Origin of the sequence: Paenibacillus sp. 3LSP (assembly GCF_032465655.1) — a bacterium.
GTDB classification, from domain to species: Bacteria; Bacillota; Bacilli; order Paenibacillales; family Paenibacillaceae; genus Fontibacillus; species Fontibacillus barengoltzii.
On record NZ_JAWDJI010000118.1, the window covers coordinates 1 to 57,671 of the forward strand.

At 50.7% G+C, this 57,671-nt stretch carries 54 protein-coding genes and 3 pseudogenes (1 of these 57 running past the window's edge); 24 read left to right on the forward strand and 33 right to left on the reverse strand.

Translation table 11 applies throughout. The annotated features are described in order from the left end of the window. Positions 1-140: 140 nt before the first annotated feature. Entirely contained in the window at positions 141-290 is a 150-nt protein-coding gene (locus RW092_RS09275; protein ID WP_316010053.1) for a hypothetical protein, read from the reverse strand. Between the two features lie 59 nt (positions 291-349). Here RW092_RS09275 and RW092_RS09280 point away from each other — a divergent pair, with 59 nt between their 5' ends. Both RW092_RS09280 and RW092_RS09285 read left to right on the forward strand, forming a co-directional pair. Beyond that, positions 350-979 carry a TetR/AcrR family transcriptional regulator gene (locus RW092_RS09280; RefSeq protein ID WP_316010054.1) on the forward strand — a complete coding sequence of 210 codons (630 nt, stop codon included), beginning with the start codon at positions 350-352 and terminating at the stop codon, positions 977-979. Between the two features lie 295 nt (positions 980-1,274). Then, the gene (locus tag RW092_RS09285) at positions 1,275-1,919 is read left to right on the forward strand and encodes a peroxiredoxin-like family protein (RefSeq protein WP_316010055.1); all 645 of its coding nucleotides are present in this window, start codon (positions 1,275-1,277) and stop codon (positions 1,917-1,919) included. Here RW092_RS09285 and RW092_RS09290 read toward each other — a convergent pair whose 3' ends face one another. Together RW092_RS09290 and RW092_RS09295 are read right to left on the reverse strand one after the other, a co-directional pair. Further along, positions 1,920-3,812 (reverse strand): heavy metal translocating P-type ATPase, encoded by a 1,893-nt coding sequence (locus RW092_RS09290; RefSeq protein ID WP_316010056.1) that lies wholly within the window; start codon positions 3,810-3,812, stop codon positions 1,920-1,922. Then, positions 3,796-4,035, reverse strand: a complete 240-nt coding sequence (locus RW092_RS09295; protein WP_028538456.1) for a heavy-metal-associated domain-containing protein — start codon at positions 4,033-4,035, stop codon at positions 3,796-3,798. The genes RW092_RS09290 and RW092_RS09295 overlap by 17 nt, the downstream gene beginning before the upstream one ends. Positions 4,036-5,408: 1,373 nt before the next feature. Here RW092_RS09295 and RW092_RS09300 point away from each other — a divergent pair. The 3 genes from RW092_RS09300 (at position 5,409) to RW092_RS09310 (ending at position 12,081) form a co-directional block, all read left to right on the forward strand. Further along, positions 5,409-6,662, forward strand: a complete 1,254-nt coding sequence (locus RW092_RS09300; RefSeq protein WP_028538455.1) for a saccharopine dehydrogenase family protein — start codon at positions 5,409-5,411, stop codon at positions 6,660-6,662. A 1-nt stretch (position 6,663) separates the two neighbouring features. Next, on the forward strand, positions 6,664-7,791 hold the full coding sequence (gene nspC / locus RW092_RS09305; protein WP_016314464.1) for a carboxynorspermidine decarboxylase: 1,128 nt from the start codon (positions 6,664-6,666) through the stop codon (positions 7,789-7,791). Positions 7,792-8,094: 303 nt separating this feature from the next. Further along, the gene (locus RW092_RS09310) at positions 8,095-12,081 is read left to right on the forward strand and encodes a carbohydrate-binding protein (protein ID WP_316010057.1); all 3,987 of its coding nucleotides are present in this window, start codon (positions 8,095-8,097) and stop codon (positions 12,079-12,081) included. Positions 12,082-12,195: 114 nt separating this feature from the next. On the opposite strand, the gene RW092_RS09315 is transcribed toward RW092_RS09310, so the two are convergent. The 6 genes from RW092_RS09315 to RW092_RS09340 form a co-directional block, all read right to left on the reverse strand. Continuing rightward, complete coding sequence (locus RW092_RS09315) at positions 12,196-12,867, reverse strand: GNAT family N-acetyltransferase (RefSeq protein WP_016314466.1); 672 nt, start codon at positions 12,865-12,867, stop codon at positions 12,196-12,198. Between the two features lie 16 nt (positions 12,868-12,883). After that, on the reverse strand, positions 12,884-13,564 hold the full coding sequence (locus RW092_RS09320; RefSeq protein WP_316010081.1) for a GNAT family N-acetyltransferase: 681 nt from the start codon (positions 13,562-13,564) through the stop codon (positions 12,884-12,886). A gap of 37 nt (positions 13,565-13,601) precedes the next feature. Continuing rightward, complete coding sequence (locus RW092_RS09325; protein ID WP_028538441.1) at positions 13,602-14,459, reverse strand: carbon-nitrogen hydrolase family protein; 858 nt, start codon at positions 14,457-14,459, stop codon at positions 13,602-13,604. 95 nt (positions 14,460-14,554) lie between these two features. Beyond that, the gene (gene sfsA, locus RW092_RS09330; protein WP_316010058.1) at positions 14,555-15,241 is read right to left on the reverse strand and encodes a DNA/RNA nuclease SfsA; all 687 of its coding nucleotides are present in this window, start codon (positions 15,239-15,241) and stop codon (positions 14,555-14,557) included. 22 nt (positions 15,242-15,263) lie between these two features. After that, a complete protein-coding gene (locus tag RW092_RS09335; protein WP_316010059.1) occupies positions 15,264-16,865 on the reverse strand; it encodes a gamma-glutamyltransferase family protein in 1,602 nt (533 codons plus the stop codon). Positions 16,866-17,045: 180 nt separating this feature from the next. Next, the gene (locus RW092_RS09340) at positions 17,046-18,104 is read right to left on the reverse strand and encodes an S-layer homology domain-containing protein (RefSeq protein WP_316010060.1); all 1,059 of its coding nucleotides are present in this window, start codon (positions 18,102-18,104) and stop codon (positions 17,046-17,048) included. A gap of 40 nt (positions 18,105-18,144) precedes the next feature. Here RW092_RS09340 and RW092_RS09345 point away from each other — a divergent pair. Both RW092_RS09345 and RW092_RS09350 read left to right on the forward strand, forming a co-directional pair. Next, positions 18,145-18,381, forward strand: a pseudogene (locus tag RW092_RS09345) (TetR-like C-terminal domain-containing protein); the annotation flags it as partial. A gap of 185 nt (positions 18,382-18,566) precedes the next feature. After that, a complete protein-coding gene (locus tag RW092_RS09350) occupies positions 18,567-19,856 on the forward strand; it encodes an NCS2 family permease (RefSeq protein ID WP_036626175.1) in 1,290 nt (429 codons plus the stop codon). An 80-nt stretch (positions 19,857-19,936) separates the two neighbouring features. On the opposite strand, the gene RW092_RS09355 is transcribed toward RW092_RS09350, so the two are convergent. Continuing rightward, positions 19,937-20,779, reverse strand: a complete 843-nt coding sequence (locus RW092_RS09355; protein WP_016314473.1) for an alpha/beta fold hydrolase — start codon at positions 20,777-20,779, stop codon at positions 19,937-19,939. Between the two features lie 178 nt (positions 20,780-20,957). Between RW092_RS09355 and RW092_RS09360 the strand changes: the two genes are divergently transcribed. Then, positions 20,958-21,407, forward strand: coding sequence for a MarR family winged helix-turn-helix transcriptional regulator (locus tag RW092_RS09360; protein WP_016314474.1), 450 nt, complete (start codon positions 20,958-20,960; stop codon positions 21,405-21,407). Positions 21,408-21,411: 4 nt separating this feature from the next. On the opposite strand, the gene RW092_RS09365 is transcribed toward RW092_RS09360, so the two are convergent. Together RW092_RS09365 and RW092_RS09370 are read right to left on the reverse strand one after the other, a co-directional pair. Beyond that, entirely contained in the window at positions 21,412-21,903 is a 492-nt protein-coding gene (locus RW092_RS09365; protein ID WP_316010061.1) for a MerR family DNA-binding transcriptional regulator, read from the reverse strand. Between the two features lie 342 nt (positions 21,904-22,245). Then, positions 22,246-23,754 carry a malate:quinone oxidoreductase gene (locus RW092_RS09370; RefSeq protein WP_316010062.1) on the reverse strand — a complete coding sequence of 503 codons (1,509 nt, stop codon included), beginning with the start codon at positions 23,752-23,754 and terminating at the stop codon, positions 22,246-22,248. 335 nt (positions 23,755-24,089) lie between these two features. On the opposite strand from RW092_RS09370, the gene RW092_RS09375 reads away from it, so the two are divergent. From RW092_RS09375 to RW092_RS09405, 7 genes are all read left to right on the forward strand, one after another. Then, entirely contained in the window at positions 24,090-24,572 is a 483-nt protein-coding gene (locus RW092_RS09375; protein WP_316010063.1) for a DUF2975 domain-containing protein, read from the forward strand. A gap of 12 nt (positions 24,573-24,584) precedes the next feature. Then, a complete protein-coding gene (locus tag RW092_RS09380; protein WP_009223422.1) occupies positions 24,585-24,797 on the forward strand; it encodes a helix-turn-helix domain-containing protein in 213 nt (70 codons plus the stop codon). Continuing rightward, the gene (locus RW092_RS09385) at positions 24,787-25,611 is read left to right on the forward strand and encodes a DUF817 domain-containing protein (protein WP_244268370.1); all 825 of its coding nucleotides are present in this window, start codon (positions 24,787-24,789) and stop codon (positions 25,609-25,611) included. Before RW092_RS09380 ends, RW092_RS09385 begins: the two co-directional genes overlap by 11 nt. Positions 25,612-25,795: 184 nt before the next feature. After that, complete coding sequence (locus tag RW092_RS09390) at positions 25,796-26,362, forward strand: TetR/AcrR family transcriptional regulator (RefSeq protein WP_016314481.1); 567 nt, start codon at positions 25,796-25,798, stop codon at positions 26,360-26,362. A 101-nt stretch (positions 26,363-26,463) separates the two neighbouring features. Further along, positions 26,464-27,096, forward strand: coding sequence for an ABC transporter permease (locus RW092_RS09395; RefSeq protein WP_316010064.1), 633 nt, complete (start codon positions 26,464-26,466; stop codon positions 27,094-27,096). Beyond that, positions 27,096-27,797: an ABC transporter ATP-binding protein gene (locus RW092_RS09400; protein WP_016314483.1), complete on the forward strand. Its 702-nt coding sequence runs from the start codon at positions 27,096-27,098 to the stop codon at positions 27,795-27,797. The genes RW092_RS09395 and RW092_RS09400 overlap by 1 nt, the downstream gene beginning before the upstream one ends. A 23-nt stretch (positions 27,798-27,820) precedes the next feature. After that, a complete protein-coding gene (locus RW092_RS09405) occupies positions 27,821-28,150 on the forward strand; it encodes a heme oxygenase (RefSeq protein ID WP_016314484.1) in 330 nt (109 codons plus the stop codon). Positions 28,151-28,259: 109 nt separating this feature from the next. Here RW092_RS09405 and RW092_RS09410 read toward each other — a convergent pair whose 3' ends face one another. From RW092_RS09410 to RW092_RS09415, 3 genes and pseudogenes are all read right to left on the reverse strand, one after another. Then, positions 28,260-29,762 (reverse strand): SBBP repeat-containing protein, encoded by a 1,503-nt coding sequence (locus RW092_RS09410; RefSeq protein ID WP_316010065.1) that lies wholly within the window; start codon positions 29,760-29,762, stop codon positions 28,260-28,262. Between the two features lie 96 nt (positions 29,763-29,858). Continuing rightward, positions 29,859-29,987, reverse strand: a pseudogene (locus RW092_RS23800) (SBBP repeat-containing protein); the annotation flags it as partial. Then, positions 29,975-30,820 carry a DUF7948 domain-containing protein gene (locus RW092_RS09415; RefSeq protein ID WP_028538428.1) on the reverse strand — a complete coding sequence of 282 codons (846 nt, stop codon included), beginning with the start codon at positions 30,818-30,820 and terminating at the stop codon, positions 29,975-29,977. The pseudogene RW092_RS23800 and the gene RW092_RS09415, both read right to left, overlap by 13 nt. A 316-nt stretch (positions 30,821-31,136) precedes the next feature. On the opposite strand from RW092_RS09415, the gene RW092_RS09420 reads away from it, so the two are divergent. Continuing rightward, a complete protein-coding gene (locus tag RW092_RS09420) occupies positions 31,137-33,515 on the forward strand; it encodes an S-layer homology domain-containing protein (protein WP_316010066.1) in 2,379 nt (792 codons plus the stop codon). A gap of 241 nt (positions 33,516-33,756) precedes the next feature. On the opposite strand, the gene RW092_RS09425 is transcribed toward RW092_RS09420, so the two are convergent. Further along, positions 33,757-34,482 (reverse strand): 3-ketoacyl-ACP reductase, encoded by a 726-nt coding sequence (locus RW092_RS09425; protein WP_028538427.1) that lies wholly within the window; start codon positions 34,480-34,482, stop codon positions 33,757-33,759. 164 nt (positions 34,483-34,646) lie between these two features. Here RW092_RS09425 and RW092_RS09430 point away from each other — a divergent pair, with 164 nt between their 5' ends. Together RW092_RS09430 and RW092_RS09435 are read left to right on the forward strand one after the other, a co-directional pair. After that, a complete protein-coding gene (locus tag RW092_RS09430) occupies positions 34,647-35,024 on the forward strand; it encodes a MerR family transcriptional regulator (RefSeq protein WP_028538426.1) in 378 nt (125 codons plus the stop codon). Then, positions 35,021-35,782, forward strand: coding sequence for an SDR family oxidoreductase (locus tag RW092_RS09435; RefSeq protein ID WP_085278898.1), 762 nt, complete (start codon positions 35,021-35,023; stop codon positions 35,780-35,782). Before RW092_RS09430 ends, RW092_RS09435 begins: the two co-directional genes overlap by 4 nt. Positions 35,783-35,955: 173 nt before the next feature. On the opposite strand, the gene RW092_RS09440 is transcribed toward RW092_RS09435, so the two are convergent. The 5 genes from RW092_RS09440 to RW092_RS09460 form a co-directional block, all read right to left on the reverse strand. Then, the gene (locus RW092_RS09440) at positions 35,956-37,161 is read right to left on the reverse strand and encodes an MFS transporter (protein WP_085278899.1); all 1,206 of its coding nucleotides are present in this window, start codon (positions 37,159-37,161) and stop codon (positions 35,956-35,958) included. After that, positions 37,148-37,600, reverse strand: a complete 453-nt coding sequence (locus RW092_RS09445; RefSeq protein ID WP_028538423.1) for a MarR family winged helix-turn-helix transcriptional regulator — start codon at positions 37,598-37,600, stop codon at positions 37,148-37,150. The genes RW092_RS09440 and RW092_RS09445 overlap by 14 nt, the downstream gene beginning before the upstream one ends. 195 nt (positions 37,601-37,795) lie before the next feature. Further along, positions 37,796-39,187 carry an MATE family efflux transporter gene (locus RW092_RS09450; RefSeq protein ID WP_316010067.1) on the reverse strand — a complete coding sequence of 464 codons (1,392 nt, stop codon included), beginning with the start codon at positions 39,185-39,187 and terminating at the stop codon, positions 37,796-37,798. Between the two features lie 139 nt (positions 39,188-39,326). Further along, positions 39,327-39,752, reverse strand: a complete 426-nt coding sequence (locus RW092_RS09455) for an SRPBCC family protein (RefSeq protein WP_316010068.1) — start codon at positions 39,750-39,752, stop codon at positions 39,327-39,329. 74 nt (positions 39,753-39,826) lie between these two features. Continuing rightward, positions 39,827-40,783 carry a sigma-70 family RNA polymerase sigma factor gene (locus RW092_RS09460; protein ID WP_316010069.1) on the reverse strand — a complete coding sequence of 319 codons (957 nt, stop codon included), beginning with the start codon at positions 40,781-40,783 and terminating at the stop codon, positions 39,827-39,829. A 346-nt stretch (positions 40,784-41,129) separates the two neighbouring features. On the opposite strand from RW092_RS09460, the gene RW092_RS09465 reads away from it, so the two are divergent. Beyond that, positions 41,130-43,517 (forward strand): glycoside hydrolase family 16 protein, encoded by a 2,388-nt coding sequence (locus RW092_RS09465; protein ID WP_316010070.1) that lies wholly within the window; start codon positions 41,130-41,132, stop codon positions 43,515-43,517. A 93-nt stretch (positions 43,518-43,610) separates the two neighbouring features. Here RW092_RS09465 and RW092_RS09470 read toward each other — a convergent pair whose 3' ends face one another. Beyond that, positions 43,611-44,363: an SDR family oxidoreductase gene (locus RW092_RS09470; RefSeq protein ID WP_316010071.1), complete on the reverse strand. Its 753-nt coding sequence runs from the start codon at positions 44,361-44,363 to the stop codon at positions 43,611-43,613. Positions 44,364-44,384: 21 nt separating this feature from the next. After that, entirely contained in the window at positions 44,385-45,197 is an 813-nt protein-coding gene (locus RW092_RS09475) for an SDR family NAD(P)-dependent oxidoreductase (RefSeq protein ID WP_307719224.1), read from the reverse strand. Between the two features lie 136 nt (positions 45,198-45,333). Here RW092_RS09475 and RW092_RS09480 point away from each other — a divergent pair, with 136 nt between their 5' ends. Both RW092_RS09480 and RW092_RS09485 read left to right on the forward strand, forming a co-directional pair. Beyond that, entirely contained in the window at positions 45,334-45,900 is a 567-nt protein-coding gene (locus tag RW092_RS09480; RefSeq protein WP_028538418.1) for a TetR family transcriptional regulator, read from the forward strand. 145 nt (positions 45,901-46,045) lie between these two features. Then, a complete protein-coding gene (locus tag RW092_RS09485; protein ID WP_016314499.1) occupies positions 46,046-46,432 on the forward strand; it encodes an ester cyclase in 387 nt (128 codons plus the stop codon). A gap of 57 nt (positions 46,433-46,489) precedes the next feature. Here the strand turns inward: RW092_RS09485 and RW092_RS09490 are convergent, their stop codons facing one another. Both RW092_RS09490 and RW092_RS09495 read right to left on the reverse strand, forming a co-directional pair. Next, positions 46,490-46,966: a phage tail protein gene (locus tag RW092_RS09490; RefSeq protein WP_316010072.1), complete on the reverse strand. Its 477-nt coding sequence runs from the start codon at positions 46,964-46,966 to the stop codon at positions 46,490-46,492. A gap of 21 nt (positions 46,967-46,987) precedes the next feature. Beyond that, positions 46,988-47,473 carry a GyrI-like domain-containing protein gene (locus RW092_RS09495; RefSeq protein WP_016314501.1) on the reverse strand — a complete coding sequence of 162 codons (486 nt, stop codon included), beginning with the start codon at positions 47,471-47,473 and terminating at the stop codon, positions 46,988-46,990. A 99-nt stretch (positions 47,474-47,572) separates the two neighbouring features. Between RW092_RS09495 and RW092_RS09500 the strand changes: the two genes are divergently transcribed. Continuing rightward, the gene (locus RW092_RS09500) at positions 47,573-48,544 is read left to right on the forward strand and encodes a helix-turn-helix transcriptional regulator (RefSeq protein WP_316010073.1); all 972 of its coding nucleotides are present in this window, start codon (positions 47,573-47,575) and stop codon (positions 48,542-48,544) included. Here the strand turns inward: RW092_RS09500 and RW092_RS09505 are convergent. After that, positions 48,541-48,933 carry a nuclear transport factor 2 family protein gene (locus RW092_RS09505; protein WP_316010074.1) on the reverse strand — a complete coding sequence of 131 codons (393 nt, stop codon included), beginning with the start codon at positions 48,931-48,933 and terminating at the stop codon, positions 48,541-48,543. The two genes, RW092_RS09500 and RW092_RS09505, sit on opposite strands and share 4 nt — an antisense overlap. Positions 48,934-49,245: 312 nt before the next feature. On the opposite strand from RW092_RS09505, the gene RW092_RS09510 reads away from it, so the two are divergent. Then, entirely contained in the window at positions 49,246-50,769 is a 1,524-nt protein-coding gene (locus RW092_RS09510) for an MFS transporter (protein WP_316010075.1), read from the forward strand. A 230-nt stretch (positions 50,770-50,999) separates the two neighbouring features. After that, a complete protein-coding gene (locus tag RW092_RS09515; RefSeq protein WP_316010076.1) occupies positions 51,000-52,493 on the forward strand; it encodes a peptide MFS transporter in 1,494 nt (497 codons plus the stop codon). A 148-nt stretch (positions 52,494-52,641) separates the two neighbouring features. Here the strand turns inward: RW092_RS09515 and RW092_RS09520 are convergent, their stop codons facing one another. The 7 genes and pseudogenes from RW092_RS09520 to RW092_RS09550 all read right to left on the reverse strand — a co-directional run. Continuing rightward, positions 52,642-53,037, reverse strand: a complete 396-nt coding sequence (locus tag RW092_RS09520; RefSeq protein WP_316010077.1) for a VOC family protein — start codon at positions 53,035-53,037, stop codon at positions 52,642-52,644. A 158-nt stretch (positions 53,038-53,195) separates the two neighbouring features. Further along, positions 53,196-54,101, reverse strand: coding sequence for a hypothetical protein (locus RW092_RS09525; RefSeq protein ID WP_316010078.1), 906 nt, complete (start codon positions 54,099-54,101; stop codon positions 53,196-53,198). Next, positions 54,098-54,649 carry a GNAT family N-acetyltransferase gene (locus RW092_RS09530; protein WP_316010079.1) on the reverse strand — a complete coding sequence of 184 codons (552 nt, stop codon included), beginning with the start codon at positions 54,647-54,649 and terminating at the stop codon, positions 54,098-54,100. Before RW092_RS09530 ends, RW092_RS09525 begins: the two co-directional genes overlap by 4 nt. Before the next feature lie 137 nt (positions 54,650-54,786). Next, on the reverse strand, positions 54,787-55,557 hold the full coding sequence (locus RW092_RS09535; protein ID WP_016314508.1) for an MgtC/SapB family protein: 771 nt from the start codon (positions 55,555-55,557) through the stop codon (positions 54,787-54,789). 35 nt (positions 55,558-55,592) lie between these two features. After that, complete coding sequence (locus RW092_RS09540) at positions 55,593-56,372, reverse strand: endonuclease/exonuclease/phosphatase family protein (RefSeq protein ID WP_016314509.1); 780 nt, start codon at positions 56,370-56,372, stop codon at positions 55,593-55,595. A gap of 46 nt (positions 56,373-56,418) precedes the next feature. Next, positions 56,419-57,207: pseudogene (locus RW092_RS09545) on the reverse strand (ABC transporter permease); the annotation flags it as partial. A gap of 384 nt (positions 57,208-57,591) precedes the next feature. Beyond that, on the reverse strand, positions 57,592-57,671 hold the 3' portion of the coding sequence (locus RW092_RS09550; protein WP_316010080.1) for an MFS transporter. Its footprint extends 1,231 nt past the window's final position; 80 of the gene's 1,311 nt are visible here — the last part of the coding sequence; its start codon lies beyond the right edge, outside the window; its stop codon occupies positions 57,592-57,594.

Here is a 57,671-nt window from a genome sequence, read left to right on the forward strand (position 1 = left end):
TGGTAGACTGCATAGTATCAGCTCTCCTTTGCTATGTAGCTCTGAAATGGTTGGGTTTAATCACTATCCATTTTAACCTACGAGATGTAGCAATTTGGAGGGCTGTCTTTTGTTTACGTTCATCTTAGCTAGCTGAAAACTCAAAAAAAGCACCAGGCTGCCAATAAGACAACCTGGTGCTTCGGCCGGAGCGTCGCCTCCCAGTCCGGCAAGCTGGCCCAAGCGTCCAGCGGGACGCGGGCCACGAAGTCGTAGCCCTGCCCCTGGCCGCGCGGGTGTACAATGACCACTCCCATTTCGGGGACAATCATTTCTGGATGGTTAACTCCATTCTTGTTATACTAAGACTATGAAAACCACGACAACTACAACCCAATCGGAACCAAAGCTTACGAAGAAGGGGAGAGAAACGCGCAGCCGCATCATTGCGGCCGCCGCTAAACTGATGTTCGAACGCGGAGTCGCGGGAACGAGCGTAGAGGATGTGCAGAAGGAGGCCAAGGTCAGCTCCTCGCAGCTTTATCACTACTTCAAGGAGAAGCGAGACCTGGTGCTCGCCGTCATCCTGTACCAGAGCGAGCAGGTGATAGGTTCACAAGAACCGTTGCTTAGCCACCTGGACAGTATGGAGGCGCTGCAGACCTGGCGCGACGCCGTCATCCAATCGCAGGTTGAACGGCAGTATCAGGGCGGCTGCCCCATTGGTTCATTGGCCAGCGAACTGGCCGATATGGAACCCGCAGCCCGCGCTGCGCTGGCTACCTGCTTCCTGCAGTGGGAGCAGTCGATTAGCCACGGGCTTCGTGCGATGCGGGATCGCGGAGAAATGCGCGCCGACGCCGATCCGGACCAACTGGCATTAGCGCTGCTGACGGCGCTGCAAGGCGGCCTGCTCATGACGCAGGTTCGCAAAGATATCAAAGCCCTGGAGGCCGTGCTCGACGCGATGCTGGAGCATATCCGCACCCATTTAGTTTAGACACACCCGAAATAGAAACAGAATAAGGGCACTTTAGAAGGAGGGAAATCCGTAATTTTTATCACCCCGTAACCGGCGGAAAGCGCTGGGTTGCGGGGTTTTTGCGTTTTCAGAATTGGAGGGATGCCAAAGTCCGAAAAAAATGGAGTTGACAATCCAAAAAATTTAAAATACAATGAGTTCATTCATAAATGGAGTGTTTACTCCAAAAAAGAGCGGAACTCCCATCAACCCTTCGCCAATCGCACGCTATAAATATGGGCCTCCGTAATCAACGAAAATGAGGTGTATAGAGATGACGTTCAAACAAGAATTGGAACAAATGAGACAAGAGTATGTCGCAAATTCCCCAGCGGATGTGTATAACGAAATCAACCGCTTGATTACTGAACAGCAGCAAGCAGGCCAGGCATTTGGCCTGGAGGTGGGCCAGAAAGCGAAGGATTTCACCTTGAATAACACGCTGGGGCAACCCGTGAATCTTTATGACGAATTGGCCAAGGGTCCGGTGGTGCTGACCTTCTATCGTGGCGGCTGGTGCCCGTTCTGCAATATGCAGCTGCGTTCGTACCAGAAGGTACTGCCTCAAATTGAGGCGATCGGCGGCCAATTGATCGCTGTCAGCCCGCAAAGCCCAGACAACACATTGACGCAAAAAGAGAAGGAAGAGCTCGAATTTCAGGTGCTGAGCGATACGAACGGATTAGTCGCCGCAGCTTACAACATTCTGTACGACGTACCGGATTATATTAAGGACATTTTCCTGAACAAATTCAACTTGGATCTGGCAGAATACAATGCCACCAATCGCTGGATTCTGCCGATTACGTCCACGTTTATGATCGACGAGTCGGGTATCGTCCGCTCCGCCTATGTGGAACCGGATTACATGAAACGTCCTGATCCAGAGGATATCCTGGAGCGGTTGAGACATCTGTAATTATCGTCTTAGATCCGCGATCCGAAGCATGTCCCGGTCGATACTGGAACCCCACCCGCGCCGTGTCAGGCGAAGGGCATTCAAAATCACCAAAATCACGCTGAACTCATGAATAAACATCCCCGAGGCTAAATAAATCCGCCTCGTTAATACCCCCGCCAGCAGCAGAACCACGACCGCGATGGCAAAGAATACGTTTTGCTTCATATTGCGAACCGTGCGCTTCGCCAGCTGGCGGGCATATACGAGCTTATCCAGCCGGTCCGCCATAATGACCGCATCCGCAGTTTCTATCGCAATGTCCGTCCCCGTGCCTCCCATGGCCAGCCCAATGTCCGCGGCGGCGATCGCCGGCGCGTCGTTGATGCCGTCGCCAAGCATAGCCACACGGTAGCCCTGCCGCTTCCACTCCTGAATCAACGCCATCTTATCTGCTGGAAGCAGCCCGGCGTGCACCTGATCCAACCCCAGCTGATCCGCAACCTTACTAGCCACATGTCGATTGTCGCCAGTCAGCATCACCACCCGCTTCACGCCTTGCCGCTTGAGCCCTTGGATCACTTCCTTCGCTTCGGCACGAATCGGGTCTGCGATGGCGATAACGCCAATCAACATGCGGTTAACCGCGGCAAATACCACCGTACACCCGCGCTTCTCTTGACGTTCTGCCTCGTCCCATACCTCCTTGCTTATGGACACGCCTTGCTGCTCCAACCACTCCCGCTTCCCGACCCGAACCGTCTGTCCACGAACCTCACCGTAAATCCCGCTTCCTTTGTGTACTTCCACCTGCTTCGGTCGATCCGCCGGCTCTACCTTCCGAGCCTTCGCCGCATTTACAATCGCTTGTCCAAGCGGATGCTCCGAGGCCGCTTCCACTGCAGCCGTCAGCTCCAACAGCTCGCGTTCCTGCATGCCGCCGTAGGTGTGTACCGCAACCACGGAAGGGTTCCCCTCCGTTAATGTCCCGGTCTTATCGAACGCAACTACCTCCGCCCGGGCCAGATTCTCCAGCACCTCCCCGCCTTTGATCAGCAAGCCGTTTGCGGCGCCGTTTCCCAATCCGGCAACCATTGAGACCGGTGCGGAAATCACCAAAGCCCCCGGGCAAGCGATCACCAGAAACGTCAGCGCGAGCTCGGGATTCCGAGAGACGAGGAACACCAGTACCGCCAACAGCAGCATCCCCGGCGTATAGTAGGAAGCGAACTTGTCCAAAAACCTTTGCGTCTTCGCCTTAGATTCCTGGGCTTCTTCCACCAGCTCAATAATTTTGGCAAAGGTTGTGTCCTCCCCAACCTGCTCGGCAATGACTTCCAGGTAGCCCGTATCCACGGTCGTTCCGCTGAACACTCGGTCACGGACCTGCTTGCCGACGGGTACCGGTTCGCCGGTAATCGCCGCTTCGTTAACTAGGGCTTGGCCGGAAGCGACCTGGCCGTCGACCGCGATCTTGCTGCCGGACGGCAGAAGCACCCGATCCCCGCGCACCACTTCGGACGCGAGCACTTTGACCTGAACGCCGTCCCGCAGGGCGAGGGCTTCCGCCGGGGCCAGATCGATCAAGGCTTTCAAGGCGGAGCGCGTCTTGCCCAACGTGATCACCTCAAGGTATGCCCCGAGCCGGAATAAGAAGGCCACCGCGGCAGCCTCAACGTATTCGCCGAGGATAACCGCCCCGATCATCGCGATCGTCACCAATAGCTCGATGCTGAAGACGCGCATGCGGAGCGATCGAAAGGCTCGGACAGCGATCGACCAACCGGATAGGGCCGAGGCCAGCAGCAGTGCGGCGCTTCGGGCCACCTCCCATCCCAGGAGGTAGAACACCCCCGCCAGGGCCAGTATCAGCCCCGACGCCAGCAGCGCCGCCGCTTTACGAGGCTTGGCCATCGCCATGCCCTCCCCCCGCCAGCACCGGATACCCCAGCTTCCCCAGCATGCTCTGCAGCGGCTCCTCCTGCACCAGATTCTCATCGAACCGGACCTTCACTTGGCTAGAGTGGAATAACACTTTAACTTCCTGTACCCCCGGCTGTTTCAACAGCGCGCTTTCGATTTTCTTGATGCAGCTTGGGCAGGTTAACTCTTCTACGTTCCATTTAACGGTGATCATTGGACATATCCCCTTTCGGTTATCGATGGCTTCATCGTAACTCGGGTTCCAGGGGCTTTCCTTGATTCACGTCAATTTAAAGATATCCTAGAGTTAAGAAGCTCTGGGCCAGCCGCGGTGGAGCGGCGGATCGTTCAGGGTGCCGTGCTGGCCCTCGCGATAACGTAATCAGGATGCTGCCACTTGCAACGGTTATCTTCGCGATACCGCTCACGCACGATTGATCCAGGATAACGCCTTTTGCGACGGTTTGAACGTAATGCCAGCCTTTGCGACAGATTGAACGTGATACCAGCTCTTGCGGAGGATTGAACGCGATCAGCTCTTGCGGTGGATTGAACGCGATACCACTTCCTGCGACAGATTGATCGCCGAATGCTGCCTCTTTGCGACCTATTGATCGTAGTACCACCCCTCGTAAGTCTAACGCTTATGACAAACGCTATTGCCGCCAAAATGGCTGATTTCCAAATCTAACGCTTGCCACACACTCTATTTACTCCATTTTCCGCATTTCACCGCGCTTTTTCCGCAAATAAGCACGCTGACAAGCGTTAGAACGCCAGCCCCCCTGTTTTTCGCCAAATAAGACGCCTGGTAAGCGTTAGCGACACTTGGAGCAACACTTGGCACTATGAGCAATACTTGGCACTATGAGCAACACTTGGCACTATGAGCAACACTTGGCACTGGGAGCAACACTCGAAGCGACACTCAACGGAATTCGAAGCGACACTCGGAACAAATCTCGGAACGACACTCAAAGCAAAACTCCAATCGAGACTCCAATCGAAACTGCGAAACGAAACTCAAACCGTAAACAAGTCCCTCGCTTACCAAAAAAATATTTTAAATTTACTATTGCCCTCCGAATCAGTTCCTGCTAATATTAAGGAGCATGATTTTTGGAAAGGTTGTATTCAATATATCGCGAGTCTTTCCAAGCAGATAATTTTTTGACCACTTTCTTCGGAAAGTTAAGGCCATACGGACAGCCGGGTCAAATGCCGATTGGCAACTTAGTTGCCTTATTGATTGAGTTAAAAGCTCAAATTTTATAAGTTGGTTACTTTACAACCAGTGCATAATGCACATCAACTTGTGAAACGGTCAATAAGAGTGGTAAAGGCGAATTATTTGCTAAATAGACTCTGATCAAACATGATATATTGAATATTAAGAATTCCGGAGCGTGCGTTCGTGCGAAGTCATTTCGTGCGGCGATGAAGACGGGCGTTCGTCCGTTGTGATGGAGCATTTCTTAATATTGACTATATCAGAAGCAAGTGATGCGCAGGTTATGCGTTCAATCACTTGCTTTTTTTACGTTTCACAGCACTTGTCAAATTTTAAAGAAGGTAGGAGATGGACAAATGGGAAAAGCATTAATCATCGGCTGCGGCGGCGTGGCTTCCGTAGCGATCCACAAATGCGTGCAAAACAGCGAGGTATTTGAAGAAATCTGCATCGCCAGCCGCACCAAGTCGAAATGCGATGCGCTGAAAGCGAAGCTGGACGGCGGCAAAACCAAAATCACGACAGCTCAAGTGGACGCCAACAATGTCGACGAGCTGATCGCATTGATCAACGAAGTGAAACCAGACATCGTGATGAACCTGGCTCTGCCGTATCAAGATTTGACGATCATGGAAGCCTGCTTGGCAACCAAAACGCACTACCTGGATACCGCGAACTATGAGCCGGAAGATACGGCGAAATTCGAATACAAATGGCAATGGGAATACCGCGAGCGCTTTGAGAAAGCCGGCATTACTGCACTGCTGGGCAGCGGCTTTGACCCTGGCGTAACGGGTGTATTCTCCGCCTATGCACTAAAACATCATTTTGACGAAATCGAGTACATCGACATCCTCGACTGCAACGCTGGTGACCACGGCTATCCGTTTGCGACGAACTTCAACCCGGAGATCAACATCCGTGAAGTGTCTGCGAAGGGCAGCTACTGGGAGAACGGCCAATGGGTCGAAACCGAGCCGATGGAAATCAAACGCGTCTACAACTTCCCGGAAATCGGGGAGAAAGATATGTACCTGCTGCACCATGAGGAAATCGAATCCCTGGCCTTGAACATTCCAGGCATCAAGCGGATCCGCTTCTTCATGACATTCGGTCAAAGCTACCTGACCCACCTGAAATGCCTCGAAAACGTCGGCATGACTTCCATCGAGCCGATTGAATTCGAAGGCAAGCAAATCGTGCCGCTGCAGTTCCTGAAAGCCGTCCTGCCGGATCCATCTTCGCTCGGACCGCGCACGAAGGGTAAAACGAACATCGGCTGCATTTTCAAAGGGAAAAAAGACGGCAAAGAAAAAATGTACTACCTGTACAATGTCTGCGACCACGAAGAATGCTACAAAGAAGTTGGCTCTCAAGCCGTAGCTTACACGACGGGTGTTCCGGCCATGATCGGTGCGATGATGATCCTCAACGGCACTTGGAACAAACCGGGCGTCTACAACATCGAAGAGTTCGATCCAGATCCATTCATGGATGCGCTGAACAAGTGGGGCCTGCCTTGGAAAGAAAGCTTCAATCCGGTACCGGTGGATGCCTATCCGGAAGAGGAAGTGGCCGAAGAGCGTAAAGAAACGGAGTACGTTAGATAATATGCGCTTCGAGGAACTGCCAACACCTTGTTACGTGGTCGATGAGAAACTTTTGGAGCAAAACCTGAAGATCCTGGCCGGAATTATGGAGCGGACGGGGGCCAAAATTATTTTGGCGCAAAAAGCATTTTCGATGTACACGACCTACCCGCTAATCGGCAAATATTTGAGCGGCACGGCGGCCAGCGGCTTGTATGAAGCGCGGCTTGGCCACGAGGCAATGGGCAAGGAGAATCACGTCTTTGCCCCGGCCTACCGAGAGGATCAAATCGACGAAATCATCGAGCTGTGCGATCATGTGATCTTCAACTCGTTCTCCCAAGTGGAGAAATATCGCGATCGGGTGCTGGCGGCTGGCAAAAAAGTCGGTCTGCGCATCAATCCGGAATGTTCAACCCAAGTGGGCCACGATATCTATAACCCTTGCGCATATGGCTCGCGGTTTGGCGTAACGATTGAGAATTTCCGTCCGGAGCTGTTGGATGGCATTTCTGGCTTTCATTTTCATACCTTGTGCCAGCAGAATTCGGACGACTTGGCCACGACGCTGGACGCGGTGGAAGAGAAGTTTGGTCCATGGCTGTCGCAAATGGAATGGATCAATTTCGGCGGCGGCCATCACATCACGCGCGAGGATTACGATATTCCGCTGCTGGAAGCGTGCATTCGGCGGATGCAGGACAAATACGGCTTAGAAGTATATCTGGAACCAGGTGAAGCGGTGGCGCTGAACGCCGGTTACCTGATCACGACGGTGCTGGATACGATGAAAAATGGCCTGGATATCGCCATCGTGGACGCCTCGGCTTCCTGCCATATGCCGGACGTGCTGGAGATGCCGTACCGTCCGCCGCTGTTTGGCTCGGGCGAACCTGGCGAGAAGCCGTATACGTATCGGCTGGGCGGACCAACCTGCCTGTCCGGGGATAATATCGGCGACTACTCATTTGATGAGCCGCTGAAGCCGGGCGACCGTCTGGTGTTCGGCGATATGGCCATCTATTCGATGGTGAAGAACACCACCTTCAACGGCATGCCGTTGCCGGCGCTCGTCCTGCAGCATAAGGACGGCGATTGCGAAATTTTACATCAGTTTGGTTATGAAGATTTCAAAATGCGGTTGGCGTAAAGCACCTCAATCGCTTAAGCGGGACTACCCGGTCAGTGAACTGACGGGTGGTCTCTTTTTTTGTCCAAAACCATAATCCTGCACACCATTTCCATAGAATTACACCTTTATTTGGAAAGGATTCCTCATTTACGATGGAAGTGCGGGACTTATACCGATCCTTGGGAAGAGGGGGGAATACGCCTTTTTGTGATATCGCTTACATTGGTATATTAAACAGAATTAGTTAACCATGCAGCGAGGCTCACCACGACAACTCTGCCAGATGTAAGAAAGAGAAAAATCTTCAAATCTGAAAGGAGAATGAATGACGTGAACAGCCAAAGACGCATTATCGCATGGATATGTATCGTCGCGATGTTCGCCACAACCTTCTTTACTTCAATGGGGTGGTCCGCACCGGTTCAGGCGGCAGGAGGGGCGAATCTGGCTGCAGGCAAGCCAACGACGGAATCCGGGCATGCCGATGTTTACCATGCCTCCAACGTTACGGATGGCAATGCCAGTACGTATTGGGAAAGCACTAATCACGCTTTACCCGGGTGGGTGCAGATCGATCTCGGCAATACAGTAGAAATTGATCAAGTCGTCTTGAAGCTGCCTTCCCATTGGGAAAGCCGGACGCAGACGTTATCCGTACAAGGCAGCACCAACGGGGCGAGCTTCACCGATCTGAAAGCCTCCGCCAGCTACACGTTTAACCCGGCTTCGGAAAATATGGTGACGATCAACTTTGCAGCCGCCAGCGTTCGTTACGTGCGGATTCACATTACCGCCAATACCGTCTGGCCGGCAGGCCAACTCTCCGAAGTGGAGGTCTACGGCGCTTCGCCAGCAGCACCTTCCGTGATTCCAGGTAAGATTGAGGCGGAACATTACTCTGCGATGAACGGCATTCAGACGGAACCCACCACGGATACGGGCGGCGGGCTGAACGTCGGCTGGATTCATGTCGGGGATTGGATGGACTATAATGTCAACGTCGTTAGTTCGGGCACCTATACCGTCGAATACCGGGTTGCCAGCAATGCAAGTACAGGCGAAATCCAGTTGAAATCCGGCGCAACCACGCTGGCTACAACGACCGTACCCAACACCGGGGGATGGCAAAACTGGCAGACCGTAACGGCCACCGTAACGCTCAATGCCGGAACGCAAACCCTTCGCGTCTATGCCAGCGGATATGATTTTAATATCAACTGGATCCAATTTACGCAGGGAAGCTCCGCTGATACGCAGCCGCCAACGGCGCCGAGCAACCTGGCCTTCACCCAGCCAACCTCTGGCACAATCAAGCTGACCTGGAACGCCGCCACGGATAACGTAGGCGTAACCGGGTACGACATTTACGCCAACGGTCAGCTTCGCGGCAGTGTCAGCGGAACCACGCTGACTTACACCGACTCGCAGCCAGCAAGTACTACCGTCTCCTACTATGTCGTCGCCAAGGATGCAGCCGGCAACGTTTCGCCGCCAAGCAATACTGTGACGCGAAACGGAACCGGCGGAGAGGCCGGAACCAACCTCGCCATCGGCAAGACGATTACCGCATCCTCCTCGACGTATATTTATGTGGCCGACAATGCCAACGATAACGATGTCTCGACCTATTGGGAGGGCAACGGTCATCCGAGCACACTCACCGTGGACCTGGGGGCCAATGCCAACATCACGTCGATTGTCCTGAAACTGAACCCTTCCAGCGAATGGGCAACACGAACGCAAACGATTCAAGTGCTGGGGCATGACCAAAATTCCACCACCTTTACGAACCTGGTCTCCGCCGCTTCCTATACCTTTAATCCGGCAACCCAGAACACCGTCACCATTCCGGTCAGCGCCACCGTGAGCCAAGTGCAGCTGCGGTTTACCGCCAATTCCGGAGCCCCCGGCGGGCAGGTCGCGGAGTTCCAGATCTTTGGCACACCGGCACCCAATCCGGATCTGACCATATCCAACCTGTCCTGGTCGCCGACGACACCGGATGAGTCCCAATCCGTTACGCTGACGGCTGCGGTTCGCAATGCAGGAACTGTTGCATCCGGCGCTACGAATGTGAACTTCTACCTTGGCAGCACTCTGGTAGGTACAGCTCCCGTAGGTGCGCTTGCCCCCGGAGCTACGACGAACGTCTCCGCAACAATGGGCGCCAAAGACGCCGGTTCGTACGTCGTGATTGCCAAGGTGGATGAGAACAACGCGGTCCTTGAAACCAATGAAGCCAACAACACCTACACCCATCCCACGCCGCTGACAATTCACCAGGTACAAAGCTCTGATCTGATCGCGACGCCAGCCTGGACGCCTTCGAATCCGAGCGCAGGTACGACTGTCACCTTTACCGTGAACCTGAAAAACCAAGGCACCATCGCATCCGCCGGCGGCGCGCACCCCATCACCTTAGAACTGAAGAACGGCTCGGGAACAACCGTACGCACGCTAAACGGTTCGTATAGCGGTACGCTGGCTCCGGGAGCATCCGTCAATGTGACGATGGGAACATGGACTGCAGTGGACGGCAGCTACACGGTAACAACAACGGTAGCAGACGATGCTAACGAGGTCGCTGTGAAGCGGGATAACAACAGCAGCACCGTCAGCTTATATTCCGGTCGCGGCGCGAACATGCCGTTTACTGTGTTGGAGGCCGAAGCTCCTTCGAACAGCACCAATGGAACGCGGCTGGCGCCAAACTTTACGCCGGGTGATTTTGCCGGTGAAGCCTCTGGACGTTCAGCCGTTTATCTGGATGCTACCGGCGAATACGTGGAATTTACGCTGACTCAGCCGGCCAATGCGTTCGTGCTCCGCAGCGCCGTAGCCGAAAATACCACCGGTACGATCAGCATCTATGCGAACGGTGTGGATCAAGGCAATTTTACCGTGTCCTCCAAATTCGCTTACGTGTATGCCACACCTTCCACGCTTGGAGAGTTAGGGTACAATAACTCCGGCTCCAAGGCTTACTGGCTGTACGAAGACTCCCAGCTCTTGCTGGACCAAGTCTATCCGGCTGGAACGAAGATTCGAATCCAGAAGGATGCGGGGGACGTTCCTTGGATTTACGTGGATATGATCGAGACGGAGAACGTAGCGCCGCCAGCCTCCAATCCGGATCCTAGCAAATATGTTGAAGTGTCGAGTACGAAATCGATTGAGCAGGCGCTGAACGAGTTCCGTCAGGATCCGTCCAAGCAAGGGATTTTCATTCCGGCTGGAGAGTGGACGATCTCATCGAAGATTTTCCTGTATGGTCGGGCAACGGAAATCATTGGCGCCGGTCCTTGGCATACCAAGCTGATTGCACCGCAAAACCAAACGAACACCGACGTTGGATTTAACATCAGCTCCACCGCTAACGGATCCACCATCAAGGACTTGTCCGCCTGGGGGAACTATGTCTACCGTCAGGACGGCCCCGGCAAATTCATTGACGGGAACGGCATGCAGAACGTGACGATTGAGAACATTTGGGCGGAGCATTTCGTGTGCCTGTACTGGGGCGTGAACTCTTCCTACAATACCTTCAAGAATAATCGGATCAAAAATATGTTCGCCGACGGCATCAACATGACCAACGGCTCTTCCTACAACGTGATTGACAACAACTATGCCCGCGGTACGGGGGACGACGCCTTCGCCTTGTTTAGTGCGATTGACGCCGGCGGCTCGTACAATGTGGGGAACAAGTACACAAACCTCACCGCCGTCAACGTACGCCGGGCTGCCGCCTTCGCCGTCTACGGCGGTCAGAACAACCTGTTTCAGAACCTGTACGGCGCAGATACGCTCACGTATCCTGGCGTGACCATCAGCAGCTTAAGCTTCGGCTATAATACGCTGGGCTTCGGAGATCAGGATACGGTGATCGACGGTGTTACGCTGGATCGCACTGGCGGTGATTTCTGGACCAGTGTCGGGGCGGACGACAAAATTAACGATTATCAAAACTTCGGGGCAATCTGGTTCTTCGGCGGTGACCGGGACTTCAAGAACATCCTGGTGAAAAATGTGGACATTAATAACCCGGTATACTTCGGCTTGATGTTCCAATCCAAATCGCCGGAGAATCTGCCCATGCAGAACGTACGGCTGGAGAACATCACGATTAACAACCCAACCCGCTACGGCATTAAGCTGGTCGTGAGAGCCGAACAAGGTCAAGGACCTGTGGTTGGCGAAGCTCGTTTCACCAATGTTACGGTCAACAATCCGGGAATCACGGCCATCTATGGCGAGAATCAAACGCCGAATTTCAATGTGATCCGGGTTTCGGGAAATAACTGGTGATTCCATAAAGGCACACAAAAGGCGGTACCTGTCCAATGACGGGTACCGCCTCTGTTGCTGAAGCAACGGGATAACAATGAAAGTGTGGATCAGAAGATGGATTCCCTTCCTGAATTAAATCGGCAGCAGCTTCATGCGATCCTTCGCTTTCAGGCCTTCCACCATGTCGTACCACGCTTGCGGCTTGTTCGGCAACACCGTGTAATACCGCTCCAGGAATTGCACGATCAAAGCCGTTTCCAGGCTGTCCTCGTTGCCGTCCATCGGCAGGAAGCAGAGGTCGAGCCCGCTGACCGCTTCTCCGTCATTGTTCCAGGACGGATGCACGTACGGGAAGTCCAGGCGCATATATCCGAGATGGGACAAGACTTCGCGGCGTACATAAGGATCCATCGGCTTCACGCCGCCGAATTCGTGATGCTCCACCCGGTAAGGATCGTAGATTTCCGCGAACATACCGCGCAGCTTCTTGCCGTTCGCTTCGGCTAATGCGTGTAAATCGCGCAACCGATGATCTGCCAGGAACCGCCCGATACCCAGCCCAGCTTGGCCGATAATCGTGAAGTCGGTCATCGCCACGTTGAAGTCCTCATAATAGCGATACTCCGTCGCCCCAACGACCTGACCTTCGTGCACCGCCACAAAGACGCGAATGCCGGGGTCTTCCAGCGGCTCTTTCCATAAATCGAATTCCAGCACTTCTTCTGGCGGGAACACGTTTTGCATCAGCTGATGCATCGATTTGAATAAAGGATCCTGAATATTCGTAATTCGGATGTATTCCATAAAGGTACATTGCCTCCTATTTAAAATTGCGCTGGAGAAACGGGTTTCTCCATTCCATCAATGCGGCGTAATTCCGTGACTCCTCATCTTCCAGATAATCACGCACGACCGTGACCGGCGTACGGCCGCAACGCAGCAGGAAGGTGATCACCGGATCCTTCAGCTCACCGCTCACAACGGCATTGAGATACTGCTCCGCCGTCATTTCCTCTGCATACTTGTGATAGCCCGGCATTCTGCCGCCGCCCAGCAATCGCTCAAGGCCTTGCTGCACCACCAACTCGTACATGGACAGCATTAACCACTTGCCTAGGCCCCATTTCCGATAAGCCGGACGAACACTGATATCTACAACGTACAGAGTATTTCCATCAGGCCGGTGGTTGCGGATGTACCCTTCATCGGTGATATCCGCCCAGGCGTGCTCCGGCTTGCCGGGGTCAAAATCGACCTTGAGCCCGGTCATCGAGCCTACCAGCTCCCCGTTGACTTCCACGCATAACGCGCCTTCAGGAAACAACCGCACATGGTTGCGGAGCTGCTCCTCGTTCCACCATAATTCCGAAGGAAAAGGAGGCGGGAAGCTCTCCTGCTGAATGCGGATCAACCCCGGAAAATCCTTCTCTTCGTAGTTCCGAATGACCGCCGGCACCGGCCGGCCATGATCATTAAACACGTACCATTCTTTCCGATACATCATGTCTCTCCTCCATGGACAACCTGTGTGGCTTGGTTTAGTTCCAATCGGTGTACAGATCGGTCCGACGATCTCGCCAAGTGGTCACCGAGCCTTTCTCCCGAACCTGATAAAGCAGCTCCAAATCGAGATCGGCGGTTACGATCATATCGTCGTTGATCTCGCCTTCCACCAGAATGCCGCGCGGTGGGAACGGAACGTCGTTTGGCGTGATGACTGCCGCCTGCCCGAAGTTGCCCCGCATGAAGTCCACCGTCGGCAGCGAGCCGACCGTCCCTGTAGTGACGATGTATACCTGGTTCTCAACTGCTCGCGCATGGCAGCAGTAGCGTACCCGGTGGAAGCCGTGGCGATCGTCCGTACAGGATGGACAGAAGATTACGTCCGCCCCCTTCGCCTTCGCCATCCGGACGATCTCCGGAAACTCGATGTCATAGCAAGTCAACATGGCGATTTTACCCTTGTCGGTTTCGAACACTTCCAGACCGTCGCCCGGCGTCATGTTCCATTCCGTCACCTCGGTCGGCGTAATGTGCAGCTTGGCTTGCTCCGCAATTCGCCCATCGGGATAGAACAGATGCGCGACGTTGTACAGCCGGTCGCCTTTGCGCAGCACATGCGTCCCGCCGATGATATGCATGCCGGTCTGACGAGCCAATCCGCTAAACAGCGTACGATATTGCTCTGTAAAATCCGGCAGCTCCTGGATGGTCAATGCTCTACCCTCCGGTGTTCCAATCGACATCAGCTGCGTAGTGAAAAACTCAGGGAACAGCACGAAATCCGCGCTGAACTCCTCCGCGGTTTTGATATAGTGTTCGGCCTGCCGGGCGAACTCGTCAAAGCTGCCAATCGTATGCAAATGATATTGGACAGCGGATACTCTTAATTTCATGGGACTCCCCTCTCTTGTCTTACTCCATCTTCGTAAATTTCATCATAAAGTCAGCCAGAATGCAATTCCGCACCCTACTGCGAACTATTCTGATCTCATAGACGAACCGGGAGACCGCCTCCCAACACGATCTCTCGTTCTGTCACCACGGATTCATAAGCCAAAATCTTCACCCCTTGCCGGGAAGCCTCCTCCAAGGCGTCCGCAAAGGCCGGATCCATGTCCCGGTAAGGCATAAACTCGCGGCATCCCTGCATTTGGATCACGAACAGAACTGTCCCCGTGTACCCTTCTTGAAGGGCCTGAGCCAACTCCAAGACATGTTTGGTTCCCCGCGTCGTTGGGGCATCCGGGAACATGGCGATCCCATCCTGCTGGAGCGTCACGCCTTTGACCTCGATGAACCCTCGTTCCTCGCCTTTTTCATAGTAGAGATCAAACCGAGAATCCCCATAGGTGACTTCCCGCTTCACGCGGCTGACCGTTCCGATCTCCGCGATCCACCCCGCCTTCAGCGCCTCGAACGCCACCGGATTTGGCGCTTGCGAATCAACGTTCACCCAGGCTCCATCCTTGGCCGCTGCAATCAAGGAATATTTCGTCTTCCGCTCAGGCCGGTCTGACACCTCCAGCAGCACCTCGGTATCCGTTCGCAGAAGCTCTTTCAGCCGACCGGTATTTTTCACATGCACCTGTTCTAAAACGCCGTCCACCATCACCTCAGCGATAAACCGGTTCACCCGACGCTGAAGCCGTCCGTGGACGATGTTCCCATACTTCATCCTTCTTCACTTCCCTTAAGCGTTACCAAGCCGCGATCATGCCGTCCGTTCGGGATTCCGTCCCGCCAGCCAACACGCCGGTTTGCGGATCCCGCCAAATGATTTGGCCGCGTCCGAAGGCTCCTCCGTCCGGCATCACTTCGATATCATGCCCTTTTTGCCGTAGCGCCTCGATGAGTTCACCTGGAAACTCCGGTTCCACCTGTACCTTCTTGCCGCCAACCCACTGCCACCGCGGAACATCCAGGGCCGCTTGAGGATTCAACCGGTAATCCACCGTATTCATGATTACCTGCATATGGCCTTGGGGCTGCATATATCCGCCCATGACGCCAAACGGGCCCACCGCCTCTCCATCCTTGGTCAGAAACCCGGGGATGATCGTGTGATACGTTCGTTTCCCCGGCTTCACGAAGTTCGGATGCCGTTCATCCAGCGAAAAGTCGGCCCCGCGGTTTTGCAGGCTGATTCCCGTTCCCGGGATCACGACACCTGAGCCAAAGCCCATATAGTTGCTTTGTATATAGGAGACCATATTGCCTTCTTCGTCAGCCGCAGCTAAATAGACGGTCCCGCCCCGCGGCAGATCGATGGGCTTCGGATCCAGCGCGATGTCACAGATCTCTTGAGCTCGTAACGAGGCGTATTCCCGGGACAACAGATATTCGGCAGAGACCGGCATATCCGCTGGCTCCGTGATCGAGGCCTGGCCATCCGTAAACGCGAGCTTCAGCGCCTCAATCTGACGGTGCACGGTCTCCGCGTTAAGCCACTCGGGCTGCTCCAGCTGCTCGTAGATGTTTAAGGCCAACAGCGCAACCATCCCCTGCCCGTTGGGCGGAATCTCCCAAACATCATATCCCCGGTAATTCGCCGAAATCGGCTCAACCCACTCCGGCCGGTAGGCAGACAAATCAGCTTTTCTTAAAAAGCCGCCATGCTCCAACATCAAGTCCTCGATCCGCTGGGCCAGCTCCCCTTCGTAAAAATCCCGCGCTCCGCTGGCCGCAATCCGGCGCAAGCTCTCCGCATGACCCTTCGAGCTCCACACTTCCCCGATCTCGGGAGCCCGGCCTTGCGGAGCAAAGGTGTCGAACCAGGCTTCGAACTCGGGTCCCTCCTGTTTACGGTAAGACTGATAAGCCCGAGCCCAATATTTTCCTAAGATCGGTGTCAGAGGATACCCCTCCTCGGCATATCGAATCGCGGGCTTCAAGCTCTCCGTCAGCGGACGTCTGCCGAACCTTTCGGCCAGCTCCGCCCAAGCCGCTGGGACTCCGGGGACCGTAATCGGCACCAGCCCCAGCTTCGGCATTTGCTTGTGCCCCCGCTGTTTCACGGCCTCCGCCGTCAGTAAAGCCGGTGCCGGCCCGGACGCGTTCAGACCGTGGAGCTTCCCCTTCGTCCAGACAAGGGCAAACGCATCCCCGCCGATTCCGTTGGAGGTCGGCTCAACGACTGTCAGCGCTGCCGCGGCCGCAATCGCCGCATCAATGGCGTTCCCCCCTTGCTGCAGAATCTCAAGCCCGGCCTGTGCTGCCAGCGGCTGGGACGTCGCCACCATTCCTTTTTTTGCAAAAACGGTATAACGCTTGGATGCAAACGGGTGATGCAGATAATCCATTGACCTCACTCCTTTGCTTAGGGTTCATGAAGAAGCGTCTAGGTGCAATGCAGCTTATCTCATGCTGGTATAATAACATAGACCTTTTCGCAGGAGTAGAATGGCACAAAAAAGACCCCCATAGCCTAAACACGTTGCTCAAAGCGTCTAGTCTATGGGGATCAGTCTATCTAGAGTCCATCAATCGATCATGCCAAGAATTTGTAGCATTCTCACAAACACGGTGGCAGCCTGGGCACGTGTCGTTTCACCCTTCGGACTAAAAGTATCCTCGCTTGTGCCGGTCATGATGTCCAGCTTAACCATCAGACGAACGTCCTCCAAGAAGGCCACGTTCACATTCGCCATATCCTTGTATTCGTTCAGAGTCATATGTTCCTTGGTTATCGGCAGCTGCTCAAGGGAAATCACTGCAGCTAACATGCTCGCCATCTCCTCACGCGTAAGCGGCTGATCCGGTTTGAATTGAGTCCCGCTCACAAAGTCCAGCAGTCCAAGCTCCTTGGCTTTAACGACTTCGTTGAAATACCATACACCTTGTTTGAGATCGTCATAGGGAGCTGGATCACCAGTAGAAATGTCGCGTCCAAGCGCCCGGACCAACATGGCGGTAAACTCCGCCCTTGTTACGGATCTGTTAGGGTCGTACAGTCCCCCGCCCACTCCTTCAACAAGCCCTTTAGCTGCAGCAAGTTGGATATACGGTTTACCCCAATGATTTTTCACATCGGTGAAGCTGACTGGATTTTGCGCTGCAATAAATACGCCGTTGAAATAAGAATGAATCGACGCATTCCACACATCGTCAGCTTTTACCGCTCGAGCGGGGACAAAATCAAATTTCTCCGTCGTTTCGTTATAGCGGAACACCCCCCATTGCTCCGACATGCCAGTGATGTTCTTCGGTATCGGAATTATCCGGGGAAGCGCCTTGCTGAACGAATCTGCCGTACCGACAACTTCTCTCGTCTTGGTGTTGATGATATCCGTGCGCAAATCTACGATCGCGCCCAGGACTTGGCCTTCTGGCACACCGCTTGCAAACGCAGCCAGGATGTCCTTGTCGTCAGATTTGTCGGTCAAGGTGACCTTGAAGCTGATATCCTGTGGTTTTAGATGGTTCGCGGCAAGCAAGTCCGTCAACCCCGGAATCAGCGATGCCAAATCAACCGGCACCTGGTAGCTGGCGTAAGGGGGTTTGATGTCGATGATAAAAGCAGCGGCACGTTCTACGCTCACTATCAGGACAAATACGACCTGATGGAAAAGTGCGGACGTCCTGATCAATGAAGATGAATGCCTCGTTCCGCCCAAGTATTTTGCTACATATGTAGGATGGACGCACATCGGCGTAATTCAACAATGGCTGGAGAACGGCGGGCAAGAGTCGCCCGAGGAAATGGCGCGCATCCTGACAACGATTCTGGTGCACGGTCCATTGTATGCGGCAGGCTTGAAGAAACTTGCCGCGTCTGAACATCCGTTGCCGAATCTTCCAATAGGGAGCACAAACTAACTCTTGATATAAAAAAGTTCCGTGTAGTTTTGCACTACTTGTTCTCATTCTATGCCAAGGAACAACTTGTAAAGGGCATTCCACTACAAACCGTGGTATAATAGCCTCTGGCATAAACGGTTGGAATGCATATTCCTCGTTTGATGCGGGTGGGAGAGGGATATTTTGAAAGTGTGATTTTTATCATGAAAGGAGTTTTTAAGCTTAAGCAACACCAAACGAACGTGAGAAGAGAGCTCATCGCTGGATTGACCTCGTTCTTCTCGATCGTGTACATCATCGCCGTCAACGCCAACATCCTGAAGGATGCAGGAATTCCGCTGGAGGCCGGGATATTGGCCACCGTGCTGTCTTCACTTGTCGGCTGTTTGTTAGTCGCGTTCGTAGCGAACGCACCGTTAATTCTCGTCCCCGGCATGGGGATCAACGCTTTATTTACCTATACCATAGTAGGTTCGATGGGACTCAGCTACCAAGAAGCTTTGGGCGCAACAGTGCTTGCGGGCATCCTGTTCGTCGTGGTGGCTTTTACCGGTTTGTCCTCCCTGATCTCCAAAGCCATTCCGGCTTCCCTGAAGGAATCGATTTCCGTGGGAATCGGGCTGTTCATTGCCTTCATCGGCTTGCAGAAGAGCGGCATTGTCACCGGTAACCCCAGTCACTTTGTGGCGCTCGGGGACTTGTCCGCACCGCTGGTTCTCGCTTCGATCATCAACCTGATCCTAACGCTGTTCCTGTTCTTGAAGAAGGTTCCGGGGAATTTTCTGATCAGCATTATTTTAGGAACGTTGGTGGCTTGGTTGTTCGGCATCGTTGACCTGGGATCGTTCGCATCCGCATCGCTGTCGTTTCAAAGCTATCGTGACGTCTGGATGAGCGCGGACCTCCGCCATATGGCCAGCATTCCGTTCCTGACGGCGTGCTTCTCACTGGTGCTGGTACTGGTCTTCGAAAATATCGGGCTGGTTCACTCGCAAGTGGATGGCATGCTGAATGCTCCGGAGAAGAATGGGAAATCGCTCAAGGCCGTATCGATCTCCGCAGTGGCTTGCGGTCTCTTGGGCACGAGCCCAACGGTTTCGACGGTCGAGACAGCTGCTGGTATTACCGCAGGCGGAAGAACCGGGTTGACCTCAGTGACGACCGGGTTGTTGTTCCTGGGCGCTCTGTTCTTTATGCCCTTGATCAAAATGATCCCGGACGCTGCCATCGCTCCGATCTTGATCATCATCGGCGGGTTGATGCTGACGAATATCACGAAGATCGATTTCAGCGATTTTTCCGAGGCGTTTCCTGCGTTTCTTGTGATTCTGATGATCCCTTTAACGTATAGCATTGTTGACGGAATTGCTTTTGGCTTTATCGCTTATCCGCTGCTGAAGATGTTCTCGAAGAAGCGGGAACAGTTGTCGATCTCCATGTTCGTCATCTCGTTCCTGTTCCTGGTGAACTTCTTGCTGCAGTCGGTTCTATAAATCAATTTTGCATAAAAAAGTCGATCAGGATATCCTCCTGACCGACTTTTTCTATTTATTGGGATGGCCTTATCGGCTCATTAATCATGGTCTCGCAAAAATTTCACCAATGCCGCGTTAAACTCATCGGCATGCGTTACATTAAATCCATGCGGGCCGCCTTTGATCACTACAAGCTCGCTGCCAGGAATCATTTCATGCGCTCTTTGACCGCTGACTTCGAGCGGTACGATCGCATCCGAATCCCCGTGCAGGATCAGCGTTGGGATGTTAAACTTGGCCAGATCGCCGCGGAAGTCCGTGCGGGAGAACGCCCCGATACAATCCAGCGTCCCTTTCGGAGAAGCAAATGCCGCAATATCGCGGTTATACAAACGGAATGGTTCGCTGACCAGATCGGTACGGTCGCCGGCTGCGAAGAAGTTCGTCGTGAACGTATCCAGGAAAGCCAGCCGGTCTGCCTTCACACCATCCTCGAACGCTTTGATGGTTGCATCGTCGAGTCCTCCTTCTGGGTGATCTGCAGATTTGTACAGATACGGCGGAACCGCACCCGCGAGAACTGCTCTTTTCACTCGATCTGTCCCATAAGTACCAATATATCGGGCCACTTCCCCGCCGCCCATCGAGAAACCAACCAAAGTCACATCACGTAAGCCCAGATGTGTAATCAGCTGATGCAGATCGGCAGCGAACGTATCATAATCGTATCCGTTCCAAGGCTGCGACGACTGACCAAACCCGCGGCGATCATACGTAATGACCCGGTAGCCGGCATTCACCAACGCAGGTACTTGTTTCTCCCAAGATCTGCCGCTCAGCGGCCATCCATGAATTAAAATCACCGGTTTCCCGGAACCTACATCTTCATAATGAAGCTCTACCGGATGTCCATTCTCTTGCCCTACTGTTACTTTTGCCATTTGAAATCCCTCCAAATATATTTTTTAAGATTATATTGTGCACAATGTTTATGTTCACATCATACTCCCGTTGTTTTATATTGTCAACAATTAAATTGCAAAAAATATATATTCTTTTTGAATCATCTGCTATGATGAAGGTAAACCTTATAAATAAAGCCAACCGAGGTGCATCATCTTGAAAACGAATGAGCAAAATTTAAAATTGGGGGAACACCTTTGTTTTTCGCTATACGCCTGCTCCCGGGCCATCCTGCGGATGTACCGCCCCTATTTGGATGAACTGGAGTTGACCTACCCGCAGTACCTGGTCTTGGTCACCTTATGGGAGAGGGAGAAGAGCACCATTAAAGAGCTCGGAGAGGCCCTTGATCTGGACACCGGCACCTTAACACCTTTACTCAAGCGGATGGAAGCTGCCGGACTCATTGAGCGACAACGCGATTCCATCGACGAGCGCGTGGTGAATGTGTTGATCACACCGAAGGGGAAGGCGCTGCAAGAGAAAGCATCCTGCGTTCCGCAATCGCTGATTGACGCCACGGACATGGATCTTAAAGAGATTAACCAGTTGAATGAAAGCATCAACCTGCTGCTGCAACAAGTGAATGCTGCAGCGAAGAAATAAAAGGTCAAGTCAGAGATAGAATACGGATATACGCCATGAGCTCAGCGATTCCTTGATATTGGATCCTGAGCTTTTCATTTAGCTTCTCAAGTGCCACCTGAAAGGAACGATCGAGTTTAGGCAACCGGAACATTTCCACATCCTGCAATAGCTTCCGCAGATTCTCGATATAATATACTGTTTTGCGTAAACTACTGATCACCAGAATCTTGCGTAGTTCAGTCACCGAATAGATTCGATACCCACTGACCGGGTGCCGGGTCGAGGTGATCAGCCGCTGCTTCTCATCCTCAACTTGGGCCAGTTGATGATTAATCAACCATAGGGCTTCCGTGACGCGACCAGCTTTAATTTTCCGCATCACTTCATAGACGGTGGGAATGTCATAACCCGCACATACCTCCGGAATCAACCCTTGTTCTTCATATCTTCTCAAGGTCGTTGTGCTAATATTCAACCGCTCGGCAATTCGTGCAGGTGTATATGTATCTGTCATAAAACGACCTCCTTGCTTAAAGTAAAACCTTCAAGTGGTCACCGCCAAAACTCACGAACAAGCGCTGCAATCGTCCCCGTCCTCGTCTGCTCAGAATTCACATCAGGACGCCGTCAGCCCAGAAGAATACGAATCGCTGGGGCTTTACGCAAAAATGAACCCACCTTGCGGCAATTCGGCTGGGATGTGGTGCTTTTCCACCATTATCCCTTTGGATCCGTGTACTTTCTTCTCACTCTATGACCTGATGCAACGGGATAATCCTCAAGAGTAAGCGCGAAAATAAAGAGCTAACCGCAGATTAACCACGGATTAGCTCTTTATCATTTCACCTATTGGATATTAAGACACTGAAGCTTCTTGTTGAGATCCCGATAACCCGAGGGCCTGCGCCGTTGATTGCTGAAGCGTTCGAAACAGCTCGGGATTCTCCGACAGCGACAAGCCGTACGAAGGAATCATCTCTTTGATCTTCGGCTTCCAAGCTTCGAGGTGCTGCGGGAAGCATTTCTCAATAACCTCCAGCATGACGTGCACCGCAGTTGAAGCCCCTGGGGAAGCGCCAAGCAGAGCGGCAATCGAGCCATCCGCAGCGCTGACCACCTCGGTGCCAAATTGCAGTGTCCCTTTTCCACCCTCAACCGTATCCTTGATGACCTGTACCCGCTGACCCGCGACGATTAGGTCCCAATCCTCGCTCTTGGCTCCGGGGACAAAGTCCCGCAGCTCCTCCATCCGTTGTTCCTTCGACAACATGAGCTGCCCAATCAAATATCTCGTTAATGCCATCTCCTTGACCCCGGCTGCCAGCATCGTCAGAAGATTATGCGGCTTCACAGAGGTAATCAGATCAAACATGGAGCCTGTCTTGAGGAACTTCGGCGAAAAACCGGCAAACGGTCCAAACAACAGCGATTTCTTATTGTCGATGAACCGGGTGTCCAAATGGGGAACGGACATCGGTGGAGCTCCCACCGAAGCCTTGCCGTACACTTTGGCATGATGCTGTTCCACCACTTCCGGATTGTTGCACACCATAAACAGACCGCTGACCGGGAAGCCCCCAATCCGCTTGCCTTCCGGAATGCCGGATTTTTGCAGCAAATGCAAGCTCCCGCCGCCGGCACCAATGAAGACGAACTTGGCGGTATGACGCTCGGTAGCACCGCTGTTCAAGTCTATAACCATCAATTCCCACAACCCGTCCGTCGTCCGCTTCAGCTTCTTCACGCTATGCTTGTAACGGATGTCCACGCCCTTCTCCTTCAAGTGGTTCAACAGCATGCGGGTTAAGGCGCCAAAATTCACGTCCGTACCCGAATCGATCTTCGTCGCCGCAATGGGCTCTTCCATCTTCCGATCCTTCATCATCAGAGGAACCCATTCCCTAAGTTTCCCTGGATCCTGAGTGAACTCCATCCCTTGGAACAGCGGATGGGCAGACATCGCTTCATAACGTTTGCTCAGAAATTTAACGTTCTGCTCCCCGCGCACATAGCTCATATGGGGAAGCGGCATGATGAAATCCTGCGGATTGTGGATCAGTTGACGCTGAACCAGATAAGCCCAGAACTGTCTCGATACCTGGAACTGCTCATTTACCTTAATGGCTTTGCTAATATCAATGGTTCCGTCAGGTCGCTCGGTGGTATAATTCAATTCGCACAGGGCCGCATGACCGGTTCCCGCATTATTCCACTCGTTCGAGCTTTCCTCCCCTGCCCGCGCAAGTTGTTCAAACACCTTGATGTTCCAGTCCGGCGCCAATTCCTTCAGCAGGGTCCCCAACGTCGCACTCATAATTCCGGCACCAATCAAAATAACATCTGTACTTGTTTGTCCGTGATTCATGTTTACCGTCCCTTATGACCTTATTTTGCTGAAAGGATGTAAGCGCTGTCGATTTATCCTCGTTGCAAACTTTGAGACGAGCTGGCCCACACCTTTTCCGTAATTAGTGATCTATTTTAAGTGTAACAACAATAGTGAGGGATTGAAATATTTATTTCTTTAATATTAATAATTGATTTTTTTAAGCTATCCAAAAAGAACTTATCGCTTCACTCCTCCAAATTTATTCTTTTTCGATACATACACCTCTTTTATTAATAAATATTTATTGATTATCGATAAAAAAACATGATAAATTAACCTCACACTAATCCTACGCGAGGTGCTGTTGTGATATGAAACGTAAACAAGGCTCTACCCTCTTCTTAAGAGGCGTCGTCTTCCTGATGGGCATCGCGATCCTTGCGGTCTGCATATTCGCGGTCCCTCTGGCAGCCAAAGAAATGGTGGGGTATTATCCGCCATACATTTATCTGACCCTGCTTATTCCTATGTATGCCTCGGCTATTCCGTTCTACTATGCGCTTTACCAGACGCTGAAGCTTCTGGGCTATATCGATAAAAATACCGCTTTCTCCGAAGCCTCGGTGAATGCTCTAAAGAGCATTCGAAACTGCGCGATGGCAATCTGTATCTTATACGCGGTCATTTTGCCGATTCTATTCATTATTGCGGAGAAGGATGATGCTCCGGGACTCGCCGCAATCGGGCTGGTCATCTGCTTCGCTTCCCTCGTCATCGCCGTCTTTGCCGCCGTGCTTCAAAGGCTCTTAAGAAATGCCATCGACATCAAATCGGAAAACGATTTAACGATCTGAGGTGAGAAATCCATGGCCGTAATTATCAATTTGGATGTCATGCTGGCAAAACGGAAAATGAGCGTCACGGAGCTTTCGGAGAAAGTGGGCATTACGATGGCGAATCTGTCGATTCTGAAGAACGGGAAGGCCAAGGCCATACGCTTCTCCACGTTGGAGGCGATATGCAAGGCGCTGGATTGCCAACCTGGAGATATACTGGAGTATCGAGATGATGAAGAGTAGCTCAAATTCGATTCAAAATAAGAGGGTGCCCCTTATTGGCGTACATTTGGGATATGCTCTGCAGCAGTTGGTTCGCTTTGGTTGGCAGCAAGCGTTGTCCTGCGTTTTTCCCGTTGTGATCTTCGCTTCACTGGCATTGACGCAGTGGATTCCTCTTCCTTGGTTGCCCCGCTATGATTGGCTTCTGATCATCTGCCTCGCCATGCAGGTCTGGATGGTTCGGTCTGGACTGGAAACCCGCGACGAATTAAAGGTGATTACTGTCTTCCACCTGATCGGCTTGGCGCTGGAGCTGTTTAAGGTGCATATGGGGTCTTGGTCGTATCCGGAGGAGGGCTGGACGAAGGTTAACGGGGTTCCCCTCTACAGCGGGTTTATGTATGCGAGCGTGGCTAGTTATCTGTGCCAGGCTTGGCGACGCCTAAAGGTAGATCTCGTTCGCTTCCCTCCGCTCTGGCTGGTGGTTCCGCTTGCTGCCTCCATTTACCTGAACTTCTTCACCCATCATTATTGGATCGATGTTCGGTGGTGGCTGTCAGCGCTGGTGTTGATCGTCTTCTGGCGGACTTGGGTTACCTATGAGGTTGGCGGTAAGCCTTACCGAATGCCGTTAACCCTTTCGTTTGTGCTGATCGGGTTCTTTATCTGGATTGCAGAGAATGTGGCCACCTTCTTTAGCGCCTGGAGGTACCCGGACCAAGCCGACGGCTGGCATCTCGTCCATCTTGGCAAGATCAGTTCTTGGTTGCTGCTGGTCATTATCAGTTTCTTGATCGTCGCAGCATTAAAACGGATAAAGGGACGACGCGGATAAGTTAAATAAGCATCTACGCATTAACTGGGATATGAGCCGGCAGAAGCCAGCGCATATCCCAGCGCTGTTTTTAAGTACCTCAGGGAAAACTTAACGCTGGCTGAATGTTCACTGCAAAAGCGGACCTTGTGCTAAACTAAGATATAGAATTGAAGCCTGGCGGCAGAAGAAAGGAGTCCTTCCCTTGGGCAGAAAACAATCTTACTCCCATTCCGAATTATTAAACATTACGAAACGTTTGGTGTTAGAACATGGTTATGATGGGTTTAATCTTAAAATGCTCTCAGAGCACTTGCCAGGCGCTCGAAGCACAATCTATCAGTACTTTGCGAACAAAGATGAAATCGTTGCTGCATGCATGAAACGCGTGATTGCATCCATCGTTGATAAAGCCTCCGCCCTGGACGAGACTGACCCAATGCAGGCTCTTCAGGAGTTGCTTGGCATCTATCTCGAAGAATATCAGCTGCATCAGCTCTTAAACGATGCCTATAAAATCAAGACATCGAATTCCGATGTAGCGCGTCAGGATATCGAATATGTGGAGCAGGCCCACGAATTGCTCAAAGTTCAGCTGACCCGTCTGTTCCAGAGCGCCCAGCAAGAAGGTAAATTAAGAGACGATATCCCGCTTCCTGTCCATATCGGCGTTTTTTTCAACCTGATTAATACGCCAAATATGATGAACGTTCCAGTTCCCCAATGGAGCCAGATGTTATTTGACGTATGGATGGGAGGAGCCAAGAAGTAAGAGGGGTTTTTTCCATAAGTTTATTTTGACACACGTGTCAAAATAGTGTTTAAGACGAGGGGTTCCAGCTTGGCGATACGTTTAAATTGGACGGATCCACCGTGTCATTAACGATTATCGGTTTTGTTGAGAATCAAACCTATAACCACCTTCCAGCCGTGTTTATCCCCATGCCGAAATGGCGGGAAATTGCCTTTGCCGCCCCAGGCTCCGACAAAGGCATTGAGGGGCCGGTTAACGCGATTATGCTGCAAGGACCGAATATTGATCCGGATACAATCAACAGCAAACTTGCAAATATCGACACTGTGACACGTGCCAAAGCGGTACAAGGCATGCCGGGCTACAAGGAAGAGAGTGGTACCATCTTAATGATGCTGGCCTTCTTATTCGTAATCTCAGCATTTGTGTTGGGCGTGTTCTTCTTCGTCATGACGATGCAGAAGACCAATCAATTTGGCATTATGAAGGCGATCGGTGCCAAAAATGGATTTTTAAGCAAAGCGATCGTGTCTCAAGTCTTTATCCTTTCCCTGGTTAGTATTGTTATCGGCATCCTTCTAGCCTACGGGACAGCGGCGATCATGCCAAAGGGCATGCCGTTTAATCTTGACACTAATCTTGTCGTCGTCTACTCGATTGTCCTTCTGGTCATTGCCGTGCTAAGTTCCTTAGTTTCGGTTCGTAAAATCACCAAAATCGATCCGCTTCAAGCACTCGGGAGGGTAGAATAATGACAACAACAGGTTTGCAACTTACGAATGTATCGAAATATTATGGCGAGGGCAGCACTCGGGTCTGCGCGCTGGACAAGGTATCCATCACCGTGAAGCCGGGGGAATTCGTCGCTGTCGTCGGCCCTTCGGGATCGGGTAAAAGTACCTTCTTATCCATTGCTGGAGCGTTGCTTCAACCTTCTGAAGGTGAAGTTCACTTAAATGGACAACCTATTTCTAAGCTCTCGGATAAAGAGTTATCCAGTATCCGATTAAAGGAAATCGGGTTTATTATGCAGTCTTCGAACCTGGTGCCTTATCTCACCGTACTTGATCAGCTGCTGGTTGTGAAGAAGATGTCAGGGAAGATCCGCGCAGAGGATAAAGCCCTCGCGACGAAGCTGCTGGAGGAATTAGGGCTGGGTGCGAAGCTGAAGAGCTTCCCAGAGGAACTATCTGGCGGCGAGAAGCAACGTACCGCGATTGCACGTGCTCTGATGAATCAACCTAACGTGATATTGGCCGATGAGCCTACTGCCAGTCTGGATACTCGGCGTGCGCATGAAGTGGTCAACCTGATCGCGAATCAAGTGAAAACACGCGGGATTGCAGCTGTAATGGTCACTCACGATGAGCGCATGCTCGAATATTGCGATAAGGTGTATCGCATGGAGGATGGCAAACTGAAGCAAGCTACACAGGTGCATCTGGCACACTAAATTGGGCATAAGGAGGGGTGAAAATGATCGTCGTCACCAACCGAATTAAGGTAAGAACGGGAATGGGAGCGGTTATGGCTCCTGGCTTTACGGCCTCCGGTTCGCTGGATCAAACGAAGGGGCTTGTGAAAGTTGAAGTGCTTCTGGCGCAACACGCAGATCATGATGAGCTAAATGTGAACATGCATTGGGAATCCATGGACGATTTCACAGCGTGGAGAAACAGTGATAGCTTTAAAGAAGCCCATAAGCGTCCGGAACCAGGCACCCATGGGGAGGTCAAAGAATCCCCGATTCTCGAAAGCCAGCTGATCACCTACGAGGTCGCCTCACTGAAAGAAATCGCGAAATAGCCTTAAGACGCAAAACCAGCTCATTCAGATGGAATGGGCTGGTTTTATTACATAAAAAACAAGCATCGCTAACGGATGCTCGTTAAGAAGAAAAATCAGAACGTTATTTCTAAACATATTTCTTGCTCTGCATACCCTTGTTATTTAACTGATAGTGATTGTAACTCAAGAGAAATCGCACATGATTTATTGCACGAAACTTGAATTTATAGGTTTTTCCTTTCTGTTTTCGCGCATTTTTCCTTGTCATCTTAATAATTTTCAATGTTTTCTTTCTTGGGTTTATCTTTCTTTTGGATTGTCTAACATGCGGTTTTCCCTTCCGTTTGCAGCGTTTCCGTTTCTTCCGAATGATAATAAAGCCTCGGGGGCCCCGCTCACCTTGTGGGCCAGGAACTCCTTGGGGCCCCTGTGGACCAGGTACACCCTGCATTCCCTGAGGGCCTCGCATGCCGGGTTCCCCTTGTTGACCTTGCGACCCGGGCACCCCCTGAGGGCCTCGGGGGCCTTGCTCCCCTGGCAGACCTTGCGGGCCTTGTTCCCCTTGAGGCCCTTGGGGACCTTGAGCCCCTGGCAGACCTTGCGGGCCCGGTTCGCCCTGGGGCCCTTGGGGCCCTTGAGGACCGGGTGGACCCGGAACCGGTGAGAAAGTACCCAGTTTGGTGACAAATGCGTCTTGATCCCCCATAAGGGAGGTTTGAAAAGCTCCAGGACTCGTCGGGAAATTAACAGACGAAGTAGCGCCGGTTACGTAAATATTAAACGAGCTATCTACGGCAACTCCATTCCCCGCATCTCTTAAACTTCCCCCTAAATAGGTAGAATAGACGAGCGCATTGCCAGCCGTATTGAATACTGTCACAAAGGCATCCTCCGTGCCGCCGAATATACTTTGAAAGGCCCCTGGAGTTATTGGAAAATCAGCGGACTCTGTTGAACCTACTACGTAGGCATTACCTGCTGTGTCAACGACAATGTCTAAGCCTATATCGGAGTCTGTACCGCCCAAATAGCTCGAGTAAAGAAACGCCGTACCCGAAGCATTGAGCTTGGTCACAAAGGCATCCATTGAACCCCCAAGTACCGTCTGAAAAGCACCTGGCGTTGTCGGAAAATTCATGGAGCTTGTAGAGCCGGTGATATACACGTTTTCTTGTTGGTCGATCGCGATGGCATCCCCTGTTTCAAAATCGCTGCCGCCGATGTAAGTGGAAAATTCCAGTGTGGATCCCGTCGGATCGAACCTTGTAACAAAGGCATCTTCAATTCCTCCAAACGCGGGTTGAGCTGCGTTTGCCGTGACTGGAAAGTCATCCGAGAAAGTACCTCCGCTTACAATCGGATTCCCTAGCGCTGTAATGACAATTCCCGTGCCAAAATTAAAGGAGGATCCGCCCAGGTAGGTTGAAAAAACAAGCGCACTCCCAGCAGCGTTTAATTTAGTGACAAAGCCGTTAATGATTCCTGGTGCAGAGGTCTGAAATGCCCCGGGTGTGACCGGAAAGTCACTCGACGTGGTTACCCCTGTGACATAAGCATTACCTGAGGCATCAATCGCAATATCATTACCGGTCTCATCACCGCTCCCCTCCAGATAGGTAGAATAAATCAAGGATGACCCGGTTGCATCCAATTTGGTGACAAAGACGGAGTTGACCCCCAAAAATGTCGTTTGGAATGCCCCTGGCGTAACGGGGAAATCTGGTGATCGCGTCTCTCCTGTAATAAACACATTACCAGCCGCATCAATGGCAAGGCTCGTCGCTCTATCAAAGGCGCTGCCACCCAGATAAGTGGAGAAAACAAGTGCGGTACCTGTCTCATTCAGCTTGGTAATAAACGCATCTGTATCCCCGGCAAGGTCTGACTAAAGGCACCTGGAGTGGTCGGAAAGTTGTCAGAAGAGGTGCTTCCAGCAACATACGCTTGGCCTGAGTCATCAACAACAATATGAAGTCCTGAGTCAATATTATCCCCGCCAAGATAAGTAGAGTAAATTAAGACCGGATCAATAATGATGGGATATTCGGGATGATAATCAGAGTCCACTTGGAAGCCAAAGCTATGGCAGCCTTGAGCATTGCTATGAAGAACAAACCGGCTTTCTACAGGCACTCGTTCACCATCAATATCCTGATAACTTACCGGTTTAGCTTCCTGCTTTACGCCTTGTCTCATATGGATCTGAAGATTCCCATCCCTATCTAGGGATAGGCTCTCTGCACCACGGTACGCCAAGCGAATCGAAGCGATATCCGCTGATGGATGGACCACAAGATCATATTTCAGCTTATTGCCGTCGCCTTTGAAGATCAGATCTATACCTGCCCATAAGTCACGATAGATGATTTCATGGTAGGTTGGCAGGTTTCTCCTCCACTGCCCGGGATCGTTCCCAACTAAATAATGAATCTTTCCCTCCGCAGGGTCACGGCCTTCCATGGTTACGTTCGCATTGGACTCGAGAAACTGTAGAACAAGCTCCTCGTATTTTCCGCCTCCTTTGCTTACAAATAATACTTCCATTGGAGCAAAGTAAATCGATAAGCCGGGCTTCTTCGTCTGAAACCCTGTCGCCGAAGATCCTTGTTCCGTATATTCCCAGAAGGTCAACGGCAACTTGCCGAAATCGTACGTCGCCTTTTGCTGTATGTCCTGAACAGCCGTCAAAGGCTTAACACCTCTTTTCTTGGGATATAAGTCTATACGCTCCAATGTATGAGCTAGTTCATAATCACGACTGGACAATTCCCCTGAGTAATTAGCATATTTTTCCTCTATACAATAGGGATAGTTTAAGAGCAATGTCTCCTAACAAAAAAAGAGGCTGTCCCGAAAGTTATCGTCTAGGATGACTTTGGGGAAGCCTCTTCTTGTCGTTCTTAACTTGACAGACATTGTAGCCCTATATACAGTAATAATAAAACTGTACCGTACAGTATTAAATAGAGCTTGGAAACTTATTCCGGAGATTGGGGGGACCAGTATGAAGAAAACAATGATAAGGGCAATCCCGGCATTCCTTATCATGCTGATGGTGATGGGAAGCTTACCAGGATTGTTCACGAAATATGAGGGCAAAGCGTATGCGGCAGAGAGCTTTGCCGGAGGGGCAGGAACGGCCAATGATCCTTACCAGATCGCAACTGCTGAACAGCTTAATGAGGTCAGAAACCATTCGACAGCAGGCAAATATTTCGTCCTAACAGCTGATATTGATCTTTCAAGTATGGGTAACTGGGTGCCAATCCCTAATTTTCAGGGGGTTTTTGACGGCAATGGTTATGTGATTTCGAAATTGTATATCTATTCAACTCAATACAATGTAGGTTTATTTGAAAGAACCACAGGGGCAACATTGAAGAACATTTGGCTAGAGGACATCAGTGTTCATCGTGACAGTGTAGGTAATGTAGGCGGTTTGGCAGGTTGGATTGACGGCGGCATCATTGAAAACAGTTATGCAAGGGGGACAGTGAGTGGTGCTGATTTTGACGGCGGCTTGGTAGGATATAATAAAGGTACCATTCGAAACAGCTATGCAGCGGTAAACACAAGTGGTGGGGGTTATGTAGGCGGCTTGGCGGCATATAACCATGGTGTCATTCAAAATAGTTTTGCAACGGGTGCAGTAAGTGGTTATACGTTTACAGGCGGTTTGGCGGGATATAACTATGGTACGGTTCAAAACAGCTTCTATGACATCAATACGACTCGACAATCGGATTCAGGCAAAGGTATAGGCAAGTCAAACGAAGATATGAAATTGGCATCTACGTTTGCTGATTGGAATCATGTCATCTGGCGTATACAAGATGGTCAATATCCGGAAATCAGAAATATTCAGTTAACACCAGGCACGGATGCAGGAACAACGAAGCTGACGCAAGTTGAGAATGGAATGGAATTTTCAGTAGAGGCTTCATCATTCAATTCGATTACGAGTGCAGTATACGATAACATTCCGGTTAACGTGGGGGATAGAATTACGATTCAATTCGCCTCACAACCAGAATTGGGTAGTGTAACCAAGACGGTCAGATATATCGACATCCAACCGGCAGAAGCACCTGCGGCCTTATTGGAACAGGGCTCAACGTCTGGTACGACGAAGTTGGTGGGCGTCTCCGATTTGATGGAGTATAGCGTTAACGCAGGCGAATATCAGGATATATCAGATACGTTCGTTGACAATATAGAAGTCGATGAAGGCGATCAGATATATGTTCGAATGAAGAAGACCCTGCTGCAACCCGCTTCGAAAGTGCGAATATTAAATGTAACATCAGCGGATATCAAGCCTGCGGCAACGATCAGCATAGCAGAGATTACTGGGGTGACGGTGCCGGCGAGGGGGCAGATTCCGGTTTCAACATTGCAGGGGACGTCTGAATATGCGGCAACGATCGAGTGGTCGCCGGCGAATAGCGTATTTAGGGCGAATACGGTCTACATCGCAACGATTACGGTTACGCCTAACATAGGATACACGTTAACGGGGGTTCCGGCGGATTTCTTTACGGTAGCAGGAGCGACATCGGTGACGAATGCGGTGAATTCGGGGGTGGTGACGGCTGTATTTCCGGCAACAGGATCAGACCCGGTAAGTGACAACGGCGGCAGCAATGCACCTTCCGTAACTCCAGCAGATAATCCACCTCCAAGCGAAACTCCGGCAGATCCTGAGCCCGCAACAGAAGAGGATACGATTTATAATAAATACATTATTGATGAAGATGAACTCGTAGAGAGGCTTAAAATCAAAGCGGCAGAAGCGAAGGAAGCAAATGCCGAAAGCGAGTTTGCTGACACGAGGGAACATTGGGCTGTAAAGACCATTGAGATCTTCGACCGATTGAAATTGATTACCGGTTATCCGGATGGCTTATTCAGGCCGAACAATGCGATCACACGGGCTGAGTTTGCAAGGATTCTAAATCGCGTGTTCCATATTCATAATAGAGACGGCAGCAATATAAGCATGGAATTGAAGGATATAGAGGGGAGCTGGGCTAAAGAGGATATTGAGAAGCTTGCGGCAGCGGGTGTAATAAGAGGCTATCCAGATGGTACGTTCAGGCCGAATCAGACGATCACGCGTGAAGAGATGGTGGTCATGATATCGTTTATTGTCAATCTGGACGTACTGGAGAAGGATACGATCAAAGGTCATTTCAATGATCTGGACGGTGCTTATGCAGCAGAGAAGATCATAGCGGAAGCACAGGCAGGTATCGTCAGCGGCAAAGGGGCGGGAAGATTCGAACCGAAGAGCCGTGCCACGCGCGCAGAAGCGTTGCGGATAATCTTGAACGCGCTGCAGCTTCACCCAGAGCTCAAGAAATCGTTAGATTCGCTTCTCTAACCCTTCATCTTCGTCCGTATACGTAGTGAGGGTCGAACAAACATTAGGCACATACGTATGACGGGAGACCGCTATAGACCGAAACAAACTGAGGATGGCGCAGGGTTATTTCTGCGCCATCCTCATCTTTTAGTTAAGTACTTTGATTTCTCATGACGAGCTGTCTTCTTACAAGTGATTATTATTCACTTATGGGACAACTCCTTCCTGTTATTAAAAACATAACAACGTACTCTATCGCTTAAAACGGATTTGTCGCAATAAAGCTGGCTGTTTTCACATAAACGCGTTGGCTGAGCTTCAATTGATTGACGATGAATTCCGCCAAATCTTCCGCTTGAATATATTTGGACTCATTGTTGTCCTTGATCAGATTCAAGTCCAGGGCCAAATCCGTTGCTACGGTACTTGGCGTTAGTGCCGATACCCGAATGTTGTTGCGGCGAACTTCTTGCGCAAGCGACTCGGTAAACCCGATCACCGCGAATTTTGAAGCGCTGTAGGCACTTGCGGTGGCTGCCCCGTTCAGGCCGTTCGTCGAAGAGATGTTGATGATGTCTCCGCTATTTTTTTCGACCATTTGGGGAAGTACAGCTCGTGTTACATAATAGGTACCCAATACATTGGTGTCGATCATGCCTTTCCATTCAGCCGGATCCATCTCCAACACCGTACCAAACGTGGCGATTCCCGCGTTATTGATTAGAATATCCGCAGCTCCCAGCTCGTTCTTCAGCTTCTCAACCGCCGTATCCACTTGTTCCTTCGAGGCGATGTCGGCTGCCGCGTAAGCGACCTTAACCCCCAGCCCTTCCAGTTCAGCAGCAACTTGCTTCAACGTCGACTCCGTTCTTGCCATTAATCCAATATGAACGCCTTCCTTCGCTAAGGCAACGGCGGTTGCTTTACCGATCCCCCGTGCTGCTCCGGTGATGATCGCAACTTTTCCTTTTAAGGATTGTGCCATTTTCTTTTGGCTCCTCTCTTTGTTTGGTCTTCACTCCTCCCTTATTATACTGCACTTAGACAGGCAAACGTAAATGCGAAGAAGCACAGTTGACTTAAACTAAGGTTTAAGTCGTATCATATGGGTTGTCGACAAGAATTCCTTAAGATTAGGAGGCCTCCATGATGAAGTACTATACCATTGGCGAAGCTGCAGCCATGTATCATATACCAGAGTCCACCTTGCGCTTTTATGAGAAAAAAGGTCTTCTCCCGTTTATCAAACGGGACGAGGCCGGCAGACGATTATTTTCGGAACGTCAATTGGCGTTGCTTCAAATCGTCACCTGCCTCAAGAATACTAATATGCCCATCAACCAGATTAAGCAATATATGGACTGGGTTGTAGAGGGAGATTCTACAGTAGAGAACCGACTCGACATGCTATTGAAGCATAAGCAAAATGTGCTCGATGAAATCGTGCTAATGCAGGAACACCTGAAAGAGATTGATTATAAAATCGATCTTTATCAAAAACAACTACGAGGTGAAGAGAACCAATGAAACTTTCTGGAAATACGATCTTGATTACTGGCGGCGGCTCCGGGATCGGACTTGCCTTTGCAGAGAGATTTGTGCAAAGCGGTAATACGGTCATCGTTATCGGCAGGCGGGAAAGCGTGCTTGAGCAAGCTCGGAAGCGAGTTCCCGGTTTAATCACCCGGGTGTGCGACTTGGCCCAAGAAAGCGATCGTGTCGCCTTGTTTGATTGGGTAACAACCAACTATCCCGACGTGAACGTGCTGATTAATAACGCCGGGATTCAACTGCGCTACAACGTGCTCAAAGCGGATGTGAGAGACAACTGGCGCGAATACAGCAAGGAGATCACCACGAACCTCGATGCACCGGTTCATTTGTCCCTGTTGTTCGCTCCATATTTCGCGAAGAAAGAATCGGCAGCCATTGTGAACATCACTTCTGGTTTGGCGTATACTCCTTTTGCGATTGCACCAGTCTATTCCGCAACCAAGGCCGCGCTTCACTCTTTCACGATGAGCTTAAGACACCAGCTGTCTGCCACATCAGTTGAAGTGATTGAAGTTGCTCCTCCGGCAGTAAACACCGATTTGGGAGGAGGCGGCTTGCATACCCATGGGGAACCGCTGGATGCGTTCACGGAAGGTATTTTCCAAGGTTTAGCCGAAGGCAAGCAGGAAATTGGGTACGGTTCTTCGGTTGCCCGCCTGCGGATGTCCCGCGACGATATCGACAAATATACGGAACAGCTCTACCAAGCCACGAAAGATTCTATTGAGTAATGGAAATGGAGCGTAACAAGAAGAAGCCGCTTCGGGATGAAGCGAACTTGAAGCTCAAAAGGAGATTGCCTTCTCCACGGACAGCAAGCCAGCCGCCTCAAACTAAATGTAAATGCATCAAGGGACGCCCGCTCAGGCGCCCCTTTTTGTTTATTATGCGTGATCATTCTTTCTTAATTCGCTCTTGCAATTAATTGCTTGTCTCTCCGACCATGCAGAAGCATATAAATGACTAGTGACAGGAGGGCAAGGATCGCTAACCCGCCAAACAAGGAACTATAACCAATGATCGGTTCCACAATACCGAGAAGCGAAGGGCCAAAGCCAAGCCCTGCATCTAAGGCAATAAAGAAAGTGGATGTAGCCAGACCCGTACGTTCGGCGGGCGTAACACGAACCGCTATGGCTTGCGCGCCTGATTGCAGATTCCCAAATCCAGCGCCAATAATTGCTGCCGCGACCAATAGAATAGACCCAGAGTAGGCACCGCTAATTAAGACAAGGCCCCCTGCAAAGAGAATGAAGCATGGAACCATCACATAGTTCGATCCTCTGGTATCCATCAGACGGCCGCTGAATGGACGGGTTAACAAGATCGCTATGGCATAGACTAGGAAGAAGAAGCTCGATGCGGTGACAAGATCCCGTTCCTGGGCAAAGAAATTAATGAAAGATAGGATGGCCGCATAGCCAAAAGACATCAGGAAGGTCACAATGGCGATGGAAATCGCGTTCGGTTCAATATAGTGTTTAAAGCTGAAAGCCTGTTTGGGTTTCTCGGTTACCGTATGGGCTTTGGAGGTCGGTACTGCAGGTGCCTTCAGAATAAAACTAATGATGAACGCGACAACAGCCAATGCCAAACAGAACAAGAAGATGTTCGTGTAGGACGTATTCTGGCTCAGGGTGATCCCCAAAAATGGCCCAATGGCCGTACCCAGTGTACTGCTCATACTGAAGTAGCCAATCCCCTCACTCTTCCGGGAGATAGGGACAATTTGCGCAACCATCGTACCCGTAGCGGTGGATGCAATCCCGGCTGCCATTCCGTTCACTAGACGTATGATGAGAAACAGCCAGATCCCAGCATACACAACATAAAGTCCTGTCGTAATAATAAAGGCAATCAGGCCAATGACTAATACCTTTTTGGTACCAGCCGAGTTAATCACACGCCCTGTAAACAGGCGGCCGATCAAGGTTCCGACGATATAAATCCCGGTAGCAAGCCCGCCTTGACTGGCTGAAGCATGATATTCACTAACGACGAACGAGGCTGTCGTAACCATCAATAAGTAAAAGATTAGAATGACAAAGAAGTTAATCACCGAAACGGTAAGAAAATCTTTGGTCCATAGTTTCTCCTTAATTCCACTCACTGCCTTTCTCCCCAACTCTCTTGATTAGATTTTGTCGAATTCGATGGATGATGTTCAAAAACAATTGTTGCTCTTCCTCCGTGATGCCGGCCGTAATCTCTTTGTCTAAGGCATCAATAAAAACACGCACTTGTCTATATATAGCGCGGCCTTTCTCAGTTACATGGAGATGTTTCTTGCGCTTGTCTTCTCTGGAAATCTCAACACTCACATACCCTGCCTGTACAAGATCCTTGAGGATTCTTGTAACGTTCGGTTTTTCAATCGTTAGCCTTTGGGCCAAATCAGCAGCTGTTAAGGCCTCATCTTGAATCAACTCAACCAATACGATCCATTCCAAAGGTTGAATGCCATGTTCTCGCAATATTTCGTTGATTTGAACTGCGAGCGGTCTCATCATCAACCCAAGATCACGATATATTTGGGGTGGAGAATTCATCAAATCCCCCTTTCACCTCGAAAATCTCCAAATTAGTTATTAATGATAACTAAATTTTTGTGCATTTTTATCTTATTACATTAATTTTCATGTGTCAATGTATCATTTAACCAACAAACAGACCCAAGCCTGAAAGTTAGCTTGGGTCTGTTTTGATTTCGGATGTCGTATTTGCCTTTCCATTGCCGAGCGGCCTCAAGCAGATAGTCCCACACCTTCCTCCGAAACGGACACCGGTTTGACGAGTGCTTTCTTCTCCCAAGCCCGGCTTCTCCAACGAAGCAGCATGATCAAGCCGCGCAGCCATTCATCCACAGCAAACGCAATCCAGATGCCAAGGAGCCCTATCTCCAGATGAACGCCCAGCAGGTAAGCCAGCGGCACCGATACGCCCCACATCGAGCATACGCCCATCAGAACGGGAAAGCGTGCATCCCCGGCGGCGCGCAGCGAATTGATGATCACCATATTGAAGGTCCGACCAGGTTCAAGCACGATCGACAGCAAGAAAATGCTGGCTCCGGTTGCGATAATCGCAGGATCTTCGGTGAACAACCCGATGAGGTCATGTCGGAAGATCGAAGCCGTCCCCACAATGGCCAAGGTGAGCAGGAAGCTGATCCGTACGCTTTTCATCAGTCGTTTGTAGGCGGCCTCCATCGCCCCTGCTCCAACCATTTGTCCGACGATAATCTCCGTCCCCGCCCCAATCGACGCGGCCAATGCCATAAAATAGTTGGAGATGTTCATCACATAAACATGCGTATTTAATGCAGTAATGCTAATCATATTAACGAAGCCCATGATCATCAGGTACTGCGATTGCCAAGCCAGATGCTCTCCCGCCGCAGGCAGCCCCACGCTTAGGATCTGCTTCGCATACGTCCCGTTCCAAGTCACGTAGTCTTTCCCGTGAATCGGAGCAGGAACCCGGCGATACAAGATGAAGAACAGAACAAGGATGCCGACAAACCGGCTGACGACGGTCGAGATCGCTGCACCGGTCACGCCCATTTCCGGAAATCCGAAGTTCCCGAAGATCAGCAGATAGTTGCCGGTCACGTGGAGAAGATTCACGCCCAGCGTCACATACATGACGCTCTTGGTATTGCCGCTCGAACGAATAACCGAAGATACGGCATAAGACAGCGCCTCGATCCACATAAAGCCGCCGATGATCTTCAGATAATGGCTGGCAATGCCAATCTGTTCTTCATTTAAGTTGAGCAGCCGCAGAAGCGGCTCACCTAAGCCAACCAGAACAAGGCTGACGAAGATCCCAAAGAACAGGTTCATCGTAATGGCCAGCGCCGAGACACGGCTCGCTTCTTTCTCTCGCCCAGCTCCGATATACTGAGAAACGGCTACACTCGTCCCAATGCCCACAAATCCAAACATCAGAATACAGAAATAGATAATCTCATTCGCTAAGCCCACCGCGCCGGTGGCCGTATCGGAAATGCGGCTCAGCATAAACACGTCAACGGTGCCCAGCATCATCCGCAACACCGAATCGATAAAGATCGGCCAAGTTACAGCGAACAGGCTAAGTTTCTTCCATGATGGTATACGTTCAGTTAGTGTCACGTTTTTACGAGCTCCTACTAGATAATTTGCTTTGACGCCTTCCCTAGTGTAGCTCGCGATCAATGATTCGTCTATGGGAAAAATTATGTTTAACGAAGCTTGCCAAAAGAATAAAGGCGCCCATTGGGGCGCCTATTCCTTAGGATTCTTCCACATACTTCTTGAAATTATCCATAATCGCTTGCCAGCCGGCTTGTTGGAATTCGACCGGATGTGTGGTCTCCGCATCAAACGTCTCCACAACCTTCGTCCCTTGGCCTTCCGCAGCGAAAGTGATCTCCACTCGTCTTCCATCTCCCATCGTGTAGGAAATGAACTCATGCGTTTTCACGTCATCGTACACGCCGCCAAAATCAAAACCTTCACTACCGTCCTTCGCTTCCATCCGAGTCAGAAACTTCCCGCCGGGGCGCAAGTCATTCTCCGCTCTTGGCGAATGCCAATCCTCGGACGCTTGATTCCACTTCGTAATGTGCTGAGGTTCCGTCCAGCAACTCCACACTTTTTCTACCGGGGCTTGAATGACCGTTTGCACGGTAACTTTTGTCGGTTGATTCGTTTCCATGTTACAATGGCACCTCTTACCAATAGGATTGTTTTTGACTTTACATTCCTATAGACGTAACGCAAATTCGAAATTCATCGGTCGATTTGCTCCGGCAACCCTAAACGCAAAAATAATTTGGTATTAATAAAATTCTGCACATGCAAAATATGATCATCTTTCGTTTCAAGCACATGAATCCCCCAAGGCACCAGGTGATCCCCTTCTCGGCTTGGCATGTACTGCGCAAGCGCCGGATACCCGCCATTAACCTTAACCGGTATAAACCGAGAGCCTTCGCAATGCCACCGGGTAAGCGAGAAGAATTTCGCCAAATCCTCTCGGCCGCGAATCCACATTGGAAATGGCGGCATGGACATGCAGCCTTCCTCATGAAATAAGGCGACCAACCGGTCGATATCAAATTGCTCGAAGGCATCTACATAACGCGACAGCAGCTCCGCGTCCGGCTCACCTTCCATGCGGCTGAGCTCATCGGAACGAAGCTGGGTCCGGTTCATCGTCTCCCTTGCTCTTTGCAACGCACTGTTCACGGCTGCCGCCGACATCCCCAGCGTCTCCGCGATTTGCTTGGATGACCAATCAAAGACATCCTTTAAAATCAATACGGCTCGTTGTCGGGGAGGCAAAGTCTGCAGAAGCGCAATGAAGCAGAGCTGCAGGGTATCCTTGCGGATGAGCGCCTCCTCGGGATTTTCGCCAAAATCAGGGGCCAGCCATATCCAGGCGGAATCGGGTAACGTCTCCCGAGGTTCCACGATCGAGCTCGCCGGATCAGACAGGTCGATGGGAAGCACCCGGCGTTTCGCTTGCCTTAGTTTATCCAAACAGAGGTTGGAAGCGATCCGATAGATCCATGTCTTCGGCGAGGAATCCTGCCGGAACGAGCTCCAGCTCTGCCACACGCGAATATAGATCTCCTGAACCGCATCGTCCGCGTCATTGATCGATCCTAACATGCGGTAGCAGAACGCGGTAAGCTCCGGCTTCATTTTTTCCAATAACTGCAGGTCCAGGGGGGGTCCGTTCATATAAGCCTCCTTACAGGAAAAATGGAGATATCTAACCGATTTCCTCCCTAGTCGCCGTTCGACTCCCGATATGAAATCGATTCGCCCAGGACGCCTTGGTGACAGGCAAAATCCGGAAGAGACCTCTATTATATTCTATTTCTCCTATGGAATCCCTTTCAGAGGAAGGTTCTTTTATTTAAAATTTTTAGCACTTGCTTGCCTCCCTAAAAAAAGAGCACCCTACCCGAAATCTGGTGCCTACTCATCAGATGACCGGATTGTTAGAATGAAAGCGTTCTCCTATGTAAGAATTTTCCTAGTGTGCACAGGTTAGGAGAATGAGGACAATAAAGGGAGGGTATTTATGAAACGGACTCACTTTGCAGAAAGGCGGCTTGCTCGAGGTGTATTCAGCATGCTCCTGGCGGTCATCATGGCAGTTGGCATCGGTTTTGTGCCGACACCGGCTCAGGCAGCCGAGACCACCATTACATCGATGAGCTACTTCTCACCCGCAGACGGGCCGGTCATCACCAAGTCGGGAGTTGGACAAGCGAGCTACGGCTTTGTGATGCCTATTTTTAATGGCGGTTCGGCAACCTGGAACGATGTCGTGCAAGATTTAGGCGTTAAGGTGAAAGTGAACGGCAACTGGGTCGACATCGACAGCGTCAGCAGCTTTGTCTACAACCAGAACTGGGGCCACTGGTATGACAGCGGCTTTACCGGATATTGGTTCGTCCTTTCCGCAACCACAGAGATTCAGCTCTACTCCAAGGCAAACGGGGTTACCCTTAACTACACTCTCGTCTTCCAAAATATCAACACCACCACAATCACATCAATGACACCTACGCAAGGTCCGGTTATTACCGCTGGTTTTACAGGCGGGGCAGGCTTCACCTATCCCGTGTTCAACAACGATCCATCGATTCCTTATGCTGCGGTTGCCGACGACTTGAAGGTGTATGTGAAGCCGGTGAACAGCAGCACCTGGATCGACATCGACAACAATCCAGCCAGCGGCTGGATCTATGATCAGAACTTCGGCCAATTCACCGATGGCGGCGGCGGCTACTGGTTTAACGTCACGGAGTCCATCAACGTGAAATTGGAATCGAAAACTTCATCAGCGAGCCTCGTGTATACGATTATTTTTAATGAACCGGTAAGAAATTCGTACACTCTAACGCCTTATGAGGGAACGACGTTCACCGCAAATGAAAGCGGCGCCATTGGTCTGCCCCTGCCGAAAATTGACGGAGGCGCTCCCATTGCCTCGGAACTGGAGAACTTCGTGTATCAGATCAACATCAACGGTCAGTGGGTAGATCTGGCGGATTCCAGTCAAAGCGGGTTCGTCTATTCTGCGTATGGTTACAATAACCTGTCCAGCGCGAACCAATGGGGCTATTGGGCTGACTACATCTATGGCCTGTGGTTCCAGCCGATCCAACAGGATATGCAAATCCGTATCGGCTATCCTTTAAATGGGCAAAAGGGCGGTAACGTGGGCAACAACTACGTCACTTACACCTTTATCGGTAATCCTAACGCCCCGCGGCCGGATGATTCCGATCAAGAGGATATCCCGCTGAGTACGCCAAGCAATCCGAACATCGACGGGTTGACCCTCATCTGGCAGGACGAATTTGACGGGACTCAGCTGGATCTAAGCAAATGGAATTATGAACAGGGATACTACCTGAATGACGATCCGGGCACTTGGGGCTGGGGCAACGCGGAGCTGCAGCATTATACGGACAGTCCGCAAAATGTCTTCGTTCAGGACGGCAAGTTAAATATCCGGGCGCTGAACGATCCCAAATCGTTCCCGCAGGATCCTAGTCGTTATGCACAATACTCGTCCGGTAAAGTGAACACTAAAGATCACTTCTCGTTAAAATATGGCCGAGTCGATTTCCGCGCGAAGCTGCCTACGGGGAACGGCATTTGGCCGGCGCTGTGGATGCTGCCGCAGGATCAAGCCTACGGCACTTGGGCCGCTTCCGGTGAGATCGATGTTATGGAAGCTCGCGGTCGTCTGCCCGGCAAGTCTTCTGGCGCGATTCACTTCGGCGGACAATGGCCGGCCAATACCCATCTCTCGGGTGAATACAACTTCCCATCCGGGCAAACGATCGCCAATGACTTCCATGTCTACTCCGTCGTTTGGGAAGAGGACAACATTAAATGGTATGTAGACGGCAAGTTCTTCTTTAAGGCCACCCGGGATCAATGGTATTCCACGGCTGCGCCAAACAACCCGAATGCACCTTTTGATCAGCCGTTCTATCTCATCATGAACCTGGCGATCGGCGGTAACTTCGACGGCGGCATCGCCCCAGGACCTGGTGATATCCCGGCCACGATGCAAGTCGATTATGTGCGTGTCTATAAGGACAACGGCAATGGCGGCGGCGGTCAAAATCCCGGGAACCCGGGAGATCCGGGCACGCCCTCCACGATTGTGATCGGCGATCAAGTGAAGGGACTGAAGAAAACCGGCGATAACCTGTTATTCTACGTCAACGGCGCGACTTTTGCGGATCTGCACTATAAAATCAATAACGGTGTGCAGCTCAATGTCGCCATGACCCCGGTGGGGAACGGCAACTATACCTATGCGGTGAACAACCTAAGCCAAGGCGATGTGGTGGAGTACTTCTTCACCTATAACCCCGGGCAAGGGGCGCTCGATACCCCATGGCAAACCTACATTCACGGGGTTACTCAAGGAACGCCGGAATAACATATGAAAGATAGAAAGGCCGTTCCATATTGGACGGCCTTTCTGTCACCTTATTTAATATATGTTATGTCATCCCTCGGGGCATACCGCTCATTATTGAAGGGCACCGCCGCTAACTAACAGACGTTGACCACTCACATAGGAGGATAAGTCACTGGCAAAAAATTCAGCTACATTGGCCACATCGTCCAACGTGCCTAATCGCCGCATAGGATGGGCTTGGATAAGAGCATCTCTAAGTTGTGCTCGATCTCCCGGGTTTGTCCATAATCCCGCACCCTCGATAACCGTTGGTACGATCGTATTCACAGTGACCCCTCGGTATCCGATTTCCTTCGCCAGCGCCTCGACGAGATACATCGGTGCTACCTTGCTGCTGCCATATAAGGAGTACCCAGCCATAGCACTAGTGGTTGTGCTTGATGAAACATAGATGATGCGTCCGTTATCTGCTACGTGTTTGGCCGCTTCTTGAATGGTAAAGAATGCACCCTTGGTGTTGACTTGAAATAATCTGTCAAATTGTTCTTCCGTAATATCAACTGTCGGGATGTTTACAAGCTCTATACCGGCGTTCGCAACGACAATATCAATTTTCCCTAATTCCTGGAGTGCGATTTGGAACACTTTCCGGACCTCGGCTACTTGGCTGATATCAGCTTGAATAGCAATCGCCTTCACTCCGTATGCTTGCAAGCTGGAAACGGTAGCTTCTGCGGCAGCCTTATCACTCGTATAATTTACGGCAATATCGGCCCCTAAAGACGCATATCTTTCTGCGATGGCTTTACCGATTCCTCGTCCAGATCCGGTTATCAATGCGACTTTGTTTCTTAGGTTGGTCAAGAAATGCGCCCCCTTCTGAGATTAGAGAGACATGCCTCCTGAAACCTCAATACGTTGAGCATTAACCCAACGGTTCTCGTCGGACAGCAACGAAGCGATAGCCCCTGCAACGTCCTCTGGTTCCCCGACACGACCGAGCGCCGTCATTCCCCCGATCAGCTTCTTGAGATCATCATTCGTGCGGAGTCCGCTAAAATCTGTAGCGATCGCACCCGGCGCAACAACGTTGGCGGTGATTCCACGTGGTCCCAACTCTTTGGCCAAATACTTAGTGAGAACCTCAATAGCACCTTTCACGGATGCGTAAGCACCACTCTCCGGAACCGCAAAGCGTGTAAGTCCAGTGGAGATGTTTACAATCCGACCGCCATCATTGATAAGCGGCAACAGTTTCTGTGTCAGGAAGAAGACTCCCTTGAAGTGTACTTCGTACAAACGATCCAACTCTTCCTCTGTTGTCTTCTCGAATGAGTTATGGTGAGAGATCCCCGCGTTGTTTACGAGGTAGTCAAATTTGGTAGCGCCCATTTCTTTTAGCGCATCTTGTACATTTTGTACAAAAGCGTCAAAAGTACGGACATTGCTTGCATCAAGTTGTAGGGCGATTGCCTTACGTCCGGTTTCTCGGATCTCGGAGACAACTTTCTCTGCTTCTTCTTGATTAGAACGATATGTGAAGATTGAATCGACACCATGGTTTGCAAGGGCTAAAACAGTACTTCTGCCAATACCCCGACTTCCCCCTGTGACGATAGCAATCTTTGGATTGGTTTGTGTCATTGTGCATTCTCTCCATTCTTCATTGGATTCACCAGATAGTTTATCCAGTATCACTAGTCATCATCCTAGTAGGCGACACTACATTAACTAACTGGTTGGTTATATAATAATACTAATTAACTAGTTAGTCAACTGTGTTTTTATGATATAATAAATCCTAAATCCAGGCTTCAATAAGGAGGGGCACCCATTGAGAAACGCTGAGGCAACAAGAGAGAGGATCATGGAGGCTGCTTTGGATGAGTTCTCTGCCTATGGTATTGCTGGAGCACGTGTTGACCGCATTGCTAAAAACGCGGGTTGCAATAAGAATTTAATTTACGTTTACTTTGAGAATAAAGAAACGCTATTTACAACCGTCCTCGAAAGACACTTAACACGTGTTTATGAGGAAATTGATTTCACGCCCGAGGATCTTGCGGGTTATGCCAAAAGAGTATTCGATTGGGCGATGACAAATCCACAAATTGTAAGGTTAATGTCATGGTATAGTTTAGAGCGGAAAGAAGACACGCTATCCGAGCGCGCCTCCGTGCGTGACAAGAAAATCAAAGCGATCATGAATGCACAAAACGAAGGTCTGGTGGGAAAGACATTCACTCCCGGCTTTCTTTTGACTGCCATCATGGCTTTAGCAACTGCCTGGACGCCAACTCATCCTTTCGGGCCTTCGCACGACCCGAATGCTGTGAACTTTCCGACGGAAACGAGGGAAGCTATTGCTAAGGCCGTTCGTCTGATTGCTAAAGGTGAATAAGTTGATATTCTGCTTCACAACCACCAGCAATTAGGGCCCCCGATTGGGGGCTTTTTTTATGACCGTTTTGCATCCGTACGAAGTTCGTTGAATACAATAACTCGGATTGAGGGTGTTGAATCTGGACAGAAAGGATGTCACTTCCGTGGAATTTCTGTTGAAAGCCATCTACCGAGAATATATCAGCAGTTTGAATAAACGGGACTTGTCACAACTGGGCCGATTTGTGCATGAGGATGTTCGCTATAATGAGCAGCCAATCGGCTTAGCCGGTTACCGCCAAATGCTGGAGGGCGATTACCGAGATATTCCGGATCTCTATTTTAATATCGATATTCTCGTTTGTGAGCCGCCCTATCTTTCGAGCCGCTTACGCTTTGATGTCACACCTAAGGGGCAATTTATGGGTTTGCCGATCAATGGACGAAGCGTGTTGTTTTATGAAAATGTCATTTACAAGTATGAAGGCGGAAAAATCAAGCAAGTGTGGTCCGTCATCGACAAAGCCGCGATTGAAGCCCAAATTTCTTGATTTCGCCCGGTGTTGCATCAAGAAGAAAAGGCCGCTCAACGTTGAACGGCCCTCCTGTCAGTTATATGAATACTCGCCCTTAATCACGAAGAACGAGCCCCGGATCGTACCGGCCAATTTCGACTTCTGCCGGGCAAATTTGAACTTCTTCTCCTCCAGCTCCTTCGGAACCTCCATGCCTTCAGACAGCTTAAAGCCCACGGCCCGTTTCTTTGGATCGTCCAGGGTGTACATGACGTTAACCCCTAAGCCGTCCTCGTAGAAGACGAAAGCCCACCGGATGTTTTCGACTTGAAAAAACGACGTCTCTAACGGCTTGGCCGCAAACTCGATGCCCCGTTCTTCTTTTAAGATCCGGTTCACGTAATCCAGGGTTTCCTGGCTTTCGCTGGCTGGCTCAACCGTAAACACATGCTTATATTTGTTCATAAAATAACGCGCCTCATTGGCTCGCAGTCCGGCTAATGCCTCTGCTACAGGAGAGGATTCTAAACCGACAGTAGATACATTTTTGAAATCAACGACATTGGACATGCTTGCCCCTCCTCTTCTTCTCTATTTCCTTACGACAGGGATCCACATTTCTCCCGCGACGCGGCCATTCGCTTGTTCCATCAAGACGGCGGTGTTAGGCCCGCCAACATAAGCAACTTGATTCAGTTCCGGCAGAACTTGGCCAAAAGCGATCCCCGCCAGCTGATTACTTAGTTCATCCGGCGCGGTGCCTTCCCCTTTGACAATTACGTACTCTCCCTTCGGGAACTGAATGACCCGGGAGCCTTCGGCATTCGGCAGCGTTTCACGGCTAAGTACGCCAACGTAATACATCATCTTGTTATTAACCGCTTCGTTGACGGTAAAGACATAATCGTTCTCCGCAATCGCTTTAAGCTGGTTGAGTCGACCGTCCTCAGTGACGGCTTGCCAGAAACTCGATTTTTCCTGATTGATGCCGGCAAAATCCGTGTAATGACTTTTTAATTCTGTGCCCAGACCAAAGACCGTAAAGCTGTCCTTCTCTTCCAAAACATAATTCGCCATGTTTTAAAACCTACTCTCTTTTTAAATTTGTTTTCTGTTCTTGATGGGTTTATCATAACTTTAAATCATGTCAAAAAATGAACCTGTTTAGGAGTCACGATGAAAAAAGTTGAACGGATTAACACCATCATGCGTTATATCAACAATCGGTCCCACTTTACCATCACGGAAATTATGCAGGAATTTAACATCTCCCGCTCGACAGCGATCCGAGACATCCGCGAAATCGAAGCTTTAGGAATGCCGCTCGTTGCTGAGGTTGGACGGGACGGCGGTTATTCGGTGATGCACAACTCGATCCTGCCTGCCGTGCGGTTTACGGATAACGAGGTCAAAGCGCTGTTCATCGCCTTCATGGCCACCAGAAACGCCCAGCTTCCTTATCTCAAGAGTCGCCAATCCTTAGCCGAAAAATTGCTGGGGCTGATCTCGAAAAACCAACAGGACGATCTCCTGCTCCTGGATGAAATCCTGCTCTTTGAAGGGACCAACCCGCATAATCCCGATCTATTGGAGCTTTCGGACCTTCCCCATCCAATACTGGAGAAGCTGATTCAACACCTGCTCATCGACAGCTATTTATGGATTACCCTGGAAGAAGGCGATGGAATCAACTCGTATCCGGTTTTTCTGTTGCACCTTTATCGTGAGAGAAGTCTGTGGTGGATGGAAGTATTGGATTTACAGGAAGAGAAGAAACGAATGTTCTCCGTCGACCAGCTTACTCAAGTCGAGCTCTACTCTCCCAAGAAACGAATGAACCGAAAGAAAATTCTGGAGCTCCTTGGCAAGCAAGAGGAAGCATACAACCTGATCCTGGAACTCGGCCCTCATGCCATTGCCCAGTACAAAAAATATCATCCCTTAAAAGCATTCATTTCCTATACCAATCCGTATCAAACCACCGCCATGCTGAAGATGGTTGTCCAAGTCAACGAACCCGAGGAACTCTCCGAGACGATTCATTGGCTGCTGTTCCTGGGGGAAGATTTGAAGTTCCGAAAAGTGCCGAAGGAAGTCTTGGAAGGATTGCACAAGAGAGGCAAAGAAATGGAGAAGCTGAACTTCTAAAAGCGCTCAAAGCAATCGTAATTGCGCTGACGATAGATTAAACCGTCCTGAAATTCAAATACACAGCAAAAATAAGCTTTAAGGGGCTGCCCGGTTTTAAAGGGGCCGACGTCGGCGCCAACTTCGGCTGTCCAGACCACTTCTGTGATCACCGTATCCTCCAGTTCGTACGCGCGCTGAATATCGTAGTTCTGGGAAGCCAGAAGCTTAGCCCCGCCCGGCATCCGTTGAAATAGGGTTTGCCAATCACTGACCGTGAGTTGGGCCGTCAACAGATTCGGATACTCCGTTTGTTCAATGTCCGGGTGAAGAATCCCGACATAATCGGCTTCTGCCGTTCGGAATTGCTCGGTTAAACGAAAGTACTGTTTCACAACATCCAACTTCATTGGCGTCCCAACCTTTCCCCATGGATCTCGAAATGAGCCTAATATGTTACAGCTTCATTTTACAGTAAAGGATAAATCAGGGGATAGAGGGAATTTGGTGGAATCAGTCTTCTTTATCTACATTCGAGGGTATTACAAATCAGGTAAGATTGGGGTTACTCTCCCGATCCTGCCTTTTTTAGCGCATGAGACGGGTTCGTTATGACTAAATATCGAATATGGAAGCGGCCAATGCCTTCGGGTGTCGACAGCATCCTGACGATGCGATGGGCGAAAAACAAAGCCCTCAAAAAGCGACAAGGAGGTCACGGGATGAAGATACTAGATAACCGATTGAACCCATCACGGCATCCGGGGTTAATCTTGGCGTGCGTGTGCGCCTGTACCGTCCTGGTCGTGGGCCTGGTCGCCGCCACCAATCTGGCCGTACCGATCCTCGCCTCCAGCAGCCTGCATCCGAGTTCATCCGAGCTGCTCTGGATCGTTGATATTTATGTCATCTTATTCGCGTGCCTCGTGATCCCGGGCGGCGCAGCCGGTGATCGATTTGGGCGTAAGGGCATTCTGATCGCCGGGCTTGTCACCTTCGCAGTCGGCGCGGCGATTTCCGCTGCTTCGGCCAATGTGACCAGCCTGCTGCTGGGACGTGCGATTACTGGGGTTGGTGCCGAGCTGGTGCTCCCCAACTGCGTTGGGGTGCTGGTACACGCAACCGCACCGGACCGGCGCGTCCGCGCGCTCGCCATCTGGGGGATGACCACCGGCTTGGGGGGACTTGTGGGCAATATCGCCGGAGGAGCCTTGCTGGCTGCCGGTTCATGGAGGGCTCTGTTCTGGGGCATCGTGCCGTTCGCGCTTCTCCTCGCGCTATGGACATCCCTTGCCGTTCAACGAAGCGAGCGCAGCCCCCGCGGTCTAGATCCCGCCGGCACCGTTTTACTTGTCGCCGCGATGGTCGCTCTCCTAATCGGCATTATTGGGGGGCCGGAATACGGTTGGAACAGCTCGTTGGTCATCACCGCATTTACGGTCAGTGTGATCCTCGGCGCGATCTGGGTCGCGGTTGAGCTAAAGGTCCGTCACCCTGTGCTGGATCCCCGTCTGTTCCGGATCCTCCTGCTCAGCACTGCCAGCCTAGGGATGCTCGTGCTGTTCTTCGGCAGCTTCGGTCTGTTCTATCTCAATGCCTCCCTTCTTCAGTATGGACGTGGTTATTCTGTACTCCAAGCGGGGTTTGCTATCGTTCCCATCTCGATCCCCATGATGTTCGGAACACGATTCGTTCCCGATCTGGTGAAACGCATCGGCATCCCCGCAACGCTGTCGGCTGCTTTCCTTGCCGTCAGCATTGGCTTATTCGGCTTGGCGTCGGCCGTCTACCAGCCTTATCTCGCTTACGCGGCTTGGTTGGTCCTGATCGGGGTCGGCATTGCCCTTGCGCTGCCCTGCTTGACCGCAGAGATCACGTCGGCCTTGCCCGCCGAGCAGGCTGGCGTCGCCGGGGGGCTTCAATCGGCGACCCGGGAACTCGGGAGCGCCCTTGGCGTCGCGATCGTGGGTACGGTACTCACTGAATCCTTTACCCGGCATCTTCCAGTAAATTTTCAGCAAGATGCCGTCCCCCATACAGTCGCAGATGCGATTGCAGCAGCCCCTAATCAACAAGCCGCCATCATCAGCGCCTTCGTCTCGGGAGCTCAATCCGCGCTGCATGTCGCTAGTATCATTACGTTCCTCATCGGCATTCTTGTCGTGGCGGCAACCTTTCGAGCCAGCCGTCACTTGCCCGATCAGGGCCTAAATGCAGCAGGTTCAACGACCGCTCCCAACAGATAGCACATACTGTCCCACAGGAGACCCCCAAAATCAAATCGCCGTCCAGATCCAAGCAGGATCGGGGACGGCGATTTTTTTCAACAAGGCTCCAATGATCTGGTCAAGATGAAACCTATCTTACAGTTAAGGTCTGCCATCTTATGATATACTATATTTTCCGTATCCAGTTGAAAATGGCTGATTCGGGGTATTCTTATATAGTGATTGCCGCTTAGGGAGGAAATGACAGCATGACGGATTTAAACAAACAGCAAGTTGTGGAGAGTGTTCCGCAACGAGGATTTTTTGGACATCCCAAGGGATTGTTCACTTTGTTCTTCACAGAGTTTTGGGAGCGATTTTCCTATTATGGCATGAAGGCCATTCTAACCTACTACATGTATTACGAATTAAGTCGAGGCGGACTTGGCATGGAGGAGAGCGTGGCCCTTGCCATTATGTCCATCTACGGCTCCCTGGTGTACATGTCCGGTATTATTGGCGGTTGGTTCGCAGATCGGATCTTCGGGGAGTCGAGAGCCATATTTTACGGCGGCATCCTCATTATGCTGGGACACATCGCCTTGGCGATCCCGGGAAGCGTCCCGTTGTTCTTTGTATCCATGGTGCTTATCGTCTTGGGGACAGGCCTACTGAAGCCTAACGTATCGAGTGTGGTCGGGGAGCTTTACAGTAAACATGACCCGCGCCGGGATGCAGGATTTAGCATCTTCTATATGGGGATCAACCTGGGGGCGTTTATCGCTCCGCTGATCGTAGGCACCGTCGGTCTGGATTACAATTTCCACCTAGGCTTCGGCATTGCCGCCGTGGGGATGTTCCTGGGGCTTGCTATTTTTGCCTTCACGCGTAAAAAAAATCTCGGCCTCGCCGGCACGATCGTACCTAGCCGGCTTTCACCGGCGGAACGCAAGAAAGTATTCCTGCAAATCGGCCTCGGTGTATTGCTTCTTGCGGTGATTGTCGCTATTACCATCCCGCTGGGTTGGCTAACCTTCGAATCGTTTATCGTGATCGTTGGCATCCTGGGGCTCTTGATCCCTACTGCCTATTTTGTGGTCATGTACCGCAGTCCACGCACAAGCAAGGTGGAGCGCTCCAGATTGATCGCGTATATTCCGCTGTTTATTGCGGCGATCATGTTCTGGGCGATTCAAGAACAAGGCTCGACTATCCTGGCGAACTATGCTGATAAGCGGACGCAGTTGGATTATGCCGGATTTCATATTTCACCGGCTTGGTTCCAATCCTTAAACCCTTTATTTATTATTACACTGGCCCCGGTCTTTGCCTGGTTCTGGCTCAAGTTGGGCAAGCGGCAACCTTCGATTCCGAAGAAATTCGCGTTGGGCTTATTGTTCGCCGGCTTATCTTTCCTGGTGATTCTGTTGCCGGCTTACTTTGGCGGCGAGGACTCCTTGGTGAATCCGTTATGGCTCGTGCTGAGTTATTTCATTGTGGTGCTGGGAGAATTGTGCTTGTCTCCAGTAGGGCTGTCGGCGACGACCAAACTAGCGCCTTCTGCCTTCTCTTCCCAGACCATGAGCTTATGGTTCTTGGCCAGTGCGGCGGCCCAAGCGATTAATGCGCAAGTGGTGAAATTCTATTCGCCGGCCACCGAAATGGCGTACTTCGGGGTCATTGGGGGAATCGCGATTGTCCTCGGCATCCTTCTCCTCGCCCTCTCTTCGAAAATTCAGGGGTTTATGAAGGGAATCCATTAACTCAGGGATTGGGGTTATAGGAGGAACATAAATGCATCCAAATCGCTTGGAGGAGCATTTGGCAAGGATGGCTTAATCGGAACTTCCTGAGGACATGATCATCCCCACACGGGAAGCAACATCTGCCATGTGGGGATGAAGGGGAGGTTTAAAGCAACTGGGCGATTTCCCATACGTAACCGTCCGGGTCGGCAAAACAAGCTGTCCGTCGTCCCCAGGGACGTGTGATCGGACCATTGAGCAATTTTACACCCTGCTGTTCGAGTTGAGTAGAAACCCGGTCAACGTCCGACACTTGGATCGTCAACAGAAATCGCGCCCCCTCTCCTGTCCGAGCCACCTGAGCCGGCTCAATCAATTCAGAGGCATTCTGTTGGTTTAAGAGATTGATGCAGGTGTTACCATAATCAAATACCACACAATCCGCGTCTTCATAATGAATCGCCAGCTGAAACGCCTCTTGATAAAACGCCTTCGACCGCTGTAAATCTGCTACAAACAAGGTGATTTCGGTAATTGGGTTCACCCCTCCCGATGTCTCCATGTTCCTCAGCTCCTCACGACTAGTATTCCTGCTACTCCTCTATTTAGACGTAATTCAACTGCATAACTCATCGGTCATTGGAGACGAGAAGGAGATAGGAGTTCGTCTTTTACGAAAAGAAGTTCTCCGACATTGAATTTCATTTACCACCATCAGATTTAGACCGAGAGGGGGATAGGGACTATGTGATTGAGCGGCTGGCTCGCCTCCTGCATGAGCTCAATCTTCTCTTTCTCCCGCAGGTCTTGGATTCGAATTTGTTCGGAGGCCTTCGCATACGCTTCCCATACCAACACGCTGTCCGCTTCTTCCCAAAGGGTCATATATTCGTTCTCCACCAGATTGTAGAGCCGGCTTTTCTTGATGAGATTGTAAGTGAAGAAGTCGTTGGCTGTAATCCGATGATCATCTTCATCCCGATTATGCATATAAGGGCCGGTCACAATATGTAAATCGACTTTGTAGGTATCGCTAAATAAAGGCTTCTGCGTAAACCGCACCTCGCATACTTCCTCAACCGGACGACCCGCCTCCCGGCAAGCTTTGGCGATCGCGCTGAACACTTTGCAGTAATTGTCGATGACGCGGTCATTTTCACCATAGACTGATTTGAACCCGTCCATCCAAGGAGGGGAGATCAGCAGCTTCAGATTGGCGCCTTGTTTGATCGCCTGCGATAGGCTGGGGGCAATTTTACTCGTCAAAATTAATCGATATCCGGAAACCCAGACTTCCCTGTCGCATGATTTCAACAGATGCTCAAGCAACTGCTGCTTATTAAAATGAAGATCATTGATGCCGAACTCGTGAATCCCTTCGAGGAGCTTGTCGTTTTCAAGGTTTTTATATTTCACATAAATATCCGAGACGAGCTGGAAGATCGAGGCGAGCAGCGAAGTGGCACAAGCCAGCGCTAACTCCGGGACGAAACGGCTCTCTCGCAGCGGTGAAACATAGATGAGGATGGACCCCGCCACGCTGACAGCTAACATAATAACGACATACACATTGTTGTGAAGCTTGTACGCCTGGAGCTTCTGCCAGATGGATCGTCTGCTATTCACGATGTTGGTCCCTCCTGTAGAGCCTTGCGATAATAGACTGTGTCCAGGCCAGGCCCCCGTCCATCTTGAATACGTTGGACTTCCCGCATCCCTATTTTGTGCAAGACTCGAATGTGGCTGTGATTCGTTGACCAAGTTCTCGTCATGATCGGTCGGTTCTTCTGCTGAGCGATGGCTTCCAGCTCTCCATATAGGCGCGTCGTCATGCCCTGGCCGCGATAGGCTTCATCAACAATGACGGTCGTTACATAGATCGTCTCCACGCGCTCGTCCGCATGTTCAAACACATAATGAGGGCGAAATGACATAAATCCGATCACTTGCTCTCGATCCAGTACCAGCAAGAACGCCTGCTCCTTTAATTCATCAAAGTATCGCTTGGGTAAAGCCGTTGCCGCTGCACCAGCGGTCAGATCGGACTGATAAGTGTGCTCACGCGCGGATAAGGGCGGGACGAATGCATGATCGTAACGGCACAGCAAATCCCATACCCCTTCTAAGAGAGCGGGGTCCGTCAGCGTTTCATCATATCGGTATTGGATCGGCAAAGCGGGTTCACTCCTCTAGAGGTCCTAAGATGTATTTATCTATTATACTGCATCCTTTGTGAACTTTGGCGATTAATCATCGATTGAAAATAGTAAAATAGAGCTACCCCAAGAGGGATAGCTCTAAACTTTCAGGCTCACAGCGTTCTGGTGCCGGATATACTGGAATGCGCCGGATGTGACCTTAGCGCCTCAGCCGTTTCAAAGGAATGGATGCAATCCAGGGTAAGCAGCTTATCGAAGACCCGAAGCAGATCCTTCGAGCGCGGTTTATGCAGCTTGATTCGCAGCGTTCGCACGCTTTCACCTTCATCTTCCTGATCATCGTTCGGAGCCTCTAGAGACATATTCACAATGAGCAGTCCCTCCTGCTCGAACAACTCCGCAACCTTAGCGACGCCGCCCTCCTTATTCAGGATCCGAACGGTGACTTCATTTCGACTGCGTTTGTTGTGGAAGCTCTTCTCAAACTTATTGAGCAGCACCAGTATAATAATAACCAGTACCGTCACAAGCACCGCGCCAAAGAAGAACCCTGCCCCTACGCATAAGCCAATCGCTGCCACCACCCAAATGGAGGCCGCCGTCGTTAAGCCTGAAATACTGGAGCCGTTGCGAATAATCGCCCCCGCCCCCAGGAAGCCGATGCCGGACACCACTTGAGCCGCCAGCCGCGCCGGGTCCATCCGGACGTTATATTCGTTGGAGAAATCACCAAACCCATAGATGGACAGCAGCATAATCATCGTGGACCCTACGCAGACGAGAATATGTGTACGGAATCCGGCGGCATGGTTATGCCACTCCCGTTCTAATCCAATCAAGCCGCCCAACAGAAGCGAAATTACGATTCGCAGCGATAAGTCCACATAGGAAATGTTCCACAAACCCGCGTCAATCAGTTTCATTGCATAGACATCCCCTTATCTACTCGTCATGGTCACTACACGGGTGACACCTCGGCGATCACGGGATAATGATCCGAAGGATATCGGCCTCCATACAGCTCTCGATCCACCGTAACGTTCTGAATCTGCAAGTCAGGGGATACAAAGATATAATCAATCGGCTCTCCCGATTCTCCGCCTATAAAGTTATGAAACGTCGCTCCCACTTCCTTATTTTCCAGATGCAGAACAACGGAATAGGCATTTCGATATCCTTCCTGCTCCAGTCCTTGAATCACAGCGTTTGCCGGTTCAACGTTAAAGTCGCCCGTTAACACAACCGGAAGCCCCGTCTGCGCACGAAATTGCTTCATCCGTTCTCGAATTAACTCCATGCCTTTCTGTTGTGCTTCTTCGCTGATATGATCTAAATGCGTATTAAACGCAGCAAATTCTGCGCCCGCTTGCGACTTAAATGTCACCCAAGTGCACATGCGCGTGTTTGAAGTATTCCAGCTCTTCGTCCCAAGCTGTTCCGGAGTTTCCGACAAGCTGAAATGCCCCGCACTCCCTGCACTCCACTTGTTCTTTTTGTAAAAAATCGCAGTATATTCGCCTTGCTTCCCGCCTTCTCGCCCTTCTCCGATCCAAGCGTATTCCGGGAGTAATGGCTCCAAATCCGTAAGCATATCATGCAAACCTTCTTGAATGCCAATGAGGTCTGGATCGTGACGTTTGATCACTTCAGCAACCGCGCTGACACGAAATGGCCAGGCATTTTCCCCGTCGGATGGTTCATTGTATCTTAAGTTAAATGTCATAATTTTCGCCAACATTGAGTTCCTCCACTTCTGGAAACATCCACATAGATTCTAGTGATACTTAATTATCTTTATTACTTCTACCGTAAACAAAGTACATCGTAATTCCCGACATAATCATCAACACGACGGAATAAACCAGTGACATTGCACGGGCCGCAACCCCTGCTTCTGCGTCTGTACTGCTTTTGATCACAAGCCCCAGCGTCTGATACACAGGATGATATAAGAATACAGTTAAATCGTAATCATCCAGTATTTTAATAAAGTTAAGCGCCAGCACGGCAAGGGTGGACGGCAAAATGATTGGCAGCAGAACCTTTCTAAAGGTATAGAACGTCTTCGCTCCCAGGTTCTTGGAGGCATCCTCCAGATTACTGTCCAAGCTGAAGAAAGACGCTTTGACCATTCGCATGGTAAACGGGATATGAATAATGATATAACCAATCAATAGCATCCAAAGCGTCCCCGTAAGCACCGTATTCCCCGTCACTAAACGCGGAACATTATAAGTAACCACCAAGCCGATTGCAATCAGCGTGGATGGCAGAACCCATGGAATCAGCAAGGAATATTCCAGAGCTGCTGCCAGTTTACTATTCTTGTGTCTGTGCAAGATTCGAGATGCAAACAGAGCCAGGGCCACAACCGAAAAGGACGCTGCCGCAGCATACAGAATACTTACCAAGTAAGGCTTGAATGCACTCATCGTGGTAAACAAGCGGCCGTAGTTCTCCAAGGTGAATCTGTCTAAGCTGAGCGTCGCTGTCGCAATACTCTGTGAATCTGTAAAGGAAAATATCACGATCAGCGTTACAGGAATCAAGTAAATGACAAACAAGGTATATCCAATCATATGCGTGATCACATTGGCGACGCGATGATTTCCAATACCTTCTCCGCGACTTGCAAATACAGCTGTTGTTTCTCTCTTTTGGAAGTGCTTTCAGAACTCATGTCCGGACATTCCTTTATTATTTTTTAGTTGGTAAACCGCGCGTGCTCTACCAATCCGTTAGCTTAAGCTGACATAACCATACAATATGTCACTGACACATTCAATGATATTGAGATAAGGAATTTCGCATGAAATTATTGCCATTACGCTTTATTGAAATATGCTAGGTTTGAAGTTTTAGAGTCATTGACATATTTCAAGTCAAAAAGAAGACCCTGCACGAGACACCATGATTTCAGTGTCCCTTGCAGGGTACCCGCTAACGTCAGATCCTCTTTACTTTTGCTGTATAGGTGTACTTCGCAGCTCAGGAGTTCCGTTCTCCGGCTCTTCCCTTTCATAACTGGTATCATAAT

What these genes read in the sequence shown, in the direction of transcription:
- RW092_RS09455 (WP_316010068.1), bottom strand. Translation starts at nt 39,752, where the DNA reads ATGGAAACGAATCAACCGACAAAAGTTACCGTGCAAACGGTCATTCAA.
- RW092_RS09505 (WP_316010074.1), bottom strand. Translation starts at nt 48,933, where the DNA reads ATGAAGTTGGATGTTGTGAAACAGTACTTTCGTTTAACCGAGCAATTC.
- RW092_RS09290 (WP_316010056.1), bottom strand. Translation starts at nt 3,812, where the DNA reads ATGGCCAAGCCTCGTAAAGCGGCGGCGCTGCTGGCGTCGGGGCTGATA.
- RW092_RS09320 (WP_316010081.1), bottom strand. Translation starts at nt 13,564, where the DNA reads ATGTATCGGAAAGAATGGTACGTGTTTAATGATCATGGCCGGCCGGTG.
- RW092_RS09445 (WP_028538423.1), bottom strand. Translation starts at nt 37,600, where the DNA reads ATGAATTCTCCACCCCAAATATATCGTGATCTTGGGTTGATGATGAGA.
- RW092_RS09535 (WP_016314508.1), bottom strand. Translation starts at nt 55,557, where the DNA reads ATGAAACTGATTGACGCGGGTTTGTGGAACATTTCCTATGTGGACTTA.
- RW092_RS09385 (WP_244268370.1), top strand. Translation starts at nt 24,787, where the DNA reads ATGAAGAGTAGCTCAAATTCGATTCAAAATAAGAGGGTGCCCCTTATT.
- RW092_RS09375 (WP_316010063.1), top strand. Translation starts at nt 24,090, where the DNA reads ATGAAACGTAAACAAGGCTCTACCCTCTTCTTAAGAGGCGTCGTCTTC.
- RW092_RS09510 (WP_316010075.1), top strand. Translation starts at nt 49,246, where the DNA reads ATGAAGATACTAGATAACCGATTGAACCCATCACGGCATCCGGGGTTA.
- RW092_RS09425 (WP_028538427.1), bottom strand. Translation starts at nt 34,482, where the DNA reads ATGGCACAATCCTTAAAAGGAAAAGTTGCGATCATCACCGGAGCAGCA.
- RW092_RS09460 (WP_316010069.1), bottom strand. Translation starts at nt 40,783, where the DNA reads ATGAACGGACCCCCCCTGGACCTGCAGTTATTGGAAAAAATGAAGCCG.
- RW092_RS09540 (WP_016314509.1), bottom strand. Translation starts at nt 56,372, where the DNA reads ATGTTGGCGAAAATTATGACATTTAACTTAAGATACAATGAACCATCC.
- RW092_RS09350 (WP_036626175.1), top strand. Translation starts at nt 18,567, where the DNA reads ATGAAAGGAGTTTTTAAGCTTAAGCAACACCAAACGAACGTGAGAAGA.
- RW092_RS09500 (WP_316010073.1), top strand. Translation starts at nt 47,573, where the DNA reads ATGAAAAAAGTTGAACGGATTAACACCATCATGCGTTATATCAACAAT.
- RW092_RS09280 (WP_316010054.1), top strand. Translation starts at nt 350, where the DNA reads ATGAAAACCACGACAACTACAACCCAATCGGAACCAAAGCTTACGAAG.
- RW092_RS09300 (WP_028538455.1), top strand. Translation starts at nt 5,409, where the DNA reads ATGGGAAAAGCATTAATCATCGGCTGCGGCGGCGTGGCTTCCGTAGCG.
- RW092_RS09490 (WP_316010072.1), bottom strand. Translation starts at nt 46,966, where the DNA reads ATGTCCAATGTCGTTGATTTCAAAAATGTATCTACTGTCGGTTTAGAA.
- RW092_RS09355 (WP_016314473.1), bottom strand. Translation starts at nt 20,779, where the DNA reads ATGGCAAAAGTAACAGTAGGGCAAGAGAATGGACATCCGGTAGAGCTT.
- RW092_RS09420 (WP_316010066.1), top strand. Translation starts at nt 31,137, where the DNA reads ATGAAGAAAACAATGATAAGGGCAATCCCGGCATTCCTTATCATGCTG.
- RW092_RS09370 (WP_316010062.1), bottom strand. Translation starts at nt 23,754, where the DNA reads ATGAATCACGGACAAACAAGTACAGATGTTATTTTGATTGGTGCCGGA.
- RW092_RS09400 (WP_016314483.1), top strand. Translation starts at nt 27,096, where the DNA reads ATGACAACAACAGGTTTGCAACTTACGAATGTATCGAAATATTATGGC.
- RW092_RS09465 (WP_316010070.1), top strand. Translation starts at nt 41,130, where the DNA reads ATGAAACGGACTCACTTTGCAGAAAGGCGGCTTGCTCGAGGTGTATTC.
- RW092_RS09430 (WP_028538426.1), top strand. Translation starts at nt 34,647, where the DNA reads ATGAAGTACTATACCATTGGCGAAGCTGCAGCCATGTATCATATACCA.
- RW092_RS09285 (WP_316010055.1), top strand. Translation starts at nt 1,275, where the DNA reads ATGACGTTCAAACAAGAATTGGAACAAATGAGACAAGAGTATGTCGCA.
- nspC (WP_016314464.1), top strand. Translation starts at nt 6,664, where the DNA reads ATGCGCTTCGAGGAACTGCCAACACCTTGTTACGTGGTCGATGAGAAA.
- RW092_RS09335 (WP_316010059.1), bottom strand. Translation starts at nt 16,865, where the DNA reads ATGGATTATCTGCATCACCCGTTTGCATCCAAGCGTTATACCGTTTTT.
- RW092_RS09365 (WP_316010061.1), bottom strand. Translation starts at nt 21,903, where the DNA reads ATGACAGATACATATACACCTGCACGAATTGCCGAGCGGTTGAATATT.
- RW092_RS09310 (WP_316010057.1), top strand. Translation starts at nt 8,095, where the DNA reads ATGAATGACGTGAACAGCCAAAGACGCATTATCGCATGGATATGTATC.
- RW092_RS09380 (WP_009223422.1), top strand. Translation starts at nt 24,585, where the DNA reads ATGGCCGTAATTATCAATTTGGATGTCATGCTGGCAAAACGGAAAATG.
- RW092_RS09405 (WP_016314484.1), top strand. Translation starts at nt 27,821, where the DNA reads ATGATCGTCGTCACCAACCGAATTAAGGTAAGAACGGGAATGGGAGCG.
- RW092_RS09315 (WP_016314466.1), bottom strand. Translation starts at nt 12,867, where the DNA reads ATGGAATACATCCGAATTACGAATATTCAGGATCCTTTATTCAAATCG.
- RW092_RS09435 (WP_085278898.1), top strand. Translation starts at nt 35,021, where the DNA reads ATGAAACTTTCTGGAAATACGATCTTGATTACTGGCGGCGGCTCCGGG.
- RW092_RS09495 (WP_016314501.1), bottom strand. Translation starts at nt 47,473, where the DNA reads ATGGCGAATTATGTTTTGGAAGAGAAGGACAGCTTTACGGTCTTTGGT.
- RW092_RS09295 (WP_028538456.1), bottom strand. Translation starts at nt 4,035, where the DNA reads ATGATCACCGTTAAATGGAACGTAGAAGAGTTAACCTGCCCAAGCTGC.
- sfsA (WP_316010058.1), bottom strand. Translation starts at nt 15,241, where the DNA reads ATGAAGTATGGGAACATCGTCCACGGACGGCTTCAGCGTCGGGTGAAC.
- RW092_RS09515 (WP_316010076.1), top strand. Translation starts at nt 51,000, where the DNA reads ATGACGGATTTAAACAAACAGCAAGTTGTGGAGAGTGTTCCGCAACGA.
- RW092_RS09520 (WP_316010077.1), bottom strand. Translation starts at nt 53,037, where the DNA reads ATGGAGACATCGGGAGGGGTGAACCCAATTACCGAAATCACCTTGTTT.
- RW092_RS09325 (WP_028538441.1), bottom strand. Translation starts at nt 14,459, where the DNA reads ATGAAATTAAGAGTATCCGCTGTCCAATATCATTTGCATACGATTGGC.